The organism is Xanthomonas sp. F10, assembly GCF_014206815.1.
Taxonomy (GTDB): domain Bacteria; phylum Pseudomonadota; class Gammaproteobacteria; order Xanthomonadales; family Xanthomonadaceae; genus Xanthomonas_A; species Xanthomonas_A indica.
This window is the reverse complement of the sequence record NZ_JACHNP010000004.1, coordinates 113,082-167,854: the sequence shown is the minus strand read 5'-3', so window position 1 is coordinate 167,854 and position 54,773 is coordinate 113,082. Positions and strand designations below refer to the sequence as shown.

Annotated in this window: 53 protein-coding genes (1 of these 53 only partly in view); 20 read left to right on the top strand and 33 right to left on the bottom strand. The window is 69.0% G+C overall.

Annotation, left to right across the window (positions count from 1 at the left end; genetic code table 11):
• Positions 1-227: 227 nt before the first annotated feature.
• Positions 228-635 (top strand): hypothetical protein, encoded by a 408-nt coding sequence (locus tag FHR56_RS19650; protein ID WP_160946810.1) that lies wholly within the window; start codon positions 228-230, stop codon positions 633-635.
• Positions 636-829: 194 nt separating this feature from the next.
• Here FHR56_RS19650 and FHR56_RS19645 read toward each other — a convergent pair whose 3' ends face one another.
• Positions 830-1,366: a pseudouridine synthase gene (locus tag FHR56_RS19645; RefSeq protein WP_160946811.1), complete on the bottom strand. Its 537-nt coding sequence runs from the start codon at positions 1,364-1,366 to the stop codon at positions 830-832.
• An 85-nt stretch (positions 1,367-1,451) separates the two neighbouring features.
• Positions 1,452-2,309, bottom strand: a complete 858-nt coding sequence (locus FHR56_RS19640; protein WP_160946812.1) for a class I SAM-dependent methyltransferase — start codon at positions 2,307-2,309, stop codon at positions 1,452-1,454.
• Positions 2,310-2,483: 174 nt separating this feature from the next.
• Here FHR56_RS19640 and FHR56_RS19635 point away from each other — a divergent pair, with 174 nt between their 5' ends.
• From FHR56_RS19635 to FHR56_RS19625, 3 genes are all read left to right on the top strand, one after another.
• The gene (locus tag FHR56_RS19635; RefSeq protein WP_160946813.1) at positions 2,484-3,443 is read left to right on the top strand and encodes an aldo/keto reductase; all 960 of its coding nucleotides are present in this window, start codon (positions 2,484-2,486) and stop codon (positions 3,441-3,443) included.
• A complete protein-coding gene (locus tag FHR56_RS19630) occupies positions 3,440-4,477 on the top strand; it encodes an NADP-dependent oxidoreductase (protein ID WP_160946814.1) in 1,038 nt (345 codons plus the stop codon). The genes FHR56_RS19635 and FHR56_RS19630 overlap by 4 nt, the downstream gene beginning before the upstream one ends.
• 197 nt (positions 4,478-4,674) lie before the next feature.
• Positions 4,675-5,544: an IclR family transcriptional regulator C-terminal domain-containing protein gene (locus FHR56_RS19625; RefSeq protein ID WP_160946815.1), complete on the top strand. Its 870-nt coding sequence runs from the start codon at positions 4,675-4,677 to the stop codon at positions 5,542-5,544.
• 242 nt (positions 5,545-5,786) lie between these two features.
• Here the strand turns inward: FHR56_RS19625 and pcaC are convergent, their stop codons facing one another.
• From pcaC to FHR56_RS19585, 8 genes are all read right to left on the bottom strand, one after another.
• On the bottom strand, positions 5,787-6,179 hold the full coding sequence (gene pcaC, locus FHR56_RS19620; protein WP_160946816.1) for a 4-carboxymuconolactone decarboxylase: 393 nt from the start codon (positions 6,177-6,179) through the stop codon (positions 5,787-5,789).
• A 40-nt stretch (positions 6,180-6,219) separates the two neighbouring features.
• A complete protein-coding gene (gene pcaD, locus FHR56_RS19615) occupies positions 6,220-6,999 on the bottom strand; it encodes a 3-oxoadipate enol-lactonase (protein ID WP_160946817.1) in 780 nt (259 codons plus the stop codon).
• Between the two features lie 111 nt (positions 7,000-7,110).
• Complete coding sequence (locus FHR56_RS19610; protein ID WP_160946818.1) at positions 7,111-8,463, bottom strand: 3-carboxy-cis,cis-muconate cycloisomerase; 1,353 nt, start codon at positions 8,461-8,463, stop codon at positions 7,111-7,113.
• A 66-nt stretch (positions 8,464-8,529) separates the two neighbouring features.
• A complete protein-coding gene (gene pcaG / locus FHR56_RS19605; protein WP_160946819.1) occupies positions 8,530-9,087 on the bottom strand; it encodes a protocatechuate 3,4-dioxygenase subunit alpha in 558 nt (185 codons plus the stop codon).
• Positions 9,088-9,091: 4 nt separating this feature from the next.
• Positions 9,092-9,811 (bottom strand): protocatechuate 3,4-dioxygenase subunit beta, encoded by a 720-nt coding sequence (pcaH, locus tag FHR56_RS19600; RefSeq protein ID WP_160946820.1) that lies wholly within the window; start codon positions 9,809-9,811, stop codon positions 9,092-9,094.
• An 86-nt stretch (positions 9,812-9,897) separates the two neighbouring features.
• Positions 9,898-11,106: a 3-oxoadipyl-CoA thiolase gene (gene pcaF, locus FHR56_RS19595; protein ID WP_160946821.1), complete on the bottom strand. Its 1,209-nt coding sequence runs from the start codon at positions 11,104-11,106 to the stop codon at positions 9,898-9,900.
• The gene (locus FHR56_RS19590) at positions 11,103-11,774 is read right to left on the bottom strand and encodes a 3-oxoacid CoA-transferase subunit B (RefSeq protein WP_184502834.1); all 672 of its coding nucleotides are present in this window, start codon (positions 11,772-11,774) and stop codon (positions 11,103-11,105) included. Before FHR56_RS19590 ends, pcaF begins: the two co-directional genes overlap by 4 nt.
• Positions 11,762-12,451: a 3-oxoacid CoA-transferase subunit A gene (locus tag FHR56_RS19585; RefSeq protein WP_160946822.1), complete on the bottom strand. Its 690-nt coding sequence runs from the start codon at positions 12,449-12,451 to the stop codon at positions 11,762-11,764. The genes FHR56_RS19590 and FHR56_RS19585 overlap by 13 nt, the downstream gene beginning before the upstream one ends.
• A gap of 328 nt (positions 12,452-12,779) precedes the next feature.
• Between FHR56_RS19585 and FHR56_RS19580 the strand changes: the two genes are divergently transcribed.
• From FHR56_RS19580 to FHR56_RS19570, 3 genes are read left to right on the top strand one after another with little or no spacing between them, the layout of a single operon-like run.
• Complete coding sequence (locus FHR56_RS19580) at positions 12,780-13,856, top strand: aromatic ring-hydroxylating dioxygenase subunit alpha (protein WP_160946823.1); 1,077 nt, start codon at positions 12,780-12,782, stop codon at positions 13,854-13,856.
• 32 nt (positions 13,857-13,888) lie between these two features.
• Positions 13,889-14,638 carry a GntR family transcriptional regulator gene (locus FHR56_RS19575; RefSeq protein WP_160946824.1) on the top strand — a complete coding sequence of 250 codons (750 nt, stop codon included), beginning with the start codon at positions 13,889-13,891 and terminating at the stop codon, positions 14,636-14,638.
• A 49-nt stretch (positions 14,639-14,687) separates the two neighbouring features.
• Positions 14,688-15,671 carry a PDR/VanB family oxidoreductase gene (locus tag FHR56_RS19570; RefSeq protein WP_160946825.1) on the top strand — a complete coding sequence of 328 codons (984 nt, stop codon included), beginning with the start codon at positions 14,688-14,690 and terminating at the stop codon, positions 15,669-15,671.
• A 90-nt stretch (positions 15,672-15,761) separates the two neighbouring features.
• Here FHR56_RS19570 and FHR56_RS19565 read toward each other — a convergent pair whose 3' ends face one another.
• Positions 15,762-16,250, bottom strand: coding sequence for a nuclear transport factor 2 family protein (locus FHR56_RS19565; protein WP_160946826.1), 489 nt, complete (start codon positions 16,248-16,250; stop codon positions 15,762-15,764).
• A gap of 446 nt (positions 16,251-16,696) precedes the next feature.
• On the bottom strand, positions 16,697-17,875 hold the full coding sequence (gene pobA, locus FHR56_RS19560) for a 4-hydroxybenzoate 3-monooxygenase (protein ID WP_160946827.1): 1,179 nt from the start codon (positions 17,873-17,875) through the stop codon (positions 16,697-16,699).
• A 93-nt stretch (positions 17,876-17,968) separates the two neighbouring features.
• On the opposite strand from pobA, the gene FHR56_RS19555 reads away from it, so the two are divergent.
• Positions 17,969-18,868 carry a helix-turn-helix domain-containing protein gene (locus FHR56_RS19555; protein WP_160946828.1) on the top strand — a complete coding sequence of 300 codons (900 nt, stop codon included), beginning with the start codon at positions 17,969-17,971 and terminating at the stop codon, positions 18,866-18,868.
• A 281-nt stretch (positions 18,869-19,149) separates the two neighbouring features.
• Here the strand turns inward: FHR56_RS19555 and FHR56_RS19550 are convergent, their stop codons facing one another.
• The 8 genes from FHR56_RS19550 to FHR56_RS19515 all read right to left on the bottom strand — a co-directional run bounded on the left by FHR56_RS19550 (position 19,150) and on the right by FHR56_RS19515 (position 28,877).
• Entirely contained in the window at positions 19,150-20,619 is a 1,470-nt protein-coding gene (locus FHR56_RS19550; protein WP_160946829.1) for a benzaldehyde dehydrogenase, read from the bottom strand.
• 37 nt (positions 20,620-20,656) lie between these two features.
• The gene (locus tag FHR56_RS19545) at positions 20,657-21,424 is read right to left on the bottom strand and encodes a coniferyl-alcohol dehydrogenase (protein ID WP_160946830.1); all 768 of its coding nucleotides are present in this window, start codon (positions 21,422-21,424) and stop codon (positions 20,657-20,659) included.
• Positions 21,425-21,454: 30 nt separating this feature from the next.
• Positions 21,455-22,417: a transporter gene (locus tag FHR56_RS19540; RefSeq protein WP_160946831.1), complete on the bottom strand. Its 963-nt coding sequence runs from the start codon at positions 22,415-22,417 to the stop codon at positions 21,455-21,457.
• A gap of 235 nt (positions 22,418-22,652) precedes the next feature.
• Positions 22,653-23,138 (bottom strand): MarR family transcriptional regulator, encoded by a 486-nt coding sequence (locus FHR56_RS19535; protein WP_160946879.1) that lies wholly within the window; start codon positions 23,136-23,138, stop codon positions 22,653-22,655.
• Between the two features lie 138 nt (positions 23,139-23,276).
• Positions 23,277-24,599, bottom strand: coding sequence for an MFS transporter (locus FHR56_RS19530; RefSeq protein ID WP_160946832.1), 1,323 nt, complete (start codon positions 24,597-24,599; stop codon positions 23,277-23,279).
• A gap of 14 nt (positions 24,600-24,613) precedes the next feature.
• Positions 24,614-26,020 (bottom strand): alginate export family protein, encoded by a 1,407-nt coding sequence (locus tag FHR56_RS19525; RefSeq protein ID WP_237473127.1) that lies wholly within the window; start codon positions 26,018-26,020, stop codon positions 24,614-24,616.
• A gap of 79 nt (positions 26,021-26,099) precedes the next feature.
• Positions 26,100-27,965, bottom strand: coding sequence for a feruloyl-CoA synthase (locus FHR56_RS19520; RefSeq protein ID WP_160946833.1), 1,866 nt, complete (start codon positions 27,963-27,965; stop codon positions 26,100-26,102).
• Positions 27,966-28,046: 81 nt separating this feature from the next.
• Positions 28,047-28,877: a p-hydroxycinnamoyl CoA hydratase/lyase gene (locus tag FHR56_RS19515; protein WP_010343733.1), complete on the bottom strand. Its 831-nt coding sequence runs from the start codon at positions 28,875-28,877 to the stop codon at positions 28,047-28,049.
• Between the two features lie 311 nt (positions 28,878-29,188).
• On the opposite strand from FHR56_RS19515, the gene FHR56_RS19510 reads away from it, so the two are divergent.
• The gene (locus tag FHR56_RS19510) at positions 29,189-29,506 is read left to right on the top strand and encodes a hypothetical protein (RefSeq protein ID WP_160946834.1); all 318 of its coding nucleotides are present in this window, start codon (positions 29,189-29,191) and stop codon (positions 29,504-29,506) included.
• Positions 29,507-29,697: 191 nt separating this feature from the next.
• Here the strand turns inward: FHR56_RS19510 and FHR56_RS19505 are convergent, their stop codons facing one another.
• From FHR56_RS19505 to FHR56_RS19490, 4 genes are all read right to left on the bottom strand, one after another.
• Positions 29,698-30,588, bottom strand: coding sequence for an alpha/beta fold hydrolase (locus FHR56_RS19505; RefSeq protein ID WP_160946835.1), 891 nt, complete (start codon positions 30,586-30,588; stop codon positions 29,698-29,700).
• 2 nt (positions 30,589-30,590) lie between these two features.
• Positions 30,591-31,691, bottom strand: a complete 1,101-nt coding sequence (locus FHR56_RS19500) for a DUF3182 family protein (RefSeq protein WP_160946836.1) — start codon at positions 31,689-31,691, stop codon at positions 30,591-30,593.
• Between the two features lie 41 nt (positions 31,692-31,732).
• On the bottom strand, positions 31,733-31,933 hold the full coding sequence (locus FHR56_RS19495) for a hypothetical protein (RefSeq protein WP_160946837.1): 201 nt from the start codon (positions 31,931-31,933) through the stop codon (positions 31,733-31,735).
• Between the two features lie 221 nt (positions 31,934-32,154).
• Positions 32,155-32,577, bottom strand: coding sequence for a hypothetical protein (locus tag FHR56_RS19490; protein ID WP_160946838.1), 423 nt, complete (start codon positions 32,575-32,577; stop codon positions 32,155-32,157).
• 312 nt (positions 32,578-32,889) lie between these two features.
• Here FHR56_RS19490 and FHR56_RS19485 point away from each other — a divergent pair, with 312 nt between their 5' ends.
• Together FHR56_RS19485 and FHR56_RS19480 are read left to right on the top strand one after the other, a co-directional pair.
• Positions 32,890-34,512: a SulP family inorganic anion transporter gene (locus FHR56_RS19485; RefSeq protein WP_160946839.1), complete on the top strand. Its 1,623-nt coding sequence runs from the start codon at positions 32,890-32,892 to the stop codon at positions 34,510-34,512.
• A gap of 168 nt (positions 34,513-34,680) precedes the next feature.
• Positions 34,681-35,202, top strand: coding sequence for a cupin (locus FHR56_RS19480; RefSeq protein ID WP_160946840.1), 522 nt, complete (start codon positions 34,681-34,683; stop codon positions 35,200-35,202).
• Positions 35,203-35,204: 2 nt separating this feature from the next.
• Here FHR56_RS19480 and FHR56_RS19475 read toward each other — a convergent pair whose 3' ends face one another.
• The gene (locus tag FHR56_RS19475; protein WP_160946841.1) at positions 35,205-36,377 is read right to left on the bottom strand and encodes a putative peptide maturation dehydrogenase; all 1,173 of its coding nucleotides are present in this window, start codon (positions 36,375-36,377) and stop codon (positions 35,205-35,207) included.
• Between the two features lie 118 nt (positions 36,378-36,495).
• Here FHR56_RS19475 and FHR56_RS19470 point away from each other — a divergent pair, with 118 nt between their 5' ends.
• The gene (locus FHR56_RS19470) at positions 36,496-36,813 is read left to right on the top strand and encodes an NHLP-related RiPP peptide (protein ID WP_160946842.1); all 318 of its coding nucleotides are present in this window, start codon (positions 36,496-36,498) and stop codon (positions 36,811-36,813) included.
• On the opposite strand, the gene FHR56_RS19465 is transcribed toward FHR56_RS19470, so the two are convergent.
• The 4 genes from FHR56_RS19465 to aceB form a co-directional block, all read right to left on the bottom strand.
• Positions 36,796-39,324 carry a putative peptide modification system cyclase gene (locus tag FHR56_RS19465; RefSeq protein WP_160946843.1) on the bottom strand — a complete coding sequence of 843 codons (2,529 nt, stop codon included), beginning with the start codon at positions 39,322-39,324 and terminating at the stop codon, positions 36,796-36,798. The genes FHR56_RS19470 and FHR56_RS19465 overlap by 18 nt on opposite strands.
• Before the next feature lie 29 nt (positions 39,325-39,353).
• A complete protein-coding gene (locus tag FHR56_RS19460; protein ID WP_160946844.1) occupies positions 39,354-40,397 on the bottom strand; it encodes a GGDEF domain-containing protein in 1,044 nt (347 codons plus the stop codon).
• Between the two features lie 233 nt (positions 40,398-40,630).
• Positions 40,631-41,926: an isocitrate lyase gene (gene aceA, locus FHR56_RS19455; RefSeq protein ID WP_160946845.1), complete on the bottom strand. Its 1,296-nt coding sequence runs from the start codon at positions 41,924-41,926 to the stop codon at positions 40,631-40,633.
• 119 nt (positions 41,927-42,045) lie between these two features.
• Positions 42,046-43,689, bottom strand: coding sequence for a malate synthase A (gene aceB, locus FHR56_RS19450; RefSeq protein WP_160946846.1), 1,644 nt, complete (start codon positions 43,687-43,689; stop codon positions 42,046-42,048).
• A gap of 108 nt (positions 43,690-43,797) precedes the next feature.
• Here aceB and FHR56_RS19445 point away from each other — a divergent pair, with 108 nt between their 5' ends.
• Positions 43,798-44,766 (top strand): LysR family transcriptional regulator, encoded by a 969-nt coding sequence (locus tag FHR56_RS19445; RefSeq protein ID WP_160946847.1) that lies wholly within the window; start codon positions 43,798-43,800, stop codon positions 44,764-44,766.
• Positions 44,767-44,802: 36 nt separating this feature from the next.
• Here the strand turns inward: FHR56_RS19445 and FHR56_RS19440 are convergent, their stop codons facing one another.
• The gene (locus tag FHR56_RS19440) at positions 44,803-45,720 is read right to left on the bottom strand and encodes a LysR family transcriptional regulator (RefSeq protein ID WP_160946848.1); all 918 of its coding nucleotides are present in this window, start codon (positions 45,718-45,720) and stop codon (positions 44,803-44,805) included.
• A gap of 92 nt (positions 45,721-45,812) precedes the next feature.
• On the opposite strand from FHR56_RS19440, the gene FHR56_RS19435 reads away from it, so the two are divergent.
• The 4 genes from FHR56_RS19435 to FHR56_RS19420 all read left to right on the top strand — a co-directional run bounded on the left by FHR56_RS19435 (position 45,813) and on the right by FHR56_RS19420 (position 48,834).
• Positions 45,813-46,730: an alpha/beta fold hydrolase gene (locus tag FHR56_RS19435; RefSeq protein WP_160946849.1), complete on the top strand. Its 918-nt coding sequence runs from the start codon at positions 45,813-45,815 to the stop codon at positions 46,728-46,730.
• 112 nt (positions 46,731-46,842) lie between these two features.
• Positions 46,843-47,565, top strand: coding sequence for a helix-turn-helix domain-containing protein (locus FHR56_RS19430; RefSeq protein ID WP_160946850.1), 723 nt, complete (start codon positions 46,843-46,845; stop codon positions 47,563-47,565).
• Between the two features lie 302 nt (positions 47,566-47,867).
• Complete coding sequence (locus FHR56_RS19425; protein ID WP_237473128.1) at positions 47,868-48,170, top strand: TfoX/Sxy family protein; 303 nt, start codon at positions 47,868-47,870, stop codon at positions 48,168-48,170.
• A 313-nt stretch (positions 48,171-48,483) separates the two neighbouring features.
• Positions 48,484-48,834 carry a VOC family protein gene (locus FHR56_RS19420; RefSeq protein WP_160946852.1) on the top strand — a complete coding sequence of 117 codons (351 nt, stop codon included), beginning with the start codon at positions 48,484-48,486 and terminating at the stop codon, positions 48,832-48,834.
• 33 nt (positions 48,835-48,867) lie between these two features.
• Here the strand turns inward: FHR56_RS19420 and FHR56_RS19415 are convergent, their stop codons facing one another.
• Positions 48,868-49,500: a TetR/AcrR family transcriptional regulator gene (locus FHR56_RS19415; protein WP_160946853.1), complete on the bottom strand. Its 633-nt coding sequence runs from the start codon at positions 49,498-49,500 to the stop codon at positions 48,868-48,870.
• 96 nt (positions 49,501-49,596) lie between these two features.
• Here FHR56_RS19415 and FHR56_RS19410 point away from each other — a divergent pair, with 96 nt between their 5' ends.
• The 3 genes from FHR56_RS19410 (at position 49,597) to cas1f (ending at position 52,413) form a co-directional block, all read left to right on the top strand.
• Positions 49,597-50,649, top strand: a complete 1,053-nt coding sequence (locus tag FHR56_RS19410) for an MBL fold metallo-hydrolase (RefSeq protein ID WP_160946854.1) — start codon at positions 49,597-49,599, stop codon at positions 50,647-50,649.
• Positions 50,646-51,575 (top strand): SDR family oxidoreductase, encoded by a 930-nt coding sequence (locus tag FHR56_RS19405; protein ID WP_160946855.1) that lies wholly within the window; start codon positions 50,646-50,648, stop codon positions 51,573-51,575. The genes FHR56_RS19410 and FHR56_RS19405 overlap by 4 nt, the downstream gene beginning before the upstream one ends.
• A 274-nt stretch (positions 51,576-51,849) precedes the next feature.
• Complete coding sequence (gene cas1f / locus FHR56_RS19400; protein ID WP_237473129.1) at positions 51,850-52,413, top strand: type I-F CRISPR-associated endonuclease Cas1f; 564 nt, start codon at positions 51,850-51,852, stop codon at positions 52,411-52,413.
• Between the two features lie 233 nt (positions 52,414-52,646).
• On the opposite strand, the gene FHR56_RS19395 is transcribed toward cas1f, so the two are convergent.
• Positions 52,647-53,834, bottom strand: a complete 1,188-nt coding sequence (locus FHR56_RS19395; RefSeq protein ID WP_160946856.1) for a M35 family metallo-endopeptidase — start codon at positions 53,832-53,834, stop codon at positions 52,647-52,649.
• Between the two features lie 506 nt (positions 53,835-54,340).
• Positions 54,341-54,773, bottom strand: the final stretch of a protein-coding gene (gene dcp / locus FHR56_RS19390) for a peptidyl-dipeptidase Dcp (protein ID WP_184502833.1). The gene runs 1,727 nt beyond the window's last position; only the last 433 of its 2,160 coding nucleotides appear in the window; its start codon lies beyond the right edge, outside the window; its stop codon occupies positions 54,341-54,343.

Genomic DNA, 54,773 nt, shown 5'->3' with positions numbered 1-54,773 from the left:
GACGCAAGGCCAACGCCGCGCCGCTCGAATCGACGACAAGCCAGACCGCGCACGCAGCACCGGCAGCGCGTCGCAGATCCAACGCTGCGCAGGCCGGGGTGGATCGCGCGTTGCCACCCGCGTCCCCGCATTCAGCCGGCAGACGAATCCGCGGCGCTGCGCTAACGCCCCGTATACGGCACGGGGGCGACACTGCAGGCCTTCATTCCTGCCAGTAGGGGACGCCCATGAGCAAGCTGACCATCATCACCGACCGCGCCCTGGATTTCGCCAGTCACGCCGGCGACAGCCTCAAGCATCTCGGCCCGCAGGCGAACAAGTGGCTGCAGTCGGGCAAGGCGGTGAGCGCGCTCAAGGCCGGCGCCGCGCTGGGTGCGGTGAAGACCGGCACCAAGGTCGCGCGCACCGCGGTGCGCCGCAACCCGGCCGTGGCCATCGCCGCCGCCGCGGTGGGCGTCGGCCTGCTCGGCTACGCCATCTACCGCAAGCGCCAGCGCGACAAGGGCGCGCCGATCGAAGGCAATGCGCAGCGCATCGAAGCCGCCAGCAAGCGCGGCAACGTGGGTGCGCGCCGCAGCGCCAGCACTCGTGGCACGCGCCGCAACGCAGCAGCGCAGGACGCCACCGAAGAGTGAGATCCGCGCACTGCCGCTGACGGCAGCCGTAGCATGAAACGCAGCGACCGAGAGGCATCCCGGTCGCTTTTTTTTATGGAGTCGCTGCGCCCGCTCTTCCAACGTAGGAGCGGCTTCAGCCGCGACCGACGCGTTACCGAGATTCCCATGTCGCGGCTGAAGCCGCTCCTACGCATGGCTCGGCACAACACGCACTACAGCGCACGCCACGCGCCCGGCGCCAACCCGTCCAGCCGGTGCGCGCCCATCGCCGCGCGCACCAGCCGCAGCGTCGGCAGGCCGACCGCCGCGGTCATCCGCCGCACCTGGCGGTTGCGGCCTTCGCGCAGCACGATCTGCAGCCAGGCATCGGGCACGCGCTTGCGGAAGCGCACCGGCGGATCGCGTGGCCACAGCGATGGCGGTGCGTCCAGCAGCGCCACCTCGGCCCGCGCAGTCGGGCCATCGTTCAACAGCACGCCGTCGCGCAGGCGCTGCAACTGCTCCGGTTGCGGTGCGCCCTCCACCTGCACCCAATAGGTCTTGGGCTGCTTGTGCCGCGGATCGGTGAGGCGATGCGCCAGCGCGCCGTCATCGGTCAGCAGCAGCAGGCCCTCGCTGTCGTAGTCCAGGCGTCCGGCCGCATACACGTCGGCAGGCAGGCCGAACTCGGCCAGGGTCCGCCGCGGCGGCGTACTGCGGTCGGTGAACTGGCACAGCACATTGAAGGGCTTGTTGAAGGCGATCAGCATCGGCGGGAACGGCAGTGGGCCTGCGCCGCACGGCGCGGCGCAGGCATTGTCCCATGCCCCCGCGGCGCGCCGCCCGCGCGCCAGCTCAGCGCTTGACGAACTTCAGAGTCATCCGGTCGCTCTCGCCGATCGCCTGGTACTTGGCGTCGTCGGCGGCCTCGTGCTGGTTGCTCGGCGGCAGCGTCCACACGCCGCCAGGATAGTCCTTGCTGTCGCGTGGATTGGCATTGACCTCGCTCTTGCCGGCCAGCTTGAAGCCGGCCGCCTCGGCCATGGCGATCACCTGCGCCTGGCCGACATAACCGCTCTTGTCGTCCGCCGGCACGTCGGCCTTGGCGCGGTGCTCGACCACGCCGAGCACGCCGCCGGGCTTGAGCACCTGGTAGAAGCCCTTGAACATGCCCTCGGCCTGGCCGGCCATGCGCCAGTTGTGCACGTTGCGGAAGGTCAGCACCAGATCGGCCGAGCCGGGCGGGCCGAACACCGGCGCGTTCGGGGCATACGCGACGATGCGCGCGCGATCGTACTGGGCCGGCGCCGCGGCGAACTTCTGTTCCAGGCCGGCGCGCGCCTTTTGCTGGTAGTCGCGGCCGCGCCCTTCCGGCACGGCCGCCGGATCGACCACGGCGGCGATGTACTGGCCGCGCTCGCGCAGGTACGGCGCGAGGATCTCCGAATACCAGCCGCTGCCCGGGGTGACCTCGATCACCGTCTGGGTCGGCTTGATACCGAAGAACGCCAGCGTCTGCCCGGGGTGGCGATAGGCGTCGCGGGCGACGTTGGCGCGGTCGCGCCAGCTGCCGTTGATCGCCGTCTGCAGCGATGCATCCGGCGCTGGCAGCGTCGCGGTGTCGGCGGGCTTGATCGCCTGCGCCGCGGGGGCGAGCACGGCGGTGGCGATGGCCAGGGTGCAGGCGCAGGCGAGCGAGGTTCGAAGCGTCATGGCAGGCATCCGCAAGAGAGGTGGCGCGAGCCTAGCATGCGACCCGGCAAGGCCGAATGTTGCACTCCCGTTAGCGCGGGTCACGCTGGCGGAACGCTGTTTTCGCGAGCATTTGACGGTTGCCAAACCCCTGGCGACTATCCTGTCGCCTTTCCCCACAGTGGAGCGTTTTCCATGCTGCACACGCGCGAACTCGGCCGCTCCGGCCTGCATGCGGCACCGTTGGCGTTCGGCGGCAACGTGTTCGGCTGGAGCGCCGACGCCAAGACCTCCTTCGCCCTGCTCGACGCCTTCGTCGAGGCCGGCTGCAACCTCATCGACACCGCCGACATCTACTCGGCCTGGGTGCCCGGCAACCACGGCGGCGAATCGGAAACGCTGATCGGGCAGTGGCTCAAGCGCAGCGGCAAGCGCGACAAGGTGCTGATCGCGACCAAGGTCGGCAAGTGGGCCGAGCGCCCGGGCCTGTCCGCCGACAACATCGCCGCTGCCGCAGAGGACTCGCTGCAGCGCCTGCAGACCGACGTCATCGATCTGTACCAGGCGCACGAAGACGACGATTCGGTACCGCTGGAAGCGACGCTGGCGGCGTTCGGGCGGCTGATCGAACAGGGCAAGGTGCGCGCGATCGGCGCCTCCAACTACAACGCCGCGCGCCTGCGCGAGGCATTGAACGTCTCCGCGCAGTACGGCCTGCCCCGCTACGAGACGCTGCAGCCGGAGTACAACCTGTACGACCGCGCCGGCTACGAGGCCGAACTGGAGCCGCTGGTGCGCGAACAGGGCCTGGGCGTGCTGTGCTACTACGCGCTGGCCAGCGGCTTCCTCAGCGGCAAATACCGCCGCGCCGAAGACGCCGGCAAGAGCCAGGCGCGCGGCGCCAGCGTGGTCGCGCGCTATCTCAACGCGCGCGGCCTGCGCATCCTCGCCGCGCTGGACGACATCGCCGGCAAGCATGCCGCCACGCCCACGCAGGTGGCGCTGGCCTGGTTGATGGCGCGGCCCGGCATCGTCGCGCCGATCGCCAGCGCGACCAGCCTGGACCAGTTGCAGGACCTGCTCGCCGCCGCGCGCCTGCAGCTGTCGGCCGAAGACATCGCGCAATTGAATACCGCAAGTGAGGAAACCGCATGACCGCCCCCACCCAGACCACCCGTATCGTGCTCGCCTCGCGCCCGCAGGGCGCGCCGGGCACCGACAACTTCCGCACCGAACAGGCGCCGCTGGCGCCACCTGGCCCGGGCCAGGTGCTGCTGCGCAACCGCTGGCTGTCGCTGGACCCGTACATGCGCGGGCGCATGAGCGATGCGCCGTCCTACGCGCCGCCGGTGCAGCTGGGCGAGACCATGGTCGGCAGCACCGTGGCCGAGGTGCTGCAATCCAATTCCCCCGACCACGCGCCGGGCGATCTGGTGCTGGTGCAGAACGGCGGCTGGCAGACCCATCTGGTCGTCGACGGCGCCAGCCTGCGGCGCAAGCTCGATCGCGACTCGCCGCTGCCGCCGAGCACCGCGCTCGGCGTGTACGGCATGCCGGGCTTCACCGCCTATGCCGGCCTGCACGAGATCGGCAAGCCGCAGCCCGGCGAGACCGTCGCGGTGGCCGCGGCCACCGGCCCGGTCGGCGCGACGGTGGCGCAGATCGCCAGGCTGCGTGGGGCGAAGGTGATCGCCATCGCCGGGGGCGCGGAGAAATGCCGCTACCTGCGCGAGGAACTGGGCGTGGACGTGGCCCTGGACCACCGCGCCAAGGACTTCGCCGAGCAGTTGCGCGCCGCCGCGAGCGACGGCATCGACGTGTACTTCGAGAACGTCGGCGGCCACGTGTTCGATGCCGTGCTGCCACTGCTCAACGACTTCGCGCGGGTGCCGGTGTGCGGCACCATCGCCACCTACAACGCCAACGGCGCCCCGCCGCCGGGGCCGGACCGGCTGCCGGCGCTGATGGGCCAGGTGCTGCGCCAGCGCCTGACCTTGCGCGGCTTCATCGTCGGCGACTTCGTCAAGCTGTACCCGGAGTTCCTGCGCGAGATGGGCGCGTGGCTGGCCGAGGGCCGCGTGCGCTATCGCGAACACGTGGTGGAGGGACTGGAGAACGCCCCGCAGGCCTTCATCGACATGCTCAGCGGCGGCAACTTCGGCAAGCTGGTGGTGCGGTTGGGCGACTGAGGCGAGATGTCCCGTAGGAGCGGCTTCAGCCGCGGCCGGGCGTTCCCATGGAAGCCCGGTCGCGGCTGAAGCCGCTCCTACGAGACGCATGGGGTTCATCCGCTACAGGGTGGATTGCGGCCCTCGCGCACACCGCGGCATCGACGCCCGCGGATGCAGCCACTACCATCGGACGCATTGCCGCCGCCGCCGCTTCCATGTCCGATTCCCCGCGTCCCCCTCGCGCACGCCGCACCGCGCGTGCCGCCACCGCTCCCACCCCGCCCGAGCGCGGCCTGGCCGCGGAGCTGATGCGGCGCATCGGCGAGTGCGAAGGCGATCCGAACTTCATGACCTCGCTGGCGCGCGGCCTGGCCGTGCTCAGCGCCTTCGGCCAGCACAGCCGCGATGTCAGCATGGCCCAGCTCAGCGCCGACACCGGCATCCCGCGCGCGGCGGTACGGCGCGTGCTGTACACGCTGGAGAAGCTGGGCTACGCCGGCACCCACGGCCGCGGCTATGTGCTGCTGCCGCGCGCACTGGGCATCGGCAGCGGCTACCTGTCCACCGCCGCCCTGTCGGTGGCGGCGCAGCCGGTGCTGGATGCGCTGCGCGACGACCTGCACGAGTCCTGCTCGCTGGGCGTGCTCGATGGCGACGACCTGCTGTACGTGGCGCGCGCGGAAACCGTGCGGATCATGTCGATCGGCCTGCGCGCCGGCAGCCGCCTGCCCGCCTACTGCACCTCGATGGGCCGGGTGCTGCTGGCCGCGCAGCCGGGCGACACCTTGAACAGCTACCTGGACCGCAATCCGCTGCGCGCGCGCACCGAACGTACCGTCACCGACCGTGCGCAGTTCCAGGCGCTGCTCGAGCGCGTGCAGCGCGACGGCCATGCGGTCGTCGACCAGGAACTGGAGATCGGCCTGCGCTCGGTGGCGGTGCCGGTGCGCAACCGCCAGGACCGCGTGGTGGCCGCGCTCAATGTCGGCAGCTCGGTGGCGCGGATGACCCTGGGCAGCCTGCAGAGCACGGTGTTGCCGGCACTGCGCCACGCGGCGCAGCAGTTGAGCCGCGTGCTGGACTGACCCTCATCCGCCCTGCGGGGCAGCTTCCCCGAAGGGCCGTGGTCCCCGGTGGGGCGAAGGGAAAGCCCCTCTCCCTCCGGGAGAGGGGTTGGGGTGAGGGTACGGGGCGCGAAGCGCGCGCGGATCTGGCTTGCGCGAGGCACCCGTCGCAGGACAGACAGCAGGCACACTGCGTACCGCTTGCGACGAGTCGGCGCTAAACCGCAGGCGCCATCATCCTGCCGCGGCAGCGGCGCCCGCGCTCAGTCCGCCGCTTCGGCGGCCTGCTCGGCCAGGATCGGCGCGGCCAGGGCGAAGGCGTGGTTGGCCGCAGGCACGCCGCAATAGATCGCGGCCTGCAGCAGCACTTCCTTGATCTCGTCGGCGCTGACGCCGTTGTTGCGCGCGGCGCGCACGTGCAGCTTGAATTCCTCGTCGTGGCCGCGCGCCACCATCATCGCCAGGGTCAGCAGCGAGCGCGTGTGCCGCGGCAGGCCCTCGCGGGTCCACACCGTGCCCCAGGCGGTGCGGGTGATGAACTCCTGGAATTCCTCGGTGAACGGCGTGCGCGCGGCCAGCGAGCGGTCGACGTGGGCATCGCCGAGCACCGCGCGGCGCACCTGCAGGCCGGCGGCGTAGCGTTCGTTCTCGTGCATCGGGGCAACTCCTGGAACGTGGGGAAAAGGCGAGCGCGATCTACTGCAACAGGAAGCGCAGCAGCGCGTCGTTGAAGGCGTGCGGCGACTCCACGTTGCACAGGTGGCGGCCATGCACCTCGGCATACTCGCCCTGTGCCACCTGCGCGGCGATGGCCTGCAACTCGGTCGGCGGGCACACCGGATCGTCGTGCCCGGCCACGGCCAGCACCGGCACGCGGATCTCGCCCAGGCGCGCACGGAAGTCGGCCTCGGCCAGCGCCTGGCAGCAGCCGATGTAGGCCTGCGCGTCGGTGGCGCGGAAACTCTCCAGGATCGCCTCGACGGTACCCGGCTGCGCCTCGGCAAAGGCCGGGGTGAACCAGCGCGTGCGGGTGCCTTCGCACAGCGGCGCCAGGCCCTCGGCGCGGACCTGATCGATGCGCGCCTGCCAGCTTTCGGCGCTGCCGATCCTGGCCGCGGTGGCGCACAGGGTGAGGCTGAGCAGGCGCTCGCCGGCGTGCAGGCCCAGCCACTGCCCGGTCAGCCCGCCGATCGACAGGCCGCAGAAGTGGCTGCGTTCGATCGACAGTGCATCCCAGAGCGCCACCACGTCGCCGCCGAGATCGGCCATGGCGTACGGTGCGGGCGCGGCGGTGGAAGCGCCGTGGCCGCGGCGGTCGTAGCGCAGCACGCGGAAATGCGGCGCCAGCGCCGCGATCTGCGCGTCCCACATGTGCAGGTCGGTGCCGAGCGAATTGCACAGGGTCAGCCACGGACGGCCTTCGCTGCCGTCGATGCGGTAATGCAGACGATGCGTGGGCAGGTCGAGGATCGGCATGGTCGGCGCTCGCTTGGAGAGGGGATTGGGCCGTCGCGCAGCAAACCGCGCGGCACCGGCAAGTCTAGAACGTGTCGCCGACACTGCGGCAGACAGGCACGGCGCGGCGCCTCACCCGCGCGACTGCGCGGCGAGCACGCGCTCGATCCACACCGCGGCCATGCCGCGCCAGCTATCGCTAGCGAACAGCGCATCCAGTTGCGCCGGCGCCAGCACCGCGGTCACCTGTGGCTCCTCGGCCAGCACCGCGCGCAGGTGCTGCTGCGTGGCCAGCGCACGACGCACCGCCGTTTCCACCAGCGCGTGCGCGGCAGCCTTGCCCAGCTGGGCGGCGAGAGTCACCGCCACCGCCTCGGCGTAGAGCAGGCCGCCGTGGCTGTCCAGATGCGCGGCCATGCGCGCACGGTCCAGTTCCAGGCCCTCGGCCAGCACCCGCACCTGGGCGAGGCTGCCGGCGCTCAGGCGCACCAGTTCCGGCAGGGTCTCCCATTCGGCATGCCAGCCGCCGACCGCGCGTTCGTGTTCCTGCGGCAGCGCCGCGAACAGGGTCGCGAGCAGGCCCGGCGCGCGCGTGGCCGCGGCGATCGCGACCACGCAGCCCACCGGATTGCGCTTGTGCGGCATCGCCGAGGACCCCCCCTTGCCCGCCGCGGCAGGTTCGAAGGCCTCGGCCACTTCCGACTGCATCAGCAGGGCGACGTCGCGGCCGATCTTGCCGAGGCTGCCGGCCAGCAGCGCGAACGCGGCGCCGATCTCGCCGATGCGGTCGCGCGCCGCATGCCAGGGCAGCGCCGGCAAAGGCAGACGCAGTTCCGCCGCCAGCGCCTCGGCCACGGCCAGGCCCTGCGACTGCAACGCGGCCAGGGTGCCGGCAGCGCCGCCGAACTGCAGCACCAGCGCATCCTCGCGCAGCGCCTGCAGGCGCCGACGACTGCGCTGCAATGCGTCCAGCCAGCCGGCGGCCTTCAGCCCGAAGGTCACCGGCACCGCCTGTTGCAACAGGGTGCGTCCGGGCAGGCCGGTGTCGCGCTCGCGCTGCGCCAGTGCCGCCAGCGCCGCGCACAGCGCGTCCAGTTGCACCTCCACATGGTCGAGCGCGGCACGCAGTTGCAGCACCGCGCCGCTGTCGATGATGTCCTGGCTGGTCGCGCCCCAGTGCACCCAGCGCGCGGCGTCCTCATCGGCGGCGGCGACCTGCGCGGTGAGCGCCTTGACCAGCGGGATCGCCGGATTGCCGGCCAGCGCGGTGGCGGCGGCGAGCGCGGGCACGTCGTAGCGCGCGGCATCGCAGGCGGCGGCGATCGGCGCCGCTGCGCTGGCCGGGATCACTCCGCAGCGCGCCTGCGCGCGCGCCAGCGCCGCTTCCACGTCGAGCATGGCCTGCAGGCGCGCGCGGTCGTCGAACAGCGCATCGACGGCCGGATCACCGAACAATGGACGCAACAGGGAGTCGGACACGCTCATCGGTTCGTATGCGGTGGAGAGATCATGCAGCGTAACCGCTGCGGCCTGTGCAGGATGTCGCCGCGCTCAGTAGCGGAAGAACACGGTCTCGTGCTCGCCCTGCATGCGCACGTCCCACTGGTAGCGGTTGGGCGCCAGCGGTTGCGCGATCAGGGTGGCGCGGCGCTCGGCCGGCACCTGCGCCAGGATCGCATCGCCATTCAGGTCGTCGTCGCCGAAGTACAGCCGCGTCGGCGCGGCGCGCAGCAGGCCGCGCATGAACACCAGCACCACCAGGTGCGGCGCCTGCAGGCCCTTGGGCCCGGCGACGCGCCCGGGCTTGACCGTGCGGAAGGCGAAGCGGCCCTGCGCGTCGGTCGGCACCCGGCCCCAGCCGTGGAAGGCGGGATCGTGTTCGCCGCGGCGCGGATCGGCGGCATGATCGTAGATGCCGGCGGCATCGGCCTGCCAGATTTCCAGCAGCGCATCGCCGACCGGCACGCCATGGCCGTCGAACACGCTGCCGGCGATCTCCACATGGGTGCCCTGCGCCTGCGCCGGCGCGATCTCGGTGCGGTACAGCGGCTCCAGCCCGATGCGGTAGTAGGGGCCGACCGTCTGCGAAGGGGTTGCCTGGAAACTCATCGCCTCACTCCCAAGGGGTCTGCTTGCGTCCGCGCAGGACGATGTCGAAACGGTAGCCCAGCGCGAACTCGTTGGCGGTGTTCTCCCAGTCGAACGTGGAGACCATGCGCTCGCGCGCCTTTGCATCCTCCACGCAGTTGAAGATCGGGTCGAACGCCAGCAGCGGATCGCCGGGGAAATACATCTGCGTGACCAGGCGCTGGCCGATGCCGTCGCCATGCAGCGAGAAATGGATGTGCGCCGGGCGCCAGGCGTTGTAGTGGTTGCGCCACGGATATGCGCCCGGCTTGATGGTGGTGAAGCGGTAACGACCGTGGTCGTCAGTCAGCACCTGGCCGGTACCGGTGAAGTTGGGATCCAGCGGCGCATCGTGCTGGTCGCCGGCGTGCAGGTAGCGGCCGGCGGCGTTGCATTGCCAGACCTCGACCACGCTGTGGCGCACCGGCTTGCCGTTCTCGTCGAGCAGGCGTCCGCTGACGATGATGCGCTCGCCCAACGGCGCGCCGGGGAAGCCGGCGGTGAGATCGGCGGCATGCGCGCCCAGGGTGGTGCGGTCCAGGGTCGGGCCGGTCGCCTCGGACAGGGTCAGCGGGATCGCGATCGGATCGCGGGTCGGGCCGCGCGCGCCGGTGGAGGCGTAGGGCGGATGCAGGTAAGCCGGTTGCGTGCCCGGGTACGGGCGGCGATAGCCGAGCAGGGGATCGAGGGGGGTGTCGTCGCGCATCGTGCGGTCTCGCTGGCTCCGCGCGGAGCCGGTTGGCTGGAAGGATGATGCAGGCGTGCGGGGCGCAGCGTCGATGGGGCGAGCGGCTACAGCCGCTCGATCGCCAGCGCCACGCCCTGGCCGACGCCGATGCACATGGTCGCCAGCCCGCGGCGGCCGCCCGTGGCCTCGAGCTGGCGCAACAGGGTCAGGGCCAGGCGCGCGCCGCTCATGCCGAGCGGGTGGCCGAGCGCAATCGCGCCACCGTTGGCATTGACGTGCGCGGCATCGTCGGCGACGCCGAGTTCGCGCAGGCAGGCCAGGCCCTGCGCAGCGAAGGCTTCGTTGAGTTCGATCGCATCGAAGTCGCCGATGGACAGCCCCAGCCGCGCCAGCAGCTTGCGCGTGGCCGGCACCGGGCCGATGCCCATGTAGGCCGGTTCCACGCCGGCGCTGGCGAAGCCCAGCACGCGCGCACGCGGGGTCAGGCCCAGCGCCTGCACCTGCGCGGCGCTGGCCAGCAGCAGCGCGGCGGCGCCGTCGTTGATGCCCGAGGCGTTGCCGGCGGTGACGGTACCGGGCTGGCGGAAGATCGGCTTGAGCCTGGCCAGCGCCTCGGGCGTGGTGTCGGCGCGCGGATGTTCGTCGACACCGACCTCGATGGTCTCGCCGCGCTTCCTGCCCGGGGCGGTCACCGGCACGATCTCGCCGTCGAAGAAACCGGCCGCCTGCGCGGCGGCGGTACGCTGCTGGCTGCGCAGCGCGAAGGCGTCCTGGTCCTCGCGCGAGATGCCGTGGCGCGCGGCCACGTTCTCGGCGGTCTCGCCCATCAGCTCCACACCATAGCGCTGCTGCATCTTCGGATTGACGAAGCGCCAGCCCATGGTGGTGTCTTCGAGCTGCTGGTTGCGGGCGAAGGCGCTCTCGGCCTTGCCCATCACCCACGGCGCGCGCGACATCGACTCCACGCCGCCGGCGATGGCCAGGTCCAACTCGCCGGCGCGGATGCCGCGCGCGACGCTGCCGATGGCATCCAGGCCCGAGCCGCACAGGCGGTTGACCGTGCTGCCCGGCACGCTGAACGGCAGGCCCGCCAGCAGCAGGCTCATGCGTGCCACGTTGCGGTTGTCCTCGCCGGCCTGGTTGGCGCAGCCCAGGTAGACGTCGTCGATGCGCGCCGGATCCAGCTGCGGATGCCGCGCCAGCAGCGCCTGCAGCGGCACCGCGCCGAGATCGTCCGCACGCACCCCGGCCAGGGCGCCGCCGTAGCGGCCGATCGGCGTGCGGACGCCGTCGATGATGTAGGCCTCGTTCATGCCGCCTCCGTGGAATCGGCCAGGGTCAGCGCCAGCCCGGTGGCCTGGCGCAGGTCGTCCAGGCTCACGCCGGCGACCAGTTCGAGCACGCGCGCGCCGTCCGGCCCCAGCGCGAACACGCCCAGGTCGGTATACACCCGCGACACGCAGCGCAGCCCGGTCAACGGATAGCTGCAGGCGTTCACCAGCTTCGGTTCGCCGCGCTTGGTCAGCAGTTCCATCATCACGTAGACCTGCTTGGCACCGATCGCCAGGTCCATCGCGCCGCCAACCGCGGGGATGGCATCGGCCGCGCCGGTGCTCCAGTTGGCCAGGTCGCCGTGCACCGACACCTGGAACGCACCGAGCACGCACACGTCCAGGCGCCCGCTGCGCATCATCGCGAACGAGTCGGCGTGGTGGAAATAGCAGCCGCCGGTCAACAGCGTCACCGGTTGCTTGCCGGCGTTGATCAGGTCCAGGTCCTCCTGCCCCGGCGGCGGCGCCGGCCCCATGCCGAGCAGGCCGTTCTCGCTGTGCAGGAAGATTTCCTTGTCCGCCGGCAGGAAGTTGGCCACCGCGGTCGGCAGGCCGATGCCCAGGTTGACGTAGGCGCCCTCGGGGATGTCGCGCGCCACCCGCGCGGCCAGCGCATTGCGGTCGATGCCGCGGCTGCTCAATGCGTGCATGCGTCCTCCCGCGTGGCGCTCACCGCCACCAGCCGTTGCACGAAGATGCCCGGGGTCACCACCGCTTCCGGATCCAGCGCGCCCAGCTCCACCACCGTGTCCACCTGTACGATCGCGCAGGTCGCGGCCATCGCCATCAGCGGGCCGAAGTTGCGCGCGGTCTTGCGGTACACCAGGTTGCCCCAGCGATCGCCGCGGTAGGCCTTGATCAGCGCGAAGTCGGCGCGGATCGGATACTCCAGCACGTAGTGGCGGCCGTCGATCTCGCGGGTCTCCTTGCCGGCGGCCAGTTCGGTGCCGTAGCCGGTGGGGGTGAAGATCGCGCCCAGGCCGTTGCCGGCGGCGTGGATGCGCGCGGCCAGATTGCCCTGCGGCACCAGTTCCAGTTCCAGCTCGCCGGCGCGGTAGGCCGCGTCGAAGTGCTGCGAATCGCTCTGCCGCGGGAACGAACACACGATCTTGCGCACACGCTTGTGCTTGATCAGCGCGGCCAGCCCGGTCTCGCCGTTGCCGGCATTGTTGTTGACGATGGTGAGTTCGCGCGCGCCCTGTGCGATCAGCGCGTCGATCAGCGCATCGGGCATGCCCGCGGTGCCGAAGCCGCCGATCATCACCGTGGCGCCATCGTGGATGTCGGCCACGGCGGCGGCGCACGAGGCCATGGTCTTGTCGATCATCGGCGCCGCTCCGCCGTCGCCGGCCGGGGGCGCAGCGCACAGGGGCGCAGGCGCATTACGGGGTCTGCCACGACATCCTCCTCCAGGTCGCTTCGGGAGGCCACGTTAGGCCCGCTCCGGCGGGCGGTCAATCCGATTATCGGATGCATAGTTCGATAAACGAACAATTTAACGATGCGGCAACGGCGCGCCGCCTCGTCCCTGTTGTATACATTCGACCGTCGCCCCGCATCGGGCGACGGTGCGATGGCAGTGCAAGTCCGCCATTCGCCCGCAACACGCAAGGATCTTTCCCCAGCCTGTTGTATACACAATCGAGGTCGCCGCCATGCAGTCGTCCGCTCCGGCATTTCCGCTCAATGCCTGGTACGCCATCGCCTGGGATCACGAGGTCAAGCACGCGCTGCTGCCGCGCAAGGTGTGCAATCTGGACATCGTGCTGTACCGCACCAGCAGCGGCCGCGTCGCCGCGCTCGAGGACGCGTGTTGGCATCGCCTGGTGCCGCTGTCGATGGGCCGGCTGCGCGGCGACGACGTGGTCTGCGGCTACCACGGCCTGGTCTACGACGCGAACGGGCGCTGCGTGCACATGCCCTCGCAGGACACCATCAATCCGTCCGCCTGCGTGCGCCGCTTCCCCACCGTGGAGCGGCACCGCTACGTCTGGGTGTGGCCGGGCGATGCGGCGCTGGCCGATCCGGCGCTGGTGCCGGACCTGCACTGGAACGACGACCCGGCCTGGGCCGGCGACGGCCGCACCATCCACGTCAAATGCGACTACCGGCTGGTGCTGGACAACCTGATGGATCTGACCCACGAGACCTTCGTGCACGGCTCCAGCATCGGCCAGGATGAGGTCGCCGAAGCGCCGTTCGACGTGGTCCACGGCGAACGCAGCACGGTGGTCTCGCGCTGGATGCTCGACATCGACCCGCCGCCGTTCTGGGCCTGGCAGATCGAACACGCGCACGGCTACCGCGGCAAGGTCGACCGCTGGCAGATCATCCGTTTCGAGGCGCCGTGCACCATCGCCATCGATGTCGGCGTGGCAGTGGCCGGCAGCGGCGCGCCGCAGGGCGACCGCTCGCGCGGCGTCAACGGCTACGTGCTCAACACCATTACTCCGGAAACCGACCGCACCTGCCACTACTTCTGGGCGTTCGCGCGCAACCATTCGCTGCACGAGCAGTCGATCACCACGCGCCTGCGCGACAGCGTCAGCGGTGTGTTCGGCGAGGACGAACTGGTGCTGGAAGCGCAGCAGCGCGCCATCGACGCGCACCCGGACCACGTGTTCTACAACCTCAACGTCGATGCCGGCGGCATGTGGGCGCGGCGCCTGATCGAGCGCATGGTCGCCGCCGAGCAGCGCAACCAGGACCTGCAGCTGCGCATGGTCGGCTGAGCCCGCCCCGCCCTGTCGCACAGGAACCCGCCATGCCCGCCGCGCATCCGTTCCGCTCCAGCGCCGCACAGACCACCCGCGCGCTGCTGGAACTGCGCGAACTGATCCTGGCCGGCGAGCTGGCCGCCGGCGAACGCCTGTCCGAGGTCGCCCTGGTGGAGCGCCTGGGCGCCTCGCGCACGCCGGTGCGCGCCGCCCTGCAGCGGCTCGCCGAGGAAGGCCTGGTGCAGCCGCTGCGGGGCGGCGGTTACGCGGTGCAGGCATTCGACGAGCGCGACGTGGACGATGCCATCGAACTGCGCGGCACCCTGGAAGGCCTGGCGGCGCGGCGCGCCGCCGAACGTGGCGCCGATCCGGCACTGCTGGCGCAGGCGCAGGCGCTGCTGGCCCGGATCGACGCGGTGCTGGCGCCGCGACCGCTGAGCGAGCAGGCCTTCGCCCACTATGTCGACTGCAACGCGCAGTTGCACGCGCTGCTGTTCGAGATGGCCGGCAGCGCGCTGTTGTCGCGCGAGTTCGCGCGGGTGACGCAGCTGCCGTTCGCCTCGCCCAGCAGCTTCGTGCTCGAACGCGCCCAGGCTGCCACCGTGCTGTCGATCGCGCAGGACCAGCACCGCCAGGTGCTGGACGCGATCGTGCGCCGCGAAGGCGCGCGCGCCGAAGCGCTGATGCGCGAACACGCGCGGCTGGCGCAGCGCAACGCCCACCACGCCCTGCACGACCAGAACGCGCTGGGCCAGATTCCCGGCAGCCGCCTGCTGCGGCGCCGCCCGCCCGCCTGATCGCGGAACATCCCGTACCCGCCCCCCTTCCCGCCTGCCGGACCCCGCCATGCGCAAAGACACCCAGTGGACCATCGCCCGCGTCGTCGCCGTTGCCACGCCCTGCCAGGACGTACGCGAGATCGTGCTCGATCCGGGCAGCGCCAGCCGCCCCTTCACCGTGGGCAGCCATCTCGACGTGCGCGTGCGCATCGGTGACGCCTGGCACGAGCGCTCCTATTCGCTGGTCGGCGAGCCTGCCGCCGATGGCCACTACCGCATCGCCGTGCGCGCGGTGCCAGACAGCCGCGGCGGTTCGCGCGCGATGTGGGCGCTGGCGCCGGGTGCGCAATTGGAGATCTCCTCGCCCAACAACCATTTCGCCCTGGACGAGACCGCCGAGCACATCGTGCTGGTCGCCGGCGGCATCGGCATCACCCCGATCCTGGGCATGGCGCAACGGCTGGCGCGCGGGCGCATCCCGTTCCAACTGCTCTACGCCGGCCGCAGCCGCGCCAGCATGGCCTACCTGGAGCATCTGCAGGAGCTGCTTGGCGAGCGCCTGCAGCTGTTCTGCCCGGAGCATCTGGGCCAACTCGAGCTGGCCGCGCAGATCGCGCAATGGCCGCGCAACGCCGACGTCTATGCCTGCGGCCCGCTGCCGTTGCTGGACGAACTGCGGCAACGCTGGCGCGACGACGGCCGCGCCCGCGCGCGCCTGCATTTCGAGACCTTCGGCAACAGCGGCAACGCACCGGCGCAGCCGTTCGTGGTGCAGGTGCCGGCGCTGGGCAAGACCGTGCAGGTCGCCGAGAACGAGTCGCTGCTGGATGCGCTGAGCGCGGCCGGCGTGGAAGTCATGGCCGACTGCCGCCGCGGCGAATGCGGCCTGTGCGTGGTCGAGGTGCTGGAAGCCGCCGCACCGCTGGACCATCGCGACGTGTTCCTCAGCGACGAGCAGCGCCACAGCAACCGCAAGCTGTGCGCCTGCGTCTCGCGCGCGCTCGGCGGCAGCCTCAGCATCGACACCGGCTACCGCGCCGACGCGTTCTGACGCGCAGGCGCGGCGCCACCCACACACACCGCAGGCGCCGTCCGCCGCAGTGGGTGGCGCCTGCGGGTTTTCAACATCATCCGTGCGGGATCACTTGGTCGCCGCGTCCCAATGCTCCTGGATCTTGCCGTTCTGGATGCGGAACATGTCGAACCAGGTGGTGGTGTAGGTCTTGCTGGCGTCCTTGGGATCGGGCAGCGTGCGCACCGACACCAGGGTCACGTAGTCGCCCTCGGCCAGGATCGCCACCAGCGGCAACTGCACGCGCGGCTGGATCGGCGTCGGCTTGACGAAGGAGGTCAGGAACGCCAGGAACGCATCGCGGCCGTTGGCCACGTTGGGGTTGTGCTGGATGTAGTCCTTGGCCATGTACAGCGGCGCATATTCGGTGTGCCCCGCTTCGAACACGATGCGCCAGAAATCGTAGACCAGGCGCTTGTTGGCGGTGGTGCGCCAGTCCTCGCCGTGCAGCAGCTGCGCGTGGTTGGGATTGGCGGTGACCGCGGTCTGCGCGAACGCGGACGCGGCGGGGAGCGCAAGCAGCAGCGCCAGCAGGCAGGCCTGAAAACGGATCTTCATGGAAGACTCTCCGATGGGGGAACAGGGGGATGCGCGATGACGACGCGCTGCCGCGATGCGCGGCAGCGATGGCACCGGCGCGACTGCAGCGTAGCAACGCGCACGGCCTGCGCAACGCAGGAGACCGCGAAAACACGCGGATTTACCGGCTTTTTTCCTAGTCTGGGAGAATCGCCACAATTACCTCGACCTCAGAAATGGCAAGGTCGCACGCACCTAAATGTGCGTATGCAACGCATGGCGCAGCGACGCATTGGCGGTCTGCTCCGTCATCCACCGGCTCGTTTGATCGCCATCATCGATCGCGATGCTCGACGACTCTTCTGTCGAGAGTGGGGATTCGGGATTGGGGATTGGAAGAAAGCGGAGACGGGCGCGATCAACATGCGAAGAGGGACTGGGGCGCCACGTGGCAAATCCCCAATCCCGACTCCCCAATCCCCGCTCTAAACCGCCAACGGCAGTCCCGCGTAGTTCTCGGCAATGGTCGCGCGGCCGGCCGCGCTGCCGAGCAGGTAGTCCAGTTCCGCATCGTGCAGGCGGCGGCTGAACGCGTCCTCGTCCGGGAAGCGATGCAGCATCGTGGTCATCCACCAGGAGAAGCGCTCGGCCTTCCACACGCGTTGCAAGGCCAGTTCCGAATAGCGCTGCAACGGCGCGTCGCTGCGCGCCTGCTGCGCCTGCGCGAACAGCTGCGCGAGCAGACCGACGTCGCCGGCGGCCAGGTTCAGGCCCTTGGCGCCGGTCGGCGGCACGATGTGCGCGGCATCGCCGGCCAGGAACAGGCGGCCGTACTGCATCGGCTCGGCGACGTAGCTGCGCAGCGGCGCGATGCTCTTCTCCAGCGAGGGGCCGGTGACCAGCGCCTGCGCCACGTCGTCGGGCAGGCGGCGGCGCAGTTCGTCCCAGAAACGCTCGTCCGACCAGTCCTCGACCCGCTCGTCCGCCGGCACCTGCACGTAGTAGCGGGTGCGGGTGGGCGAGCGCATGCTGCACAGCGCGAAGCCGCGCGCGTTGCGCGCATAGATCAGTTCGTCGGCCACCGGCGGGGTGTCCGCCAGCACGCCCAGCCAGCCGAACGGATAGACCCGCTCGTACACGCGCAGCACCTCGGCCGGGATGGCGCGGCGGCTGACCCCGTGGAAGCCGTCGCAGCCGACCACGTAGTCGCAGTCCAGGCGCTGCGCGGCGCCGTCGTGCACGAAGCGCAGCCAGGGCTGCCGCCCGTCGATGTCGTGCAGCTGCACATCCTCGACGGAATAGAGGGTGGTGGCGCCGGCGGCGCGGCGTGCGTCCATCAGGTCGCGGGTCACTTCGGTCTGGCCGTAGACGGTGACCGCACGGCCGCCGGTCGCCGCGCTCAGTTCGATGCGTTCGCGGCGCTGCTCCAGCGCCAGCTCGAAGCCATGGTGGACGATGCCTTCGCGCTGCATGCGCGCGCCGGCACCGGCGGCGCACAGCAGGTCGGCGGTGCCCTGTTCCAGCACGCCGGCGCGGATCCGCGACAGCACGTGCTCGGGCGTCTGCCGCTCGACGATGACGGTGTCGATGCCGTGGCCGTGCAGCAACTGTCCGAGCAGCAATCCGGCCGGGCCGGCGCCGACGATGGCGACCTGGGTACGCATGCGTCCTCCGAAGGATGGGACCGACGCACAGTGTTCCGGCTGCGGCGTGCCGAGGACATGGATCATTGCGATCGATTCCGGTACTTTTCGCCGATGCCCCGCACCGCTTCAGCTGCCGCCACGTCGCCGGTCACGGTCCCGGCCTTCCGCCTGTACGGCGAGACCGGCGACCGCGAGACACCGGACCTGTTGCACTGGGAATCCATCGCCGCGCGCAGCCGCCTGCACGACTGGCACATCCGCCCGCACCGCCACGACGACCTGCTGCAACTGCTGTATCTGCAGCGCGGCAGCGCCGGCCTGCACTTGGACGGAACGCAGCAGCGCCTGCGCGGGCCGTGCCTGCTGCTGTTGCCGCCGCTGTGCGTGCATGGCTTCCGCTTCCAGCGCAACGTGCGCGGCCATATCGTGACCGTGTCGGCACCACTGCGGCAGCGCCTGGCGGCGCAGTGGCCGAGCCTGGAGGAGGCGCTGACGCGGCCGGCCTGCCTGCCGGCGGGCGAGCAGCACCCGATGCTGGACGCCTGCTTCGCCGCCATCGCCGCCGAACACGCGCAGCGCCGCCCCGGCCGCGAACCGATGCTGCAGGCGCTGGCGACGCAGGCCTTGCTGTGGGCCGCGCGCGGGGCGCTGGCGCAGGCGCATGCCGATCCGCACGATGCCGACCGCGGCGCGCGCCACGTGCGCGCCTACACCGCACTGATCGACGCGCACTACCGCGAACACTGGCCGCTGGCCCGCTACGCCGACCGGCTCGGGCTGAGCCGCAGCCATCTCAACACGCTGTGCCGGCGCCTGGCCGGCGCCTCGGCGCTGGAACTGCTGCAGCGCCGGATCATGCTCGAGGCGCGGCGCAGCCTGGTCTACACCACGTTGACCGTGCAGCAGCTCGCCACGGTGCTGGGCTATGCGGATGCGGCGTACTTCAGCCGCTGCTTCCGCCGGCATGCAGGGTGTTCGCCGATCCAGTTCCGGCAGCGGGCGCAGGAGTGACAGGATCCGCGGCCAGCACGACGATCGCGGTGCCGTCGCTCTCCTGTGGGAGGGACTTCAGTCCCGACGCGGGATCGATGATCGACCAGTCCCGCTTCGTTCGTCGCGGCTGAAGCCGCTCCTACGACTGGGCTGCGCGTCCGTCGTAGGAGCGGCTTCAGCCGCGACAAGATGTTCCAACCCCCCACGCTAACGGATCAAGCACGACTCCCGCACGCGAGTGCTGTGCTGATCGGCAAGACGCATCGCCGGGCGCCACACCGACGCCCGGCGAACCACACTCAGAACGGATACTGCGGCGCGCTGTCCTGGATCGTCACCCACTGCCAGTGCGTGTACTGGCCCCAGTCGGCCGGGCCGCCCATGCTGGTGCCGTTGCCGGAGGCGCCGGTGCCGCCGAACGGGTTGGTGACTTCGTCGGCCACGGTCTGGTCGTTGATGTGCAGCAGGCCGGTGTGCAGGCGTTCGCCCAGCGCCATCGCGCGGCCGACCGAGGCCGAGAGGATGCCGGCCGACAGGCCGTATTCGGTCTGGTTGGCCAGCGCCACCGCGTCGTCGTCGCTGTCGAAGGCGATCACGTTGGCGACCGGGCCGAATACTTCTTCCTCGAACGCCGGCATGCCCGGCTGCACGTTCGACAGCACCGTGGCCGCGTAGAACAGGCCATCGTGGGTGCCGCCGGCCTCGATCACGGCGCCCGCCGCCACCGAGGCATCGACCACGTCCTTGACGTGCTGCAGCTGGCGCTGGTCGATGATCGGGCCGAGCGCCACGTGTGCGGTGGCCGGGTCGCCGACCGGCAGGTGCCGCGCCTTCTCCGCCAGGCGCCGGGTCAGTTCGGCGGCGATACTGCGCTGGACCAGCACGCGGCCGGTGGCCATGCAGATCTGTCCCTGGTGGAAGTAGGCGCCGAAGGCGATCGCCGACACCGCCTTGTCCAGGTCGGCATCGTCGAGCACGATCAGCGAATTCTTGCCGCCCAGTTCCAGCGCGGTCTTCTTCAGGTGCTTGCCGGCCAGCTCGCCGATGCGGCGGCCGGCGGCAGTGGAGCCGGTGAACGCGATCATCGGCACGCCCGGCGCCTCGACCAGGGCCTGGCCAGCATCCGCGCCGCCCGGCAGCACGTGCAGCAGGCCCTTCGGCAGGCCGGCCTGCTGCAGCAACTCGGCGATGACGAAGCCGCCGGCGTACGGCGTGCGCGGATCGGGCTTGAGCACCACCGCATTGCCGACCGCCAGCGCCGGCGCCACCGAGCGCAGCGACAACACCAGCGGGAAGTTGAACGGCGAGATCACCCCGACCACGCCCAGCGGCAGGCGCCGTGCCAGGCTCAGCCGGCCCGGCGCGGTCGGCAGCACCTGGCCCTGCGCCTGCAGCGGCATCGCCGCGGCCTGCTGCAGCAGCACGATCGCCTCACGGACCTCGTGCTCGCCCTTGGGCAAGATGCCGCCGGTCTCGCGCGCGATCAGCGCCGCGGCCGCGGCCGCATGCTGCTGCAGCACCTGCGCGGCGCGATGGAACACGGCCGCACGCTCACGCGGCGGCGTGGCGGCCCAGGCGCGTTGCGCGGCGCGCGCCTGCGCCACCGCCGCGGTCACGTCGGCGGCGTTGGCCTGGCCGACGCGATGCAGCGGCGTGCCGCTGCCCGGTTCGATCACCTCGAGGACGCCGCCCTGGGCGGCGATCCACTCGCCATTGAAAATGCGCTCGCTCCAGGTGGACGCGGCGGCCAGGGGTTCGGTGCTGTGCATGCTGTGTGCTCTCGTGGAAAGAGGAAGAAGAAGTCGTTCAGAGGGCGGTGGCCGCCAGGCCGCCGTCCACCGGCAGGTTGACGCCGTTGATCCAGCGCGCCGCATCGGAGGCCAGGAACACCACCGCCTCGGCGACTTCGTCGGCATAGGCCGGGCGCTTCATCTTGCCGGCGTCGGCCTGGACCCGCTCGGGCCCGAGCATGGTGACGAAATCGCCCAGGATCGGCGTGAACACCGGGCCCGGCGCGACGCTGTTGACGCGCACCGAATGCGTGGCGAACCAGTCGCGCGAGCGCAGCAGCGTCCACACGATCAGCGCTTCCTTGAAGTACTGGTAGCAGGTGTCCTGCGGCACCGGATGCGCCGCCAGCCAGTCGTGGCCGGCGGCGTAGCTGTCGGCGGCGGCCAGCTGCTTGTGCAGGTCCAGCCGCTGCGGCCACTCCGCGCCGAGGATGGAGGCGATGTTGATGATGCTGCCGCCGGGCACGATGCGCGGCAGCAGCGCCTGGCTGAGGTGGCGCAGGCCCAGGTAGTTGACCTTCGCCACCACGTCCACCGGCGCGGTGCCGGGCACGCCGGCGATGTTGGCCAGCGCGTCGATGCGCTCGGGCAACTGCGCCACCAGCGCATCGATCGAGGCCGGGTCGCCGAGATCGGCCTGGTGGAAGCCGTGCAGGGTCATGTTGACCGGCTGGCGGTCGATGCCGATCACCGTGGCGCCGTGGAAGCGCGCCAGGCGCGCGACCTCGGCGCCGATGCCGGAGGCCACGCCGGTGACGAGGAGGGTCTTGTTGTGCAGGTTCATGGCAGCGCGTGTCCGTTGCGGGGTTGGGCGTCAGAAGACGTGGACGTACTGGACGTTGACGTTGTGGCCGGAAGGCGCGTTCTTGACCTCCACCGGCATGTAGAAATTGGCGTTGAAGATGTTCTTCCGATCGATCCGCCACGACAGGCCGGGGCCGAGATAGAACTGGGTCTGCTTGCTGTCGGCGACGCGTTCGCCATTGGTGCGGTTGTCGCGCAACTGCTTGAGGTAGTAGCCGTTGATGCCCACGTGCAGATCCTTCACCACTTCCAGCGAGCTGGCGAAGTTGAGCCAGGCGGCGTCGCCGGCCTGGCCGTTGCGGAACACGAAGCCATCGCCCTGCGGCACGTTGGAGGCCTTGTCGGCGCGAAAGTTGTAGAGGTAGTTCAGGCGTCCGCTGATCTCCCAGCGCGGCGTGGGCAGGATGCTGAAGGCCCAGTTCGGCAGCACCGACCAGTAGCCCGAGCCCTGGTTGACGTCGCGATTGCGGTCGAACTTGCCGATCGGCGCCAACACGTCCAGTTCGAAGCGCTGCGAGAACACCGGGCGGCCGTCGCGGATCACCGGCGCCATCTGCAGGTATGGGCCGATGGTCAGGTCGCCCAGGCCGAGGCCGTTGTCGCGCAGCGCCACCGGGCTGTCGTAGGCGAACGACGTGTCCAGATCGACCAGCGCGGCCAGCGCAGTGATGCCGAGCGAGCCGCCGAACAGCTTGTAGTCGCTGAGGTAGGCGACCTGGGTGACCCACACCGAGGAGCCGATGTGCGGATCCCGGAACACCGGCACGTCGTCGCCGTGCGCGTCCTTGATCGCGTCGAAGTCGTAGCGGCGCAGATACTGGATCGCCGTCCAGCCCGGATCGGGTTTGCTGAAACCGTCGAAGAAACTGGTACCGCCGGTGTTGATGCCGGTCGGCAGGGTGGCGCTCTGCGGCACCGATTGCGCGGCCGCCGGGGCGACGCAGGCGATGGTCAGCAAGGCAAGCAGGGACACGCGCGCGTCGGCACGCGGCGACGAGGGAGCACGGTGGCAGACACGGGTCACAGGCAAGCACTCCAAGCGAAAGGAGAACGACGGGGTGCGGGGGGAAAGGAACGCGGACAGGCGGCGCCGCGCACAGGGCACGGCCACGTGGCGACGCGCGCCGTCAGCGGGACGCTGGCGGCGGGTCGGGAATCAACAAGGAAGACGGGCGGACGGCGCTGACCGGCCGCGGCAACAAGGACCGCTACAGACGCTCGAGCGCGTCCACCCGGTCCAGCCGGTCCAACGCCTGCAGCAATGCGCGTGCCGAGGTCACGCCGAGGGCGGTGCTGAGCTGTTGCTCCATGCGCACCACTTCGGCTTCGGCCTGCGCCAGCAGCGCCGTGCCGGGCGCCGTCAGATGCAGGTGCTGCATGCGCCGATCCTGGCGCCCGCGCACCTGGCGCAGCAGTTTGCGCTTGACCAGGCGCGCGACCACGATCGCCAGGTTCGGCGGCGACACGCTGAGCACCTCGCCCAGCTGGCGCTGGTTGATGCCCGGGTTGGCGTCCACCAGCACCAGCAGCGAATACTCCACCGGCTTCAACTCGAAGGCGCGCACGCACTCCTGGAACAGGCGCCGCACCTGCAGTTCGGTGCGGGTGATGCGATAGCCGATCAGGCTGGTCAGGCGCCGCTGGTCCACGCTGTCCGCCGTGTGCGGATCGGCGGGCAACGCGCTGCTGGACATCTCGGGACTGGGTTTCGAACTCACGGCGCTTCCTGCATGGGGCATCCTGCGACCAGGTCACGGCGGATGCGCACGCATCCATCGGCGCCGGCCGGCAACACCGTCGCCGTTGCATTGTAGGGGCATGGCCGCGCATGGTCACAACGCCGCGTCCACGCGCCGCAGCAGCGCCCGGTACGGCGCGGCCGCAGTCCACAGGCACAGCGCGCCGAGCAGCGCCGCGCCCATGCACACCACGCCCAGCGACAGGCCGACCTGGCGCTCGTCGGCGAGCACGTGGTCGGTGCCCAGCGCCACCAGGTACGGCCCCAGGCCCAGCCCGATCAGGTTGACCAGCAGCAGGTAGATCGAGGTGACCTGGCCGCGCAGGCGATTGGGGGTGACCGCCTGCAGGATCGCCGGCGCCAGCGCCACCGGCATGCCCAGCACGAACGTGGTCAGCGCGATCGCCGCCAGCGCCGGCCACGGCCCCGATGCCACCGCGAACAGCGCACTGCTGACCACCAGCAGCAAGGCCCCGACCAGCGAGATCTTCAGCGCCGCGTCGCGGCTGCCGCGCGCCGCCAGGCGGTCGGCGAGGAAGCCGCTGAACAGCATGCCGGCGATGCCGAAGGTGAGGATGATGATGCCGTAGGCCGGGCCGATCTCGCCCGGCGTCCATTGCCAGCGGCGGATGAAGGTGGCCGGCAGCCAGGCGGTGATGCCGAAGGTGATCATCGCGATCACCCCGTTGGCCAGGAACAGCGCCACGTACACCCGCGCGTTGTCGCGCAGGTGGCGCAGGTCCGGGCGCACGCTCGGCACCGCCGCGGCCTGCTCGCGCCGCGCCGGCTCGCGCACCGTGGCCATCAGCGCGATCACCGCCAGGCCGGGCAGCGCGACCAGGATGAAGGCCGCCTGCCAGGGCCGGAAGCTGCCCAGCAGCGGCAACACCACCGTGCTCTCCTTGCTGGTGGCCGCGATCACCAGGCCGCCGACGATGAACGCCGCCGCCGAGCCGATGTAGACGCCGGAGGTGTACACGCTCATCGCCCGCGCGCGCTTTTCCGGCGGGAAGTAGTCGGCCAGCATCGAGTACGCCGCCGGCGACAGCGAGGCCTCGCCGACGCCGACGAACACCCGCGCCAGGAACAGGGTGAAGAAGCTGGTGACGTAGGCGCCGGCCGCGGTCGCCGCGATCCACACCACCACGCCCAGCACGATCAGGTTGCGGCGGTTGCGGCGGTCGGCGACGCGGCCCAGCATCACCCCGATCAGCGTGTAGAACACCGCGAAGGCGAAGCCGTGGACCAGGCTGAAGGCCGAGTCGGACAGCTGCAGGTCGCGTTTGATCGGCTGCACCAGCAGACCGAGGATCTGCCGGTCGACGAAGGACAGCGTGTAGGCCAGCAACAGCACGATGGTGACGTACCACGCATACAGCGGGCGGTACGGCGCAGACGATGGCAGCGGATCGCGCATGGGAAGGCTCCGGCTCAGAAGCGCAGGGTCAGGAAGGGGGCGATGTAGAAGTAGTCGCGGCCACGGACCGGTCCCTCGCGCAGGAACGGCCCGGCCTGGGTGTAGTGGGCGTACACGTCCAGGCTGGCGAAGGCGTTGAAGCGGTACTTCACCCACAGCACCGAGCGCGTGCCGATGTCGCGCGCATCGTTGGCATCGCCCGGCTGCAGCACCCGCCAGCCGGCGGCGTACACGCCGTCGTGCAGGCTCTGCCGTTGCAGCTTGAGCACGTACATGTCGATCCACAGCCGTTCGCTGGGACGCAGCACCAGCTCCGGGCCGATGGCGCGCACGTTGCTGCTGATCATGCTGCCGTCGAACACCGAGGCGCGCGCGTACAGGCCGTTGAAGGTGTTCAGTTCGCCATCGCGCGGATCGCGGTCGCCGGAGGACGCCTCCATGCGCCAGCCCAGGCGCGGCGTCCACGCGGTCTTGGCGAAGGTGTAGCCGCCGAACAGCGTGCCCTGCCAGGCGCGCACGCGCTGGCCGGCGAAATGGCCGCGCTGGCCGATCAGTTCCAGGTCGTAGTCCCAGCCCTGCACCGCGCCGCTCAGGCGCGTGGACAGGGTGTGCCGATGCTCCTCGCCGACCACCTCGCCATAGCGGCGCCCGTCCTGCACGGTGTCCAGGTACAGCGTCTCCAGCAGCGCCGCCTTCGGCTGGCTGGGCGACAACGGCACTTCGGCATGTGCGCCCCACAGGCGCTGGTCGCGGTTGGTGCGGTCGTCGAAACTGCCGGTACGGGTCAGCACCGGGCGCCCCCACAGCAGGCCGCCGCTCCAGCGCGGCTGCCGGGTCAGCAGGCGCACCGCATCGAACGGCATGCGCGAATTGGCCGGATCGCGCGGGTCGAGCAGGCGCTGCCAGCCGTAGGCGATCTGCTGGCGGCCGGCGCGCAGGCGCCAGGCGGGTTCCTTCTGCCCGTCGGACAGTTCGACGAAACCCTGCGCCAGGTCCAGCGGGTTGCGGTCGGTGGCCTGCACCGGCCGCGTCTGCAGGCCGGCCACGCGGCTGTCGGCCAGTTCGCCGAACAGACGCACATACGCCGAGGGCCGGTAGTCGGCCCAAAGCCGCAGGCGTTGCTGCGCGTAGCCGTGCGGATCGGTGGCGAAGCGGCCGAAGCCGGCGTGCTCGCGATAGTCGTACAGCGTGCGGCTCTCGCCGCCGAGGCTGAGCCAGCCATCGCCGAGCGGGATGTACTTCCACTGCTCCCAGCCCTGGCGCGGCTGCGCGGCCAACGCCGAATAGTCTTCCTGATCGGCCAGCAACTTGCCCTGCGGGCCGTTGTTTTCTGCATCGGCCTGGCCGCAGCCGACGCTGCACAACATTGCCAGGCACACGGCACGGGGCGCACGCCGCGCGCGCGCAAGAGGCACAGTCATCGATTCCCTCCCAAGTCTCGAAGCCAGTGGTGCGAAGAAGCGCGATCCGGCTAGCCGGTGGCGCGGTCGGGTGGCCCGGTCATGACGGCGACGCCGCCACCGCGCCCGGCGCGGTCCCGGCGTAGAGCTGTTCGACCAGCGCCGCACGCGCACGCAGCACGTTGCGCTGGTTGATCGAGCCCTTGTCGGTGATCTCGCCGGTCTCCAGGCTCGGCGGCTGTTCCAGCCAGGCTGCGCATGCGACATGGCTGGCGCTGCCGGTGGCGCTGCGGTTGAGCGTATCGAGCAGGCGCTGCAGCCAGGCGCGCACCGGCGGCGCCTGCAGCACCTGCGCCGCCTCGGCCTGCGCCGGCAGCCCCGACAACGCCTGTAGCGCGTCCAGCCGCGGGAACAGCAGCAGGCCGATGGCGTCGCGGTCGGCGCCGGTCACCACCACGTCCTGCACGTAGGCGGCGCCTTCCATCAGCACGCGCGTGCGCAGCGGGCCGACGCTGACGAACACGCCGGAGGACAGCTTGAAATCCTCGGCCAGGCGCCCGTCGAACAACAGCCCGTGCTCGGGGTGCTGCGGATCGATCGGCTTGAGCGCATCGCCGGAGCGGTAGAAGCCCTCCTCGTCGAAGGCCTCGGCGGTCTGCTGCGGCGCGTTCCAGTAGCCCGGCATCACGTGCGGCCCGCGGAAGCGCGCTTCCAGCTTGTCGCCGACCGGCACCAGCTTGACCTCGCAGCCCGGTGCCGGCACGCCGACGTCGCCAGGCGTGTTGCTGGTACCGTGGGTGAAGGTGCACGAGGGCGCGCACTCGGTCATGCCCAGGCCGGCGAGCATGCGGATGCGCTCGCCGCAATGCGCCTCGGCGATGCGCTCCAGGCGGTCCCAGACCTCCTGCGACAATGCCGCGGCGGCGAAGAAGAACATGCGCATGCGCGACAGGAAGGTCTCGCGCAGCGCCGCATCCTGTTCCAGCGCCTGCGCCAGCTGTTCCCAGCCGCGCGGCACGCTCAGGTACACGGTGGGCGCGATCTCGCGCAGGTTGCGCAGGGTCTGCTGGAACAGCGCCGGGGTCGGCTTGCCGTCGTCCAGATAGAAGCTGCCGCCGTTGTACAGGGCGATGCCGATGTTGTGGCTGCCGCCGAAGGTGTGGTTCCACGGCAGCCAGTCGACCAGCACCGGCGTCTGCCCGAGCACCGGGAAGGTCTGCAGCAGCATCTGCTGGTTCGCGCACAACATGCGCTGGGTGGTGATCACCGCCTTGGGCAGCAGGGTGGAGCCGGAGGTGAACAGGAACTTGGCGATGCTGTCCGGGCCGCAGGCGGCGAAGGCGGCATCGGCGGCGTCCAGCGCGCGCGGCGCCAGCAACTCCTCGAAGCGCAGGCAGGCGCGATCGCGCAGGGTGCCGCGCACGCACACTGCCGGTACATCGGCGGAGAACACGGCAGCGATCGCCGGGGCGAACGCGTCGCCGTCGCTGGCCAACAACAGCCCCGGGCGCAGCACCTCGGCCACATGCCGCAGCTTGGCGTAATCGCGCGACAGCAGGGCATAGCCCGGCGACACCGGGCAGTACGGGATGCCGGCATACATCGCCGCGAACGCCACCTGCAAGTGCTCCAGATCGTTGCCGGACAGGATCGCCAGCGGCCGTTGCGCCGACAGGCCCATGTCCAGCAGGTGCGCGGCGATGCGGCGGGTGCGCTCGAGCATCTGCGCGTAGCTCAGGCGCCGCCACTGCCCCTCTTCGTCGCGCTGCGCCACGAAGGTCGCATCGGGGGTGTGCAGCGCCCAGTGCTGCAGGCGTTGCAGCAGGTGCCGTGGCAGCGGCGCCAGCGGTTCGCGTGCGCGCAGGCGCAGCACGCCGTCGGCATCGCGGTGGACCTCGGTATCGGCGTGGCTCAGTCCGACAGGACGGTAGCGCACGGCGGTGGCAACGGACTCAGCGGCATTCATCGGAACCATCCGGAGGAGAGAGACGGCACGGCGTGCGGCAGCGCCGCCGCGGCCCCCGCGGGCCGCAGGCGACGCGACGGGTCAGCGCTTGTAGGTCTGCAGACCGGGCTTGATGGTTTTGTCGTCCAGGAATTGCTTCAGGCCTTGTTGCCGGCCCTTCTCGGGATCGCGGTGATTGGACTGGTCGACCTTGGCGTACAGGTAGTCCTCGTTCTGCTCCCAGGTCAGCTCGCGGCAGCGCTTGAAGCCGTGCTTGGCGAAGCGCAGCACCACCGGGTTCTTCTGCTGCAGTTCCTGCGCCAGCTTGGTCACTTCGGCGCGCAGTTGCGCGCGCGGCACGCTGGCGTTGACCAGGCCCATCTGCGCCGCCTCGGTGCCGGTGAAGGTACGCCCGGTCATGATGTACAGCATGGCGTTGCGGTGGCCCATGGTGTCGGCGACCGCCTTGCTGACCAGGTTGCCCGGCGGGATGCCCCAGTTGATCTCCGACAGCCCGAATACCGCCTCGTCGGCGGCGATGGCCAGGTCGCAGGCCACCAGCGGCGAGAATGCGCCGCCGAAGCACCAGCCATTGACCGCGGCGATGGTCGGCTTGCTGTAGAAGCGCAGCAGGCGCCACTGCCACTGCGAGCAGTCCCGGCGCATGCGCTCCTGCACGATCTCTTCCTTGCCGTCGGTCTCGCGGAAGTATTCCTTCAGATCCATGCCGGCCGACCAGGATTCGCCTGCGCCGGTCAGCACCAGCACCTCGGCGTCGCTGTCCAGTTCCAGCGTTTCCAGCACGTCGATCATCTCGCGGTTGAGCGTGGGGCTCATCGCGTTGCGCTTGTCCGGACGATTCAGGGTGACCCAGGCGATGCCTGCGTCGATCTCGACCTGGACGGTCTGCCAGCGGTCTTGGTAGCTGCTCATGGATAGGCCTGCATGGGGAGGGGGGAAGGAGCGGATCACTTAGAACTGATAATAGTTATAGATCATCATTATTTCGGCGCAAGCTGCACTGCAGCATGCTCGGACGCCGTGACAGGTCCGTGTCGGCCACCGCGGGCCGCATCTGCAATCACACGATTCTGCGATCTGGCGTGCGGGCGATTCCAATACTCTGCACGCGGCAAGCCAACGTGGCCGCGCTTCACGCCCGGCAAACGGAGCCCTCACGGTCAGCCCGGGTTCATCGGCTAGGATCGGCGGCACAGGGGATCGCCACCACCGGAGTGATGTCCATGCACACCGCCTCCGCACTTGCCCAGCCTGTCCAGCCGCACCGCACTGTCGATCTGGACGCCGAGATGGCGTATTGGCGCCAGGCCCATGCCGAGGGCCGCCTCGGTCACCAAGGCTTCGCCGACTACGCGCAGTTGCTGAAGATCGGCTACGACGTGTACCTGGCCTACCCGCGCGCCAGCGAGGCGCAACTCTACCGGGTGCTGCAGGACGCCTATCACCAGTGCGCGCCGATGCTGTCGGTGCCATGGGACGAGGCGCGCTGGCTGGTGCGGCATGCGTGGCAGCACCTGGCGCATTCGGCGCGTTGTCACTGAGGAGCACCTCGCGCAGCGGGGCATCTCGTCGTGGCCCGCGTAGGAGCGGCTTCAGTCGTTACTGAAGGCGCCCACAAGGCGCCGCATGCCGGCGTCGCGGCGACAACAGGACAGCACCCCATCGTGTGCATGGCACACCGCGGCCTGCGCCGCGGGTTTGCTGTCGCGCGCTCCCCTACGCTGCATGCGGCTCAACGCGACGACGTGGGCGGCGACGCGCTGTGCTCCTTCGCCTCCAGGCGCCCGTGGAACGCGTTCGAGCCCTTGCCCGGCGCCGTCGCCGCCTCGCCCTCGCTGCGCTTGAGCCGCTGCTTGCGCTGTTCGACCACGCTGCTGGCCAGCGCCACGCGACGCCCGATCACCATGTCGGTCAGCCAGTCGATCAGGTAGCGCGTGTACGCGGCCTGATGCGCCTTTTCGGTCAGCGCATGATCGGCACCGGCGATCGTACGCGTGGTCAGCGAGCGCGCGTTGGAGAAGGCGGCCGCATAGTTGCGCAACACCTGCCGTGGCACGATCACGTCGCGTTCGGCCTCCACCAGCAGCACGTCGCCACGGTAACGCTGGCAGGCCGCCAGGGCGCAGTTGTCCGCCGGCGCCACCACGCGGTTGCGATAGGGCATCAGGTCCGGATCGCGGTTCAGCGCGACCTTCGGCCCGTCCCAGTGCGCGTCCTTGTACAGTGCCGGCGAGCGCAGCGCCAGCCATTCCACCGGCCGCTCCAGGGTCAGCAACGCGGCCAGGTAGCCGCCGTAGCTCAGCCCGACCACCGCGATCGCCTCCGGATCCACCTGCGGCGACGCCGCCAGGCGATCGTAGGCGGCCTTGATGTCGTCCAGGTTCTGCGCGCGCGTGACCGTCTCGCGCATCGAGGCCAGGCCTTCGTGCCCACGCAGGTCGAAGGTCAGACACACGCAGCCCAGGCCCGCCGCCTCGCGCGCGCGCACCAGGTTGTGGTGCTGGTTGCCGCCCCAACCGTGCACGAACAGCACGCCGGGCAGGCGGCTGGTCGGCGTCAGCAAGGTGCCGCTGAGCGCCGCGCCGTCGACCGCGATGTCGATGCTGGACAGTTCCGCTTCCATGGTCAGGCCACACTGCGCATGTAGCGGTACTTGGTCAACAGGCCGGTGCGCGGCTGCTCGCCGACGTAGTAGACCTGCGCCCCGGACGGCGGCGGCGGATGTGCGCCGTAGCGCTCGACCGTGGCGGCGATCACGCGCTGCAGCGTCGGCGATTGCTGGAACGCGGCGACCGCGGCCAATTCGGCCGGCGTGGCGCCGCCGACACGCCAGGACTGCTCGAGCACGCCGCAGGCAACGCTGCCGTCCGCCAAGAGGCCCTCGATCACGTCGTAGTTGCGCCGCGACGCATAGAACCCGGAATAGGCCGCGGCCACCAGCCGGTCGTAGTCGCGCGCCTTCATCACCGCGGTGCGTTGGCGTGGCGGCAATGGTTGCTCCAGCAGGGTATCGAGGGTGCCGCGGATCACGTGCAGTTCCGAGCCGCCATACGCCTCGCGGCCGCTGCCGTCGCGGGTGACCGATTGCATGCCCCAGTAGGCGATGGTCACGCCGGCGCAGTGGGTTTCGCCGACGCTGAAGGTGGTTGGCTGGTGCACATGCCGTTCCAGCACCACGCCATGCTGGCGCAGCTCGTGCGCGGGCAGGGTCGCCAATGCCGCGTCCAGCGTCTGCGCGTCGCCAAGCAGCACCTGCCCCAGCCCACCGACGCCATGCGGCAGCTTCAGCCGCACCGGGCCACCGGCATGCAGGCGCGCAAACGCGCGCCGCGCGTCGCCTGCGCTGAAGGCGGTGTAGCCGGGCAGCGTCATGTCCGCCAGCGCCATCCCCAGGTCCGGCTGCCACCCGTCCGGTGCCTGCGCATCGGCATCGACCAGCGGATGGCTGATCGCCTTGGTGGCGACGAAGGCATACGGCACCACGCCGCCAAGCAGATCGTCCACCGCGTGCACGCCGAGCTGCTGGGCCTGGGCGGCCGTGAGGGTGTCATCGGGCACGCAGAACGCGCACGTCCCGGCGGCGCAGGGATCCTCGTGCAGCGGCAGGCGCATCAGCCGCGCCACTTCCGCGACGACCCAGGCATGCGTGGCCACCTCGTGACCGCCGGACGCCGCGTCGCGTACGTGGCAGGCGCGCACATTGGCATAAGCGGCAGGTCCGGCCATGCGCGAGGCTCCGTGCGGGGCCGGATGACGCGCCGCCTCGCTCATGTCCCGTACCAGCGCAGCAGCAGCACGACCACCAACGCCAGCAACACCACCACCGCAATCGCACCGAGCCAGCGGCTGCCGCGCAGTTGCCGCCACCAGGCCGCGGCTTCTGAGGTGCCGCTGGCATCGCGGGCGCGGCGGCGCGGCGGCGCAGAGCCGGAAGGGGGAGCCGCAGGATGGCGGTCGTCGTGGCGCATGGACCCAGGCTGTCGCGCAGACCGTCGCACGGGGGTGAACGCAATGTCGTGCGCGCGTCATGCGCGACGACCGGCATCACGAAGCCGAAGGGGCACTACGGTCCGCTGCCCGCGGCCGACGCTTGCGGTGGGACGCATCACTGCGTGCGCAGAACGCCCGTGGCGGGATCACTGCCGACCGGACGCGCAGCAACGCGCTCAGGGGGCGCTGTGCACAGTGCTCAGGCAGTCGCCACGGCATGTGCGGGCAGCCGCGCGTCGATGCGGTGCTTGCCGGCCAGCGCCTGCATCCCCTGCAAGGTGGCCTGCACCGCACTGGCGTAGCCACTGCGCCACAGGTCGGCGCGCGATTGCCGCGACGCGGCCGCATTCAGCGCCAGCGCGAAGGCCGGCACACGCGGATCGGCCAGCATGGCGCGCTCCAGGAACGGCTGCTCCGGCGCGATGACGTCGACCGGCGCCAGCCAGGCATCGGCGACCAATTCGGCCACGCCGACGCGGTGCGAGAGTTGATGCATGGCGCTGAGCGTCTCGTGCAGCATTTCCAGGCATGCCCATTGCCACAACGCCGCCTTGTACTGCGGGTCGTCCTGGTCCAGGGCGGACAAGGCGCCATCGACATGATCGATGCGGAGATCCTGCATGGCCGGCTCCATACGGCGTTGCGATCCGCACATTCTGCGCGGCGAAAGTGAGCGCAACGTGAGTCGGGCGGCGGCCTCGACATGCACCCAATCACACGGCGCGCGACGCGGCTGGGTCCCTGGAGAGGCATCGCGTATACTTGCGCACCGCGCCCCGCCGGCGCGCGCCTGCTCCCCACGCTCTCCCATGACGCCACCCTGACACCCGCGACATGCATCGGTCCGCCCTCGACGGCAGGCCGCAGGTTGCTGGTTTTCCCTTGCATCTAGCGAGCACTGCCCTGCGACAGGGCGGTGTCAGGAGCGTTTACCTTGAAGTTTTCCTCTTCCCTGCGCCAGTCATGGTGCGGCAATCTCCGTGGCGACGTGCTCGCCGGCCTGGTCGTGGCACTGGCGCTGATTCCCGAGGCGATCGCGTTCTCGATCATCGCCGGGGTCGACCCCAAGATCGGCCTCTATGCCGCCTTCTGCATCTGCGTGACCATCGCCTTCGCCGGTGGACGCCCCGGCATGATCTCCGCCGCCACCGGCGCGATGGCGTTGCTGATGATCGGCCTGGTCAAGCAGCACGGCCTGCACTACCTGCTGGCGGCCACGCTGCTGACCGGCGTGCTGCAGATCCTGGCCGGGCTGTTCAAGCTCGGCGCGCTGATGCGCTTCGTTTCGCGCTCGGTGATCACCGGTTTCGTCAACGCCCTGGCGATCCTGATCTTCATGGCGCAACTGCCCGAACTGATCGGCGTGCCGGCGCCGGTGTATCCGTTGGTGGCGCTGGGCTTGCTGCTGATCTACGGCCTGCCCTGGCTGTCGCGGCGCAGCTTCCCCGGTATCGGCCTGTGGCTGCTGGTGCTGGGCGCGGCATTGACCGCGGGCAGCATGGCGCCATGGACGCTGCTGCCGGTGGCCGTGGGTGGCGCGCTGGCGTTGGTGCTCGGGCACCGCTGGACGCGCGGCGTGGCCGTGCCGCCACCGTTGGTGACGATCGTGCTGCTGACCGGGCTGGCGCTGTACTTCGGCATCCATGTGCCCACTGTCGGCGACAAGGGGCAACTGCCCGACCGCCTGCCCAGCCTGCTGTTGCCGGCGGTGCCGTGGACGCTGGAGACGCTGCGGATCGTGTTCCCGGTCGCGGCGACGATGGCGGTGGTCGGCCTGCTAGAGTCGATGATGACCGCGCAGATCGTCGACGACATGACCGACACGCCCAGCGACAAGAACCGCGAATGCGTGGGCCAGGGCGTGGCCAACATCGTCAGCGGCCTGTTCGGCGGCATGGCCGGCTGCGCGATGATCGGGCAGTCGGTGATCAACGTGAAGTCCGGCGGGCGCGGCCGCCTGTCCGCACTGGTCGCCGGCAGCGTGCTGTTGCTGCTGGTGGTGTTTGCCGGCGCCTGGGTGCGGCAGATCCCGATGGCTGCGCTGGTGGCGGTGATGATCATGGTCTCGGTCGGCACCTTCAGCTGGCGCTCGCTGGCGCAGTTGCGCACCCACCCGGCCAGCTCCAGCGTGGTGATGCTCGGCACCGTCGCGGTGACCGTGGCCACCCACGATCTGGCGCGCGGCGTCCTCACCGGCGTGCTGCTGTCGGCGCTGTTCTTCGCGCGCAAGGTCGGGCGCATGCTCGACATCGAGCGGAGCGAGGACGCGGACGGCGGCCACACCTACCGCATCCGCGGCCAGTTGTTCTTCGCCTCGGCCGGCAGCTTCGCCGGCGCCTTCGACTTCGCCCATGCGCCAGCGCGGGTCACCGTGGATCTGAGCCATGCGCATGTCTGGGACATCAGCGCCATCGGCGCGCTGGACCAGGTGGTGCTGAAATTCCGCCGCCACGGCGCCCAGGTCCACGTGGTGGGACTGAACGTGGGCAGTGCGGCGATGGTCGGTCGGCTGGGCACCCATCATCGGGGCGACGTGGAGCACGTGCCTCTGCACTGAGGCATGGGCGGGATAGTCTCGACGCTGCGGCGACACCGCGCATGGCATTGGCCACCACGCGATCCGTAGGCCGCCGCGCGATCGCCGCCGCTCGCCTCCCCTCGGTGACACGGCGACGACATCGGCCGATTAGCATCGAACTGCTACGGCCATGCAGGAGATCCGCCGATGTCACTGGACCACTGGCAACTGCCGCCACACGGTTGGGTACCCAACCACCCGTTCCTGCCGGTGCTGCACTACCGGCAGTCTGCCGGCGCCCTGGACGCCGACGGGTTCGAACGCCGCTTCGCGGCGCACGGCTGGCCGCCGCAATGGCGCGACGGCATCTATGACTATCACCACTACCATTCCACCGCGCACGAGGTGCTGGGCGTCGCCTGCGGCAGCGCCCGCGTGCTGCTCGGCGGCCCGGGCGGCATCGAGGTTGCGCTCGCGGCCGGCGACGCCCTGCTGCTGCCGGCCGGTAGCGGCCATTGCCGGCTATCGGCCAGCGCCGACTTCCTGGTGGTCGGCGCTTATCCCGACGGGCAGGACTGGGATATCTGCCGGGAACTGCCCAGCGCCGAGAGACTGCAACGGATCGCCAACGTGCCGTTTCCGCAGAGCGATCCGCTGCTCGGGGCGGAGGGGCCGTTGCTGACGTATTGGCAGAAGCAGGCAGATCCGCAAACTGGTCGCCATGGCTAAGCTTACTGTTGGCCCGACCACACCTCATTGAGGGGGTCAAACTCTGTCGTCACCATCGATTTCGACCTCCAACCAAAGCCGCAGATGGCGAGCGGCCCCTCCAGCAAAGGGTCGAGACCAAAGGCATTCTCAACATTGACGTCGTTTATGGCCGACGTGACAAAAGCACCGAGCCCGAGTTGGGTAGCACTTGAATAAATCGCCTGGGAGATATGGCCGACGTCGAGCGTCACCGCGCGGTAGGCTTTCGAATGAAGCCGGTACTTCCAAAAGCTACGCGCATAGCGCGGGGCCAGAATGAGTTGCACATGCGCATCCGCAAACCAATGCTGGCCCGCCAACATCTTCCTCGCCAAGTCAGCCAAACCGGCCGACGGGACAGAAATCAGTTCCAAGGCATGGTTCACGGGGTGATAATGATAGAGACCGGGCGCAATGCCCTCCACCCGTTGGACTACCAGATATACCTCTGTCGGATGCAGTCCACCGGCCGAAGGAACATTCTTTTTTAGAAACGCCGTATCGTCCTGTAGGCGGACAACGGATTGCGCCATCACCACTCGCTGCATCATTCGCGAAAAGAGATCGACCGGAAGATGTCGCTCTTGATCGAAATTTCTGCACGTCGTCCTCGACGCCATCAGCTTTTCGTACTCGTCGACCGCGAGCCTGGGGAGCTCAATATCGTCTCCCAAGCGCGATCTTGAGATGACCTCGGGAGGCGGCGGACCGAGTTTGTCGCGCAGCTCAGGCGCCGTGGTCAACTTGTTGGCCTCCATGGAAGCAACGCTATCAAGATCCTTCCAGCGACAAAACTTGTGTAGCATCGCCGCTGCAGGCCACCAATACGCCGAGCGCACAGTGTCATCGCGCTCGCGCATTGCGCTGTGCGCGCTTGTATCGCCTATCAGTAGACCTTTTTCCAAAAGTCCATCAATTAAGCTTACGCCGTACCCAACAACGGATGCCATGTCGATCCAGTTGCTTGGGCTGACAGCGCCCAAGACCTCCCGCTCGCCCTGATCCACTTCGACCTCATCGTCCAGATGAGGAGCCAGCGCGAGCCAACGGGTTTGACGACTAAGGCCAGCTGCGCCAGCAAGCAGTGACATCAAGTCGAAGCCAACCGATTCCCTTGGCTCAAAAAATACAACTCCGCAGCGACGCAGCTTCATACCATCCTCATTGCAACCTCGGGGCTAAACTTTACCGGCTTTCTGCCGATATGCACTCCGTTGCACCGCAAACCTGGTCAAATCCAAGCCCTAATCTCACAATCAGAGCAAACTGGTCATGGCAAATAATCAGCCCCCGCACCCCTCTCCCCTGGATCCGGTTAGTGCAGCAGCGCTACTTGACGCTCTTATTAACGACGACGCCTTCCGCGCCGCATTCCAAAGCGACCCTGTCGCTGCACTCGCGTCCATCGGCATCATTTTGGACGCCGATGCCGACACAAGCTGCCTGGAAGTCGGAATAATGGCATCCAAGGAGGAGCTGATCGCTGCAAGAGAGCAACTTCTGTCCTACCTCGTTTCCGACACGGCGTTCCACAACCCGCATTGCTTCGAAGCAAACAAGGTTGAAAACTACCTAAAGACGAGCAGTTGACCGATCGAGGTTCAGCCCCTTAATTCTTCGCATTGCTGCAGCAGCATCTGCGACATTAAGGGGCTGAAAAATAGAGCTACCCGCAACTTCCGCGTACCCCTGCCCACGGGCGGCCGCGATCGCACGATCCTGCGCAAGAACCGCCTCAGAATCTCCAATACGATCCAATGCATCTCTCATGACAATCCTGGACTGGAACAGCTCTTTTCCATTCATTTGCGATTGAAGCAAAGTGACGGCCAATCGGGGATTTCCCTCTTGCAACAGTTGCTTTGCCCTGATCAGACCAGCCATTCTACTGGCTGTCGCATCGCTAGAACGCTCAGCCATGCGAACGAGGCCTTGCAATTCATTTGGAAGCTTTTTTAGACCGGCACGTTGCAGCAGATACACTGAAGCAAGTGCCAAGGCCGCGTAGTCAGACCTTTCAACACTTGGCTTTGCAGATACACTTTTTGATAGCTCGCTCGCGCACTTTAGAAGCTCACTCTGCAAATCGGCATCTTGCATTTCCGTTGCGCGCAAAGACAAGGCGATCAACTTGAAGTCATGGTACAGCAGTTCAGACTCTGGCTTGGCCTGCCTGGCCTCCTGATCCGCCAGGGACGCGGCTTCCACCAGATTGCCGCTCTGAGCAAGAACGGCAATGCGTGTAATGATGTCCGCCGGCCTAGCTTGATACCCGTTGCCTTCCACACGATGATCGATGAGACGTTGAGCCGCCAGAAGATCGCCGGATGCAGCCAGTGCGAGCGCGCTTCCCAGACCAGGGGATGCGCCGAACTCCTCCTCCGATTGTCGAAAGTACTCGAAGGACTCTTGGTATCTGCCCTGCGCAAGCTCCGCTCTCGCCAATTGATCGAGAGCATAGCCTCGTAGTGGATTGTTTGCCACGACAGCCGATTTCAAATATTTAATGGCCTCTGGATAGTCGCCATTCTCCATTGAAATCCAGGCGTAATTAGCAGCGCCCGCATAATAATCTGGATACAGCTGCGCCAGGAGCTTCCACCTGCGTGCGGGATCATCTCCCTTCTGTGGAAAGTATTGAGATTTCCACGCCAAGAGATAGAGCTGATCTCGCTTTGGGAGCCGTTCCAAGTGGTTCAATGCCGCAGAAAGGTGCGATTCGGCTAACGCGGGTGCAGCACGGCTCACATATATCCGCATGATAGCGGCATGAGCCAGGGCAAAATCTTTGTCCAGCTCCAAAGCCCGATTAAAATATTCAAGCGCCGAGTCGTTTTCTTTTCGGGCGTAGGCCTCGACACCCAGTGAGTACGCTCGCAGCGCATCGATGCTGGCGGTGGTGACCTGTGGCAAGGGCTGTGCGCTCTGGGCAATGGAATCCATGGCTTCGCCCAACTGGTCGCGCAACTGGGCGGTGACGTCGTCGATCGACGCCAAGGCTGAATCCAACCCTTTTCCGTCTTTCGACAGCGCGAGGACCGTTGCACCGCTTGTAGGATCGACGACGTCGACGCTTACCCTCAATCGCCCCCCTACCTCAGCGACCGTCGGCAAGAGGACGGCTTTTGCTCCGTCGCGCTGAGCAATTTCCGACGCGGTGGCGCGATCAATGCGACTGTCGGGGCTACGCTGCATCCGCACCAAGGTGTCCCGTACCTTGAGGTCACTCAGCAGATTCACGTAACGGGACTGTTCAAGGCTGATCCGGAACGCTTGGTCCAGCGATTCGTCAAGTACCTGATTGCCAGTGAGATTCCGCAAATCCCCCACCACGACCCAGTCGCGCTCGGCGAAGGCGATGGCCGGCTGCGGGCGGGTGACGAACCAGGCGCCGACCGCGAACGCGGCGATCAGCGCCGCTTCCGCCGCCAGCGCCGCCGGCCGGCGCCACAGCGGGATGTCGCGCCAGGCCTTGGGCGTGGGCTTGGGCGCGCGCAGCGGGGTGTTGCCGATCTCGCCGACTTCGTAGATCTCCAGCGGGGTGGGCACGCCCTTGAAGCGCCAGCGGCCATGCGATTTCCACAGCAGGCGTTCGCCGCGCTCGCCCAGTTCGCGCGCGGCGCGGTGGGTCAGCGATTCGGCCACTGCCGAGAGCAGGATCTGTCCGGGCCGGGCCAGGGTCATCAGCCGCGCCGCGGTCGGCTTGGCCAGGCCTTCCACTTCCAGCGGCTTGGCGCCCACCTGCACCGCGGCGTCGCTGTTGCGCCAGGTCAGCACCTCGCCGACGTGCAGGCCGGCGCGCACCTTCAGCTCCAGCCCGCGCGGCGCGCCCAGTGCGTGCAGGCCGCGGCTGTAGTCCAGGGCGAAGCCGAGGCCGTCGATGGGCCGTTCGAACAGCAGCAGCAGGCCGTCGGAGCGATCGATCAGGCGCCCGTGCCAGCGTTGCTGCAGTTCCAGCACCAGCGAGTCGTGGCGCTTGAAGAGTTCGGCCGCGTTGGCGTCGCCGAGCTTTTCCACCAGCGCCACCGAGTCGCACAGGTCGGTCAGCAGCAGGGTGCGGAGCTGCGGGACCTCGGACGGCGGTGCGGGGACGTCGGTCATGGCGGCGGCTCGGCGGACGCGGGCGTGGCTCAGCAGTTGGCGGAGGCGAGGTCGTGCCAGTACAGCCGGTTGCCGCCCTGGCGTTTGGCCTCGTACAACGCCGCGTCGGCGTTGGCGTACCAGTCGTTCCAGTCCGAATGCGGGTCGACCCGGCTGATGCCGATGCTGACCGGGCAGATGTGCGGCGCCGGGTGCGGCACGCCCAGCAGGTTCTGCACGGTGGCGAGTACGAACTCGCCGATGCGGCGCAGGTCTTCGACGTTGCCGGCGGCCACCAGCAGGCAGAACTCGTCGCCGCCCAGGCGGCAGGCGATGTCGTCCGGCCCGGCCACCGAACGCAGGATGTTGGCGACGTTCTGCAGCACGCGGTCCCCAACCAGGTGGCCGTGCGCATCGTTGATGTGCTTGAAGCGGTCGCAGTCGATCAGCAGCAGGCCCGGGCCGGGCGAGCGGCCGTCGCGGCGACACTCCTGCAGGCGCAGGATCAGCCCGCGGCGGTTGTGCAGGCCGGTGAGTTCGTCGGTGCGCACCAGCTCTTCGGTCTGGGTCAACTGGTGGGTGGTGGCGTAGAGGTTGTCCAGCGCCGCTTCCAGGTCGCGATTGCGCCGGCGCAGTTGGCGGATCAGGGTCTGCTCGTTCATCACCATGCGCACGATGGTGCGGCGGAGGAAGTAGGCGACCACGCCCGGGTCGCGCTCGACCAGGCGCTGGAAATCGTCGTGGTCCAGTTCCACCAGCGCGCCGTCGCTGGCGGCGATGGCATCGGCGCTGCGCATGTGGTTGCCGATCAACAGGCCCAGTTCGCCGAAGAATTCGCCATGGCCGAGATGCTTCACCACCAGGTCCTCGCCGAAATCCAGATCGATCACGCCACTGGTGATCACGAACATGGCGCTGCCGCCGTCGCCGCGGCGGAACAGCACCTCGCCGGCGCGCACCGTACGGGCGCGGCCGAATTCGGAAAACAGGCGCAATTCCGCCGCGGTCAGCACCGCCAGCTCGTTCGGCTTCGGAGAGACCGCAGCGTTGGAAATTGTGCCGCGTGCGGTGGATGCGGCGCTGTCGCAGCTCATCCGGCCCCCTCATGTGACGTCGCTGCCCCTGTCCGCGGAGCATAGCACCTACACGCGGCACTCACGATACGCTTCACAGCCAATCTCATGCCCGGAGAGACGAGAACGCAAGCTGTCGCACGCGGTAGACACCGCCTCGCCTTGGCAGCAAAGCGCGTAAAAAAAAAGCCCGGGCGAACCCGGGCTTCCCACCTCCTGCCAGGGAGGGGCGATCGAAGGCGGCTGGCTGCAGGTCAGGCCGCTTTCTCGCCATGGAACTGCTCTTCCTCGGTCGAGCCGGTCAGCGCGGTGGTCGAGGACTGGCCCTGCTGGATCGCCTGGGTCACCGCATCGAAATAGCCGGTGCCGACCTCGCGCTGGTGCTTGACCGCGGTGAAGCCACGGTCGGCGGCAGCGAACTCGGCTTCCTGCAACTCGACGAAGGCGCTCATCTGCCGGCGCGCATAGCCGTGCGCCAGGTTGAACATCGAGTAGTTCAGCGCGTGGAAGCCGGCCAGGGTGATGAACTGGAACTTGTAGCCGTAGCTGGCGATCTCGCGCTGGAACTTGGCGATGGTGGCGTCGTCCAGGTTCTTCTTCCAGTTGAAGCTGGGCGAGCAGTTGTAGGCCAGCAGCTTGCCGGGGAACTTGGCATGGATGGCCTCGGCGAACTTGCGCGCGAACTCCAGGTCCGGCTTGCCGGTCTCGCACCAGATCAGGTCGGCGTAGGGCGCATACGCCAGGCCGCGGCTGATCGCCTGGTCCAGGCCCTTGCGGGTGCGGAGGAAGCCTTCGACGGTGCGCTCGCCGGTGGTGAACGGGCGGTCGTTGGCGTCGATGTCGCTGGTCACCAGGTCGGCGGCCTCGGCATCGGTACGCGCCACCAGCAGGGTCGGCACGCCCATCACGTCGGCGGCCAGGCGCGCAGCGTTCAACTTCTCGATCGCCTCGCGGGTCGGCACCAGCACCTTGCCGCCCATGTGCCCGCACTTCTTCACCGAGGCCAGTTGGTCCTCGAAGTGCACGCCGGCGGCGCCGGCCTCGATCATCGCCTTCATCAGCTCGAAGGCGTTGAGCACGCCGCCGAAGCCGGCCTCGGCGTCGGCCACGATCGGCTGCAGGAAGTCGATCTCGTCCTTGCCCTCGGCGTGGTGCAACTGGTCGGCACGCAGCAGCGTGTTGTTGATGCGCTTGACCACCGCCGGCACCGAGTCGGCCGGGTACAGCGACTGATCCGGGTACATCTGCCCGGCCAGGTTGGCGTCGGCGGCCACCTGCCAGCCGGACAGGTAGATGGCGTTGAGCCCGGCCTTGACCTGCTGCATCGCCTGGTTGCCGGTCAGCGCGCCCAGCGCGTTGACGAAGTCCTTCTCGTGCAGGTACTTCCACAGTTTCTCGGCACCGAGCCGGGCCAGCGAATGCTCCACGTGCACCGTGCCGCGCAGGCGCACCACGTCGGCAGCGGTGTAGTTGCGGGTGATTCCGGCCCAGCGCGGATCGGTGTCCCAGTCGCGCTGAATCTGTTCGGCGGTCTGCAGCGTGGTGCTCATCTGGCGTTCTCCTCGAAAATGGATGCAGCGATGAAACGGTGGGGGTGTCGCGGTCGGCTTCGGGGAGGACGGGAATCCGCGCTTGCGAATCCCCAATCCCGACTCCCCAATCCCCGCGTTCAATCAATCAACTGATAGGCCGGCAAGGTCAGGAAGTCGGCCAGTTCTTCGTCACGGGTCAGCCGGTCGAGCAGCGCGATGGCCTCGTCCACGCGCGCCCCGCCCGGCAGCAGCGCGCGCTCGCCCAGCCGCGCCGGCAGTTGCCGCAGGCAGGCGTCGAACAGGGCGAAGTCGATGGCGGTGCCGTCGTCCAGGTGCAGGCCGCCCACGTGCAGCCACTGCCACAGCTGGCTGCGGCTGATCTCGGCGGTGGCGGCGTCCTCCATCAGGTGGTGGATCGGCACGCAGCCGTTGCCGTCCAGCCACGCCGCCAGGTAGCGCACGCACACTTCGATGTTGCCCTCGAAGCCGGCGCGGGTGATGGTGCCGGCGGACGGGGCGATCAGCGTGTCGCGGTCGGCCTGCACGTCCTCGCGGCGCACCGCGTGCTGGTTGGGCGTGCGCATGTGCTCGTCGAACACCGCGCGGGCGATCGGGATCAGCGCCGGGTGCGCCACCCAGGTGCCGTCGTGGCCGGCGGTGACTTCGCGCAGCTTGTCCGCGCGCACCCGCGCCATCGCCTGCTCGTTGGCCGCCTCGTCGTGGCTGATCGGGATCTGCGCGGCCATGCCGCCCATCGCGTGCGCGCCGCGGCGGTGGCAGGTGCGGATCAGCAGTTCCGAGTAGGCCTTCAGGAACGGCTGGGTCATGGTCACCTGGCCGCGCTCGGGCAGCACCCGGTCCGGATGCCGGCGGAAGGTCTTCAGGTAGGAAAAGATGTAGTCCCAGCGGCCGCAGTTCAGGCCGACGATGCGCCCGCGCAGCGCGTGCAGGATCTCGTCCATCTCGAACACCGCCGGCAGCGTCTCGATCAGCACGGTGACCTTGATCTGGCCCTGCGGCAGGCCGAGCATGTCCTCGATGTGGGCCAGCGCGGTTTCCCACAGCGCCGCTTCCTCCATCGACTGCAGCTTGGGCAGGTACAGGTACGGGCCGCGGTCCTTGGCCTGCAGCGCGCGGCCGTTGTGGAAGGCGAACAGCGCCGCGTCGAACAGGCCGCCGGCCAGCGGCTGCCCGTCGACCAGCACGTGCTTCTCGTCCAGGTGCCAGCCGCGCGGGCGCACGATCAGCACCGCCTGTTCCTCATAGGGGCGCAGCGCGTAGCGCTTGCCCGGGGTGCCGTCGCGCGCAGCCGGCGCGGTGAAGGTCAGGGTCCCGGCGACCGCCTCGGCCAGCGCGCGCTGGCCGGCGACCAGGTTGCGCCAGGTCGGCGCGGTCGAGTCCTCGAAGTCGGCCATGTACACCTTGGCGCCGGAGTTCAGCGCGTTGATGACCATCTTTGGATCGGTCGGGCCGGTGATCTCGACCCGGCGGTCCTGCAGCGCCTCGGGCAGCGGCGCCACCTGCCAGTCGCCCTCGCGGATCGCGCGGGTGTCGTCGCGGAAGTCCGGCAGGCCGCCCGCGTCGAAGAACGCCTGGCGCTCGCGCCGCGCCGCCAGCCGCGCCTGGCGTTCCGGCTCGATCGCCCGGTGCAGCGACACCAGCAGGCCGAGCAGCGGCGGCGGCAGCAGGGCGTCCTGGCCGGCCAGCGAGGCGGTGAGCGCGATGCCCGGCGTGGAGCGCGTGGACGTGTCGGGAACGGCAGCAAAAGCGGGGGCGGACATGTGGGGATTCCTCGATGTTTCCGGGGCTCCACCGTGCTGCCACCGCATGTATTTGACAAAGCAGTTTTGTCAATGCTTTATATAAGTCAGCCTTATATCCGTCACGTCATGGCCACGGGCAGCGCTGCAACCCCTCGATTTCCTTACAAATCCGACCGGCTCAAACCCCTGCGCGCGTTCTGCCAGACGGTGCGCCTGGGGGCGGTGTCGCGGGCGGCGGAGGCCTTGTTCGTCAGCCAGCCGGCGGTGACCCTGCAGTTGCAGGCGCTGGAACGGGAGCTGGGAGTGGTGCTGTTCGAGCGCAGCGGCCGCCGCCTGGTGCCCAGCCGCGAGGGCCAGTTGCTGTACGAGATGGCGCAGCCGCTGGTGGAGAGCCTGGACCGGCTGGAGGCGGACTTCCGCGAGAAGGCGCGCGGGCTGGACGCCGGCGAGCTCAACGTGGCCGCCAACAGTTCCACCATCCTCTATCTGCTGCCGAAGATCGTGGAAGCCTTCCGTGCCCGCCACCCACAGGTGCGGCTGACCCTGCACAACGCGATCAGCGCCGACGGCACCGATCTGCTGCGCGAGGACGCGGTGGACCTGGCGGTCGGCTCCATGCTCGACGTGCCGGCCGACCTCAGCTACGCCCCGGTGTACCGCTTCGAACAGCTGCTGATCGCCCCGCACGACCACCCGCTGGCCCGCAAGCCGACGCTGGCGCTGGAAGACCTGTCGCCCTACCCGCTGATCCTGCCGCCGCGGCGCCAGGTCACCTACCGCCTGGTCGACCTGGTGTTCCAGCAGGCGCGCGTGCCCTACACCGTCGCCCTGGAAGTGGGCGGCTGGGAGGTGATCAAGCAGTACGTGGCGATGGGCATGGGCGTGTCCATCGTCAGTTCGATCTGCCTCACCGACGCCGACCGCGCGCGCCTGGCCACCCGCGCGCTGGGCGACTACTTCCCGGCGCGCAGCTATGGCGTGGTGGTGCGCAAGGGCAAGTACCTGTCGCCGCAGGCACGCGCCTTCATCGAACTGATCCAGCCGGACCTGTTCACCCCGCGCGGCTACGACGAGAGCGGGCCGTCGGAGCGCTGAGCGCGGCGGCGCACGCCGCCGCCGACATCGCGCCACTCAGCCTGGGCGATCCCAGTGCGGCGGCTGGCCGATCGCCTGCCGCAGCACATGCGCCAATCGCGCCACCCGCGCCGGCAGCGGCGTCTGGCTCGGCACCAGCCACAGCCATTGCTGCGGCCCGGACGGCAACGCCGCCTCGTGGAACAGCGCACGCAGGCGATGCCGGCGCAGGTCCTCGCCGACCAGCCAGGTCGGCAGGCAGGCCACGCCCAGGCCATCCAGCGCGGCCAGGCGCAGGGTTTCCAGATCGTCGCAGCGCAGCCGTCGCGGCGGCAGCGCCACGTCCGCGCCGAGCACATGCCGCCAACTGATGACCGTGTCGTCGTGGCGCTTGTCCAGCAACGCGTGCGTGGCCAGCGCCGGCAAGCGGTCGACCGGCCCGGCGCCATGCAGATAGGCGGGACTGGCGCAGACCACCCGCCGCAACGGGGCCAGCCGCAGCGCGCCGGCCGGCGCCGGGTCCGGGCCGAGCCGGATCACCGCATCCAGGCGCCTGCGCAGCGGGATGTCGAACCGCTCCACCAGGTCCAGGTCGACGTGCAACTGCGGGTGCCGCCGCGACAGCGCCGCCAGCAACGGCATCAGTTGCGTGCGGCCGAACGACGGCAGGCAGCTCAGGCGCAAGGTGCCTGCCACCTCGCCCTGCAGCTGCGCCAGTTCCGCGCGCGTCTCGGCCAGGCCGCCGAGCAGCGCGGCGGCACGCGCCTGCAGCACGCGTCCGGCCTCGGTGAGGCTCAGGCTGCGGCTGGAACGGATCAGCAGCTGCGTGCCCAGCGCCTTTTCCAGCGCATCCAGGCTGCGACTGAGCGAGGACGTGGCGACGCCGCGATGACGCGCCGCGGCGGACAGGCTGCCCGCCTCGACCACGTCTAGGAACGCCTGCAACTGGCCGAATATCCGTTCGAAATCGTGCATCGTTGCAGTTTACGCAATGCCGGATTGCAGCGGTGCGCGTGCATGGTGAGTGCCCCGCCGCGGCACCGCGGCCCTGCACAGGAGCCTGTCCGATGCATTCCCATTCCCGCGCCGACATCGCCTTCGACGCCGACGGCGTCACCCTGCGTGGCTGGCTGTACCGGCCCACGCCAACCACCGCCACGCCCGCGCCGATCGTGGTGATGGCGCACGGCTGGTCGCTGGTCAAGGAGGCGTACCTGGATCGCTATGCCGAGGTGTTCGCCGCCGCCGGCCTGGCTGTGCTGGTGTACGACCACCGCGGCTTCGGCGACAGCGACGGCACCCCACGGCAGGAGATCGATCCCTGGCGCCAGATCGAGGATTGCCGCCACGCCATCACCTATGCCGGCAGCCTGGACGGCATCGACCCGATGCGCCTCGGCGTGTGGGGCACCAGCTACAGCGGCGCGCACGCCATGCAGGTCGCGGCCACCGATCGGCGGGTCAAGGCGGTGGTCGCGCAGGTGCCCGGCCTGGCCGGCTATCGCAACGGGCTGCGCCGCGGCAGCTACGAGCGCGCCGAGGCCCTGCAGGCCGCGTTCGCCGCGGATCGCCTGTCGGTGTTGCGCGGTGGCGAGCCCGCACGCAAGGCCGTGGTCGGTGCCGCGGACGCGCTCTTTCCCAGCGACGACGCGCGCGCCTTCTTCGAGGGCGCCGGTGCGATCGCACCGAACTGGCGCAACTGGACCACCCTGCGCTCGGCGGAGTGGAGCCGCGGCTACGAGCCGGCGATCTTCGCCGCGGCGATCAGCCCGACTCCGTTGCTGATGATCGTCGCCGACCGCGACTACATCTCCGGCACCGACTTCCAACTGCAAGCCTACGCGCAGGCGCTGGAACCGAAGCAGTTGCTGATGCTGCGCGGCGGCCACTTCGTGCCGTACGTCGAACAGTTCGAGGTCTCCAGCGGCGCCGCACGCGACTGGTTCGTCGCGCACCTGGCGCCGGCGCCACGCAGCGGCGTCTGATCCGCCGGCGCGGCGGCGGTGCTGGTGCAGCGCGCGTCGCGCCGGCGCGGCCATGCCTGCGCGACGACGCGGCCTGCTACCGTGGCGGCTGCTCCCGTCGCCTTGCCGCCGCATGTCCCTGCCCTCCCGCTATGCCGAATGCGATGCGCCAGCGGCGCTGCGCGACCGCCTGCGCTGCAGTTGGCGATTCCGTCAGGGCGACGCCGACGCTGCCGCCACGCAGGTGCTGCCCGACGGCTGCGTCGACCTGATCTGGGACGGTCGCTCGCTGTTCGTGGCCGGACCGGATCGGCGCGCCACCGAGGCCATGTTGGCGCCAGGCAGCGTACTCACCGGCGTACGCCTGGCAGCCGGGGCCGGCACCAGCCTGCTCGGCGTGCCGTTGCATGCCGTCGCCGACCAGCGCGTGCCGCTGGACGCGCTGTGGGGCGTGCGCGGCCGCGACTGGCAGTCGCGTCTGGAGGATGCCGCCGATCCGCTGGCGGCCTTGCACGCGCTTTGCGCGAGCCGGCCGCTGCAGGCCGATCCTGCAATGGTCTGGCTGTTCGCGCAGCTCGCCGGCACCGCGCCACCGCGACTGGCTGCACTGACCAACACGCTGGGCGTCAGCGAGCGCACGCTGCGCCGGCGCAGCCATGACGCGTTCGGCTACGGCGCCAAGACCCTGGAGCGCATCCTGCGCCTGCAACGCTTCCTGGGCCTGGCCGGCCGGCATCCCAGCCTGACCGCGGCGGCGCTCGAGGCCGGCTATGGCGACGCGCCGCATCTGGTGCGCGACAGCCGGCAACTGACCGGGCTGAGCCCGCGCGAACTTGTGCAGCGGCACGCACGCTGACAGGGTCTGCGACAACGGTACGCCGCTGCTAGCCACGGAAGGCGCGGCGTTGCCCGCTGTAGGGGCGGCTTCAGCCGCGACAGGCATTATCGTGACCGCCTGTCGCGGCTGAAGCCGCTCCTACAGGGCGCTGCACCTGCATCCGCTTGGATTGCGGCAAAAACGCGTGATACGGGCCGGCTCGCCTGCACGCCGACGCCGCGCTGCATCGAGTGCAGGCTGTGGTGTGGCGCCGTTTGCTAACGTGCCGCCAGGTGCGAAGACCCAGGTGACACATGGCCAGAGATGCAGGCTTGGAACACATGCTGCGCGACACACTCGGCGCGCAGCGCGGGCTGACCGAGAAACCGATGTTCGGTGGCTGGGCCTGGCTGCTGCACGGCCATCTGCTGTGCGGCGCGCGCGACGACGGCGTGCTGGTGCGGCTCGGCAAGGGTCACGACGCGTGGGCGCTGGCGCTGCCCGGGATCGCGCCGATGCTGTCGCGCGGCCGGGCGATGGCCGGCTGGGTCCGGGTCGCGCCGGAGACCTTCGCCGACGACGCGCTCGCTGCGCGCCTGTTGCGCGAGGCCATCGCCTTCGTGCGCACGCTGCCGGCGAAGTGAAGGCGGTACAGGTCTTCGTGCAAATCGACCGCGATCGCCGCCGGCGCAGCGTCGACCCTGTTCAACCCCGCACCGATCAGGCCGCCATCGGCCCGTGCGTCGAGATCTGCCGCCGAAACGACCGGATTTCCCAGGCCATGATCTTCGGGAAGCCGCAAGAACCGCACGGCCGAAGATCAGCGTGGCATACAACCGACGCGTGGGCACCGCCACCCCGGAACCGTCGAACGCGACGGCCAACCCGCTGACCGTTTTCGCCAAGCCGGCGCCGCCCGGATGAAGGACACTGCCGGCTCTTCCACAGGAGCCACCCATGTCCCGCGCCGAGCAGCATCACCGCATCGACTATCTCGAATTCGCCGTCGCCTCGATCGCCGCGGCCAAAGCCTTCTACGGCCAGGCCTTCGACTGGACCTTCCAGGACTACGGCCCGGACTACTGCGAGTTCCGCGACGGCCGCCTGAGCGGCGGTTTCTTCCACGGCACGCCACAGCCCGGCGGCGCCCTGGTGGTGCTGTCCTCCAACGACCTGGCCGCCACCCAGGCGCGCATCGAGGCCGCTGGCGGCCGCATCGTGCGCCCTGTGTTCACCTTCCCCGGCGGACGCCGCTTCCACTTCGCCGACCGCGACGGCTACGAGCTGGCGGTATGGTGCGAGGGCTGATACCCGCGGCGCACGCGCGGTGACGCAGCCGCGCTAGTCCGGATCCCGCGCGTAATGCCCCAGGAACATGTCCGTCGCCGACGCGGCGACCTGGGCCTGCTGCTCAGGGCTGAGCGGCGGCTGGCCCATGCTCATCTGCGGCCAGAATGCCAGGCCCTTGATCAGCGCCTGCAGTTGCTGCGCGGCGAACTCCGGCTGCATGGACCTGAGCCGGCCATCGGCCAGCGCCGCACGCAGCCACACCAGGGTGCCCTCCTCCTTGCTGCCTAGGCGCGCGACCAGATCGCGCGCACGCTCGGGGGCGCGCATGCCCTCGACCATCGCCATCCGCGACAAGTCGAGAAAGGCCGGATCGTCGAACAACCGCAGCTTCTGCTCCAGCAACTGCAGCAACTGCGCGCGCAGCGGCTGCTGCGGGTCGTACGGCACGCCGACGGTGTCCAGGCTGCGCTGCCAGAGCTGCACCAGGATCTCGTCGAACAGCGCGTCCTTGCTGGGGAAATGGTTGTAGACGGTGCGCTTGGACACGCCGGCGCTGGCCGCGATGCGGTCCATGCTGGTGGCCTCGAAGCCATGGCCACGGAACTCGGCGATCGCCGCCTCCAGGATCGCCTGGCGCTTGCGCTCGGTCAGCCGTGCCGATGCGGGCGTGGAAAGAGAAGCCATATGCGGATGTTACACCGCGCAGTTTACTTTCACGAAAAGGAAACTACACTGTGTAGTGTAATTCTCGTGTCAGATTGTCTTCCAAGGATTGCCGCCATGTCTGCGTCCGCTTCCTCGCTGTCCCCTGTTCCGCCCTCGTATCGGGAGTCGCCGCAGTACCGCCACGGCCGCTTTCGCAACGCTACCCCGGGCACCAGCGGCGCGCCCGGCCTGGCCGGAACCCTGCGGATCCTGTGGCATCTGCTGACCCGCAAGTCGCCCGAGGCGGTGCCCGCGCAGCCGCTGCCGGTGCTGCCGCTGACCGCCGAGCAGTTGCTGGCGGCGCCCGACCGCAGCCTGTACCGGCTCGGCCATTCCACGGTGCTGCTCAAGCTGCGCGAGCGCTTGTGGCTGACCGACCCGGTGTTCTCCGAACGCGCCTCGCCGTTTCCGTTCGCCGGCCCACGCCGCTTCCACGCCCCGCCGATCGCGCTGGACGCGTTGCCGCCGATCGCCGGGGTGATCCTCTCGCACGATCACTACGACCACCTGGACCGCGCCAGCATCCGCCGCCTGGCCGAGCGTGTCGGGACCTTCGTGACGCCGCTGGGCGTGGGCGACCTGCTGCAGCGCTGGGGCGTGGCCGCGGACAGGATCCGGCAACTGGACTGGTGGCAATCGACCACGGTGGACGGAGTCACGCTGACCGCCACCCCGGCGCAGCACTTCTCCGGCCGCGGCATGTTCGACCGCGGGCGCCGGCTGTGGTGCTCGTGGGCGATCGAGACGCCCGAGCTGAAGCTGTTCTTCAGCGGCGACGGCGGCTACTCCGACGGCTTCAAGGCGATCGGCGAGCGGCTGGGGCCCTTCGACGTGAGCCTGATCGAAAACGGCGCCTACGACGTGGACTGGCCGCACGTGCACATGCAGCCGGAGCAGACCCTGCAGGCGCACCTGGACATCGGGGGACGCACGCTGCTGCCGATCCACAACGGCACCTTCGACCTGGCGATGCATGCCTGGCACGAACCCTTCGAACGCCTCGCGGCGCTGGCCGATGCCGCTGGCGTGGCGCTGGCCACGCCGCGCATGGGCGAGCGCGTCGACCTGGCGCAGCCGGAAAGCGGCGAGCGCTGGTGGCGCGCACTGGCGCAGGCGGTGTCGACGTGAGCCGCTGGACCCTGGCCGACCTGCCGTCGCAGCGCGACAAGATCGCGATCGTCACCGGCGCCAGCCCCGGCGGACTGGGCTACGAGACCGCGCTGGCCCTGGCCGGCGCGGGCGCCACCGTGGTGCTGGCCGCCCGTAACCCGGACAAGGCCGAGACTGCGCGGCAGGCGATCCTGGCCGCACATCCGGCGGCCGACGTACGCGTGGAAGCCCTGGACCTGGCGCAGCTCGCGTCGGTGGCCGCCTTCGCCGAGCGCATCGCGGCGCGCTCCCCGCGGCTGGACCTGCTGATCAACAACGCCGGGGTGATGGCGCCGCCGCAGCGGCAGACCACCGCCGACGGCCTGGAATTGCAGTTCGGCAGCAACTACCTCGGCCACTTCGCGCTGACCGCACAGCTGTTGCCGCTGCTGCGCGCCGCGCCGGAAGCACGCGTGGTGAACCTCTCGAGCCTGGCGCATCGCCAAGGCCGCATCGACTTCGACGACCTGCAGTGCGAACGTCCCTACCGGCCGTGGAAGGCCTATGGGCAATCCAAGCTGGCGATGCTGATGTTTTCGCTGGAACTGCAGCGGCGCAGCGACGCGCAGGGCTGGGGCGTGTGCGCGCTCGCCGCGCATCCCGGCATTGCGCAGACCGCGCTGATCGCCAATGGCCCGGCGGTCGACGGTCGCCGCACCGCGATCGGCGCAGCGACCCAGTGGCTCGCACCGTGGATCAGCCATTCCGCCGCCGCCGGCGCCCTGCCCACCCTCTACGTCGCCACCTCGCCAAACGCCCAGCCCGGCGGGTACTACGGGCCCGACGGCCCGTTCGAGCTGAAAGGCGACCCGGCCCCGGCCAGGATCGCCCGGCAGGCGCGCGACCCGCAGGTGGCCGCGCGGTTGTGGGAGGTGGCGTGCACGCTGGCCGGCGTGGCGTTCTGACTGCACAGCGGCACCAGCACATTGCCTCCGTAGGAGCGGCTTCAGCCGCGACAGGCGTTACCGGGATCGCGCGTCGCGGCTGAAGCCGCTCCTACGGATCACGTCGCGTCGTTGCGAGCGGTGCCTTACAGACGCGTCCACTCCAATCCCTCGCCGCGTCGGTAGAACACCGCCAAAGCAGCAGCACGGAACACCTGCATTCGCCGCTAGTGTGGCGAGGACGGGCCTGCTTGTCGGACATACCCAAGCCGCTTCAGGACCTGCAGCGGACAACATGGACGATCTCTCGCCTTCGGATCTGAAAACGATCCTGCATTCCAAACGCGCCAATCTCTATTACCTGCAGCATTGCCGTGTTCTGGTGAATGGCGGCCGCGTCGAGTACGTCACCAATGCCGGCAGGCGCTCGCTGTACTGGAACATCCCCATCGCCAACACGACGACGCTGTTGTTGGGAACCGGCACATCGGTCACCCAGGCGGCGATGCGTGAATTGGCCAAGGCCGGGGTATTGGTGGGGTTCTGCGGCGGTGGCGGCACTCCCTTGTTCTCTGCCAACGAATGGACGTCGAGGTCGCCTGGTTCTCGCCGCAGAGCGAGTACCGCCCGACGGAGTACCTGCAGGCATGGGTCGGATTCTGGTTCGACGATGATCTGCGCCTCAGCGCAGCCAAGGCGTTCCCGTCTCGGCCCGCGCTCGGATGTTGACGGCCCGCGATGCGCCGAGCATGACGACCAGCAGGTGCCAGCGATGGAAGACACGCTCTGCGATGCTGCCAACGCAATACGCACACTATTGCTGCAGATCGCGCGCCAGCGGCTGCGCCCCAACGTCTGATGGCGTGCGCGAAGAGCGTGTGGTCTATGCGTTGCCGTGGGTGGTGCCGCCCGCGAAGGCAGGCAGTTGCATTGAACTCGACATTGGCGTGCGGGCACGAGCGCCTCTTCGGAGATGAATAGTCTTACGTCGTGAAAATCTAATTCGCTGCGATGCTTGGCTTCGCGCGAGCCTTCGAAGATCTACGCTTATGCCGGGATGACACCACCTCACAAGCCACGTGGCCTGCAATGCTACTGATCACCTTCCAGGTTGACGCTGTAGAACTCAATATTGTTCGCAGCGTCGGCCGCCAAATCTCTTGCAGATTGGGCTAAGAGCTTTGCGTCTTCTACCGGCTGGTTGGGGTTACCCAGATCGTCCGTACCTTTCGTGTACCCATCGTTGAAGTGCGAGATCTCGTGCAGGATCGTCCCCGCCTTGGAGTATGTGTTCTGCGCGTTACCGATGGCTGGAAGGGAGAAAAACAGCGGACAGATATTGATGGCGTAGGGCTCGGACGGGTTCACCCACGCGACCGTATTCGCCGGATCAACCTTTCCCTGCTTTTCGCAATTGCATTGCGTGGACAATGTGGGTGGGTTAGGCAATTGATTCTCTTCCTTCCCGAGGCGGATTGCATTGACGTGGATCCTCCACGCGATCTTTCCGTTGACCGTGCCATTCGGGCTGGACATGTCGTTCGGGTCGCCGTACTGGCCGTACCACTTCGTGTAACGCGGAGTCTGGTTGAACGTAAGGTTTCCGTTTCCGTCGGATTGAAGGAGCGACTGTGTGTACTTCGAGGTTGCGAGGGCGAGGTCGCCGGCGTTGAGCACCGCCTCCTGAATCGCGCTTTGCTGTTCGGCGCTACAGGCAACAGCCTCTGCGGCCTCAGTGCTTCGAGCATCGGATTGAGGCTCGGCCGATGCCTGCGGTGTGATCTCAATACGGTTGGATGTGGCGGCCTTGAGTTGGTTCGGGTGATCGGAAGCGTTCGCGGCGGCGGCCGTCGGAAGTTCGCGGTACCGCAGAAGAGGCTGCACGGTCACAGAGTAGTGGCGGCCAGGCATGATCTGGTAGCTCAGGGACAGATCCACCGTCGCGGATCTCGACTCACCCGGGCGCAGGATGACGTCAGGCGTCGAACCCGGCAGTTTGCTTACGTAAATGCCGCGGTAGTCCACCGGGCTTCCGTCTTCCTGCAACACCCGGAACAGATTCGCTTGCATTACTCCATCGCGGCTCACCGCGGGAACATAAGCATCAGGCACCGCGATAGGCTGATTCCCCGCATTAGTCAAAGTCATCGTAATGACCGCTCCGCCAGAGCTGGCTCTGGCAACCTGCGCATGCTCCAGTCGAATGTCTAGCTGTCCTGCGGCAGACGCCGCAAAGCAAGCGCACAGCATCGCGATGCCCACAATCCAGTTTCCTTTCATCGTCCTCTCCTCGTGGTGGATTTGGTTGAATCTTCGAACCACGCCCTGATGGTACATAGGCGATCCGTCGCTGCAACTCTTACGCAGGCCTTTGAACCCATCAATGCGGATCCTGCTGCACCATGAGAGATTTGACGCCTAGGATCTGACGGAGTTTGGATCGATAAAAATTCATTTCGAACCGTCCATGCTCGTAGACAAACATTTCCGTCGTCTCTAGTGGCACGGCTGAGCGGTCCGCCTGCATTGAGGATCGCGCCCTCCACGGTGGGACGCGGACATGTACGGAAAGAGGACGACGTATATCCGCTACTGCCCCCTCAGCCGAATGGATTGTCGAGTTTCGGCTAGCCAGCGCACCGCCATGGCGATGGCATCCGCATCCCTTGCTACCTTGAAGTGAGTCGTACCAGCGACGCAAGGCATGTCCAAATCAACCCCCAACAAAAAACGGGATGGCCGCAAGGCCATCCCGTTCTCGACACACCCGACCGGCGCAGCGCCGATCAGTTCTTCAAACCGCGGTTTTCCAGCAGCGGCTCGACGCTGGGATCCTTGCCGCGGAAGTCGCGGTACAGCGTGGCCAGGTCGACGGTGTTGCCGCGCGAGAGGATCTTGTCGCGGAAGATGTCGCCGTTGGCGCGGGTCAGGCCGCCGTGCTCCTTGAACCACTGGAACGCGTCGTCGTCGAGCACTTCCGACCAGAAGTAGGCGTAGTAGCCGGACGAGTAGCCGCCGCCCCAGATGTGGTCGAAATAGGTGGTGCGGTAGCGCGGCGGCACTTCCGCCAGGTCCACCTTGTACTTCTTCAGCGAGTCGGCCTCGTACTTGTCCACGTCCTGCAGCGGCGCGTCGGCCGGCAGGGTGTGCCAGGACAGGTCGAGCAGCGCCGCCGACAGGTATTCGGTGGTGGCGTAGCCCTGGTTGAAGGTGCGCGAC

Bases quoted from the DNA above. Each gene is read 5' to 3' on its own strand.
- FHR56_RS19650 (WP_160946810.1), top strand. From the start codon at position 228: ATGAGCAAGCTGACCATCATCACCGACCGCGCCCTGGATTTCGCCAGT.
- FHR56_RS19645 (WP_160946811.1), bottom strand. From the start codon at position 1,366: ATGCTGATCGCCTTCAACAAGCCCTTCAATGTGCTGTGCCAGTTCACC.
- FHR56_RS19640 (WP_160946812.1), bottom strand. From the start codon at position 2,309: ATGACGCTTCGAACCTCGCTCGCCTGCGCCTGCACCCTGGCCATCGCC.
- FHR56_RS19635 (WP_160946813.1), top strand. From the start codon at position 2,484: ATGCTGCACACGCGCGAACTCGGCCGCTCCGGCCTGCATGCGGCACCG.
- FHR56_RS19630 (WP_160946814.1), top strand. From the start codon at position 3,440: ATGACCGCCCCCACCCAGACCACCCGTATCGTGCTCGCCTCGCGCCCG.
- FHR56_RS19625 (WP_160946815.1), top strand. From the start codon at position 4,675: ATGTCCGATTCCCCGCGTCCCCCTCGCGCACGCCGCACCGCGCGTGCC.
- pcaC (WP_160946816.1), bottom strand. From the start codon at position 6,179: ATGCACGAGAACGAACGCTACGCCGCCGGCCTGCAGGTGCGCCGCGCG.
- pcaD (WP_160946817.1), bottom strand. From the start codon at position 6,999: ATGCCGATCCTCGACCTGCCCACGCATCGTCTGCATTACCGCATCGAC.
- FHR56_RS19610 (WP_160946818.1), bottom strand. From the start codon at position 8,463: ATGAGCGTGTCCGACTCCCTGTTGCGTCCATTGTTCGGTGATCCGGCC.
- pcaG (WP_160946819.1), bottom strand. From the start codon at position 9,087: ATGAGTTTCCAGGCAACCCCTTCGCAGACGGTCGGCCCCTACTACCGC.
- pcaH (WP_160946820.1), bottom strand. From the start codon at position 9,811: ATGCGCGACGACACCCCCCTCGATCCCCTGCTCGGCTATCGCCGCCCG.
- pcaF (WP_160946821.1), bottom strand. From the start codon at position 11,106: ATGAACGAGGCCTACATCATCGACGGCGTCCGCACGCCGATCGGCCGC.
- FHR56_RS19590 (WP_184502834.1), bottom strand. From the start codon at position 11,774: ATGCACGCATTGAGCAGCCGCGGCATCGACCGCAATGCGCTGGCCGCG.
- FHR56_RS19585 (WP_160946822.1), bottom strand. From the start codon at position 12,451: ATGATCGACAAGACCATGGCCTCGTGCGCCGCCGCCGTGGCCGACATC.
- FHR56_RS19580 (WP_160946823.1), top strand. From the start codon at position 12,780: ATGCAGTCGTCCGCTCCGGCATTTCCGCTCAATGCCTGGTACGCCATC.
- FHR56_RS19575 (WP_160946824.1), top strand. From the start codon at position 13,889: ATGCCCGCCGCGCATCCGTTCCGCTCCAGCGCCGCACAGACCACCCGC.
- FHR56_RS19570 (WP_160946825.1), top strand. From the start codon at position 14,688: ATGCGCAAAGACACCCAGTGGACCATCGCCCGCGTCGTCGCCGTTGCC.
- FHR56_RS19565 (WP_160946826.1), bottom strand. From the start codon at position 16,250: ATGAAGATCCGTTTTCAGGCCTGCCTGCTGGCGCTGCTGCTTGCGCTC.
- pobA (WP_160946827.1), bottom strand. From the start codon at position 17,875: ATGCGTACCCAGGTCGCCATCGTCGGCGCCGGCCCGGCCGGATTGCTG.
- FHR56_RS19555 (WP_160946828.1), top strand. From the start codon at position 17,969: ATGCCCCGCACCGCTTCAGCTGCCGCCACGTCGCCGGTCACGGTCCCG.
- FHR56_RS19550 (WP_160946829.1), bottom strand. From the start codon at position 20,619: ATGCACAGCACCGAACCCCTGGCCGCCGCGTCCACCTGGAGCGAGCGC.
- FHR56_RS19545 (WP_160946830.1), bottom strand. From the start codon at position 21,424: ATGAACCTGCACAACAAGACCCTCCTCGTCACCGGCGTGGCCTCCGGC.
- FHR56_RS19535 (WP_160946879.1), bottom strand. From the start codon at position 23,138: ATGTCCAGCAGCGCGTTGCCCGCCGATCCGCACACGGCGGACAGCGTG.
- FHR56_RS19530 (WP_160946832.1), bottom strand. From the start codon at position 24,599: ATGCGCGATCCGCTGCCATCGTCTGCGCCGTACCGCCCGCTGTATGCG.
- FHR56_RS19525 (WP_237473127.1), bottom strand. From the start codon at position 26,020: ATGACTGTGCCTCTTGCGCGCGCGCGGCGTGCGCCCCGTGCCGTGTGC.
- FHR56_RS19520 (WP_160946833.1), bottom strand. From the start codon at position 27,965: ATGAATGCCGCTGAGTCCGTTGCCACCGCCGTGCGCTACCGTCCTGTC.
- FHR56_RS19515 (WP_010343733.1), bottom strand. From the start codon at position 28,877: ATGAGCAGCTACCAAGACCGCTGGCAGACCGTCCAGGTCGAGATCGAC.
- FHR56_RS19510 (WP_160946834.1), top strand. From the start codon at position 29,189: ATGCACACCGCCTCCGCACTTGCCCAGCCTGTCCAGCCGCACCGCACT.
- FHR56_RS19505 (WP_160946835.1), bottom strand. From the start codon at position 30,588: ATGGAAGCGGAACTGTCCAGCATCGACATCGCGGTCGACGGCGCGGCG.
- FHR56_RS19500 (WP_160946836.1), bottom strand. From the start codon at position 31,691: ATGGCCGGACCTGCCGCTTATGCCAATGTGCGCGCCTGCCACGTACGC.
- FHR56_RS19495 (WP_160946837.1), bottom strand. From the start codon at position 31,933: ATGCGCCACGACGACCGCCATCCTGCGGCTCCCCCTTCCGGCTCTGCG.
- FHR56_RS19490 (WP_160946838.1), bottom strand. From the start codon at position 32,577: ATGCAGGATCTCCGCATCGATCATGTCGATGGCGCCTTGTCCGCCCTG.
- FHR56_RS19480 (WP_160946840.1), top strand. From the start codon at position 34,681: ATGTCACTGGACCACTGGCAACTGCCGCCACACGGTTGGGTACCCAAC.
- FHR56_RS19475 (WP_160946841.1), bottom strand. From the start codon at position 36,377: ATGAAGCTGCGTCGCTGCGGAGTTGTATTTTTTGAGCCAAGGGAATCG.
- FHR56_RS19470 (WP_160946842.1), top strand. From the start codon at position 36,496: ATGGCAAATAATCAGCCCCCGCACCCCTCTCCCCTGGATCCGGTTAGT.
- FHR56_RS19465 (WP_160946843.1), bottom strand. From the start codon at position 39,324: ATGACCGACGTCCCCGCACCGCCGTCCGAGGTCCCGCAGCTCCGCACC.
- FHR56_RS19460 (WP_160946844.1), bottom strand. From the start codon at position 40,397: ATGAGCTGCGACAGCGCCGCATCCACCGCACGCGGCACAATTTCCAAC.
- aceA (WP_160946845.1), bottom strand. From the start codon at position 41,926: ATGAGCACCACGCTGCAGACCGCCGAACAGATTCAGCGCGACTGGGAC.
- aceB (WP_160946846.1), bottom strand. From the start codon at position 43,689: ATGTCCGCCCCCGCTTTTGCTGCCGTTCCCGACACGTCCACGCGCTCC.
- FHR56_RS19445 (WP_160946847.1), top strand. From the start codon at position 43,798: ATGGCCACGGGCAGCGCTGCAACCCCTCGATTTCCTTACAAATCCGAC.
- FHR56_RS19440 (WP_160946848.1), bottom strand. From the start codon at position 45,720: ATGCACGATTTCGAACGGATATTCGGCCAGTTGCAGGCGTTCCTAGAC.
- FHR56_RS19435 (WP_160946849.1), top strand. From the start codon at position 45,813: ATGCATTCCCATTCCCGCGCCGACATCGCCTTCGACGCCGACGGCGTC.
- FHR56_RS19430 (WP_160946850.1), top strand. From the start codon at position 46,843: ATGTCCCTGCCCTCCCGCTATGCCGAATGCGATGCGCCAGCGGCGCTG.
- FHR56_RS19425 (WP_237473128.1), top strand. From the start codon at position 47,868: ATGCTGCGCGACACACTCGGCGCGCAGCGCGGGCTGACCGAGAAACCG.
- FHR56_RS19420 (WP_160946852.1), top strand. From the start codon at position 48,484: ATGTCCCGCGCCGAGCAGCATCACCGCATCGACTATCTCGAATTCGCC.
- FHR56_RS19415 (WP_160946853.1), bottom strand. From the start codon at position 49,500: ATGGCTTCTCTTTCCACGCCCGCATCGGCACGGCTGACCGAGCGCAAG.
- FHR56_RS19410 (WP_160946854.1), top strand. From the start codon at position 49,597: ATGTCTGCGTCCGCTTCCTCGCTGTCCCCTGTTCCGCCCTCGTATCGG.
- cas1f (WP_237473129.1), top strand. From the start codon at position 51,850: ATGGACGATCTCTCGCCTTCGGATCTGAAAACGATCCTGCATTCCAAA.
- FHR56_RS19395 (WP_160946856.1), bottom strand. From the start codon at position 53,834: ATGAAAGGAAACTGGATTGTGGGCATCGCGATGCTGTGCGCTTGCTTT.